General features: G+C 59.5%; 49 protein-coding genes (2 of these 49 running past the window's edge). 32 read left to right on the plus strand and 17 right to left on the minus strand.

Annotation, left to right across the window (positions count from 1 at the left end; all coding sequences use genetic code 11):
- The 3 genes from ACYQ6M_RS01040 to ACYQ6M_RS01050 form a co-directional block, all read right to left on the minus strand.
- Window positions 1–592, minus strand: the 5' portion of a protein-coding gene (locus tag ACYQ6M_RS01040) for a DeoR/GlpR family DNA-binding transcription regulator (protein WP_055661274.1). It extends 191 nt beyond the left edge of the window; 592 of the gene's 783 nt are visible here — the first part of the coding sequence; the start codon lies at window positions 590–592; its stop codon lies beyond the left edge, outside the window.
- Between the two features lie 148 nt (window positions 593–740).
- A complete protein-coding gene (locus ACYQ6M_RS01045) occupies window positions 741–2,051 on the minus strand; it encodes a hypothetical protein (RefSeq protein ID WP_460071626.1) in 1,311 nt (436 codons plus the stop codon).
- 139 nt (window positions 2,052–2,190) lie between these two features.
- A complete protein-coding gene (locus ACYQ6M_RS01050) occupies window positions 2,191–2,796 on the minus strand; it encodes a DUF1134 domain-containing protein (RefSeq protein WP_023003415.1) in 606 nt (201 codons plus the stop codon).
- A 171-nt stretch (window positions 2,797–2,967) separates the two neighbouring features.
- On the opposite strand from ACYQ6M_RS01050, the gene ACYQ6M_RS01055 reads away from it, so the two are divergent.
- The 9 genes from ACYQ6M_RS01055 to ACYQ6M_RS01095 all read left to right on the plus strand — a co-directional run bounded on the left by ACYQ6M_RS01055 (window position 2,968) and on the right by ACYQ6M_RS01095 (window position 12,966).
- Window positions 2,968–3,405 (plus strand): YHS domain-containing (seleno)protein, encoded by a 438-nt coding sequence (locus ACYQ6M_RS01055; RefSeq protein WP_370200051.1) that lies wholly within the window; start codon window positions 2,968–2,970, stop codon window positions 3,403–3,405.
- Window positions 3,406–3,588: 183 nt separating this feature from the next.
- Window positions 3,589–4,233, plus strand: coding sequence for a histidine phosphotransferase ChpT (gene chpT, locus ACYQ6M_RS01060; RefSeq protein ID WP_023003413.1), 645 nt, complete (start codon window positions 3,589–3,591; stop codon window positions 4,231–4,233).
- A gap of 134 nt (window positions 4,234–4,367) precedes the next feature.
- Complete coding sequence (locus ACYQ6M_RS01065) at window positions 4,368–7,166, plus strand: hybrid sensor histidine kinase/response regulator (RefSeq protein ID WP_055661212.1); 2,799 nt, start codon at window positions 4,368–4,370, stop codon at window positions 7,164–7,166.
- Window positions 7,163–7,654 carry a chemotaxis protein CheW gene (locus ACYQ6M_RS01070; protein ID WP_023003411.1) on the plus strand — a complete coding sequence of 164 codons (492 nt, stop codon included), beginning with the start codon at window positions 7,163–7,165 and terminating at the stop codon, window positions 7,652–7,654. Before ACYQ6M_RS01065 ends, ACYQ6M_RS01070 begins: the two co-directional genes overlap by 4 nt.
- A 36-nt stretch (window positions 7,655–7,690) precedes the next feature.
- Window positions 7,691–8,056 carry a response regulator gene (locus ACYQ6M_RS01075; RefSeq protein ID WP_031270504.1) on the plus strand — a complete coding sequence of 122 codons (366 nt, stop codon included), beginning with the start codon at window positions 7,691–7,693 and terminating at the stop codon, window positions 8,054–8,056.
- Window positions 8,057–8,076: 20 nt separating this feature from the next.
- Window positions 8,077–9,300, plus strand: a complete 1,224-nt coding sequence (locus ACYQ6M_RS01080) for a protein-glutamate methylesterase/protein-glutamine glutaminase (RefSeq protein ID WP_023003409.1) — start codon at window positions 8,077–8,079, stop codon at window positions 9,298–9,300.
- The gene (locus ACYQ6M_RS01085) at window positions 9,297–10,187 is read left to right on the plus strand and encodes a CheR family methyltransferase (RefSeq protein ID WP_023003408.1); all 891 of its coding nucleotides are present in this window, start codon (window positions 9,297–9,299) and stop codon (window positions 10,185–10,187) included. The genes ACYQ6M_RS01080 and ACYQ6M_RS01085 overlap by 4 nt, the downstream gene beginning before the upstream one ends.
- Before the next feature lie 310 nt (window positions 10,188–10,497).
- Window positions 10,498–11,469: an MBL fold metallo-hydrolase gene (locus tag ACYQ6M_RS01090; protein WP_152505531.1), complete on the plus strand. Its 972-nt coding sequence runs from the start codon at window positions 10,498–10,500 to the stop codon at window positions 11,467–11,469.
- Window positions 11,470–11,610: 141 nt separating this feature from the next.
- Window positions 11,611–12,966, plus strand: a complete 1,356-nt coding sequence (locus tag ACYQ6M_RS01095) for a lamin tail domain-containing protein (RefSeq protein ID WP_460071632.1) — start codon at window positions 11,611–11,613, stop codon at window positions 12,964–12,966.
- An 83-nt stretch (window positions 12,967–13,049) separates the two neighbouring features.
- Here ACYQ6M_RS01095 and ctrA read toward each other — a convergent pair whose 3' ends face one another.
- The gene (gene ctrA / locus ACYQ6M_RS01100) at window positions 13,050–13,742 is read right to left on the minus strand and encodes a response regulator transcription factor CtrA (protein WP_031270498.1); all 693 of its coding nucleotides are present in this window, start codon (window positions 13,740–13,742) and stop codon (window positions 13,050–13,052) included.
- A 372-nt stretch (window positions 13,743–14,114) separates the two neighbouring features.
- On the opposite strand from ctrA, the gene fliI reads away from it, so the two are divergent.
- The 3 genes from fliI (at window position 14,115) to ACYQ6M_RS01115 (ending at window position 16,519) form a co-directional block, all read left to right on the plus strand.
- The gene (fliI, locus tag ACYQ6M_RS01105; protein WP_031270495.1) at window positions 14,115–15,440 is read left to right on the plus strand and encodes a flagellar protein export ATPase FliI; all 1,326 of its coding nucleotides are present in this window, start codon (window positions 14,115–14,117) and stop codon (window positions 15,438–15,440) included.
- Between the two features lie 28 nt (window positions 15,441–15,468).
- Window positions 15,469–15,876, plus strand: coding sequence for a flagellar export protein FliJ (gene fliJ / locus ACYQ6M_RS01110; RefSeq protein WP_023003403.1), 408 nt, complete (start codon window positions 15,469–15,471; stop codon window positions 15,874–15,876).
- Window positions 15,877–16,084: 208 nt separating this feature from the next.
- Entirely contained in the window at window positions 16,085–16,519 is a 435-nt protein-coding gene (locus ACYQ6M_RS01115; RefSeq protein ID WP_055661214.1) for a paraquat-inducible protein A, read from the plus strand.
- 86 nt (window positions 16,520–16,605) lie between these two features.
- On the opposite strand, the gene ACYQ6M_RS01120 is transcribed toward ACYQ6M_RS01115, so the two are convergent.
- Window positions 16,606–17,721: a DUF2336 domain-containing protein gene (locus ACYQ6M_RS01120; RefSeq protein WP_023003401.1), complete on the minus strand. Its 1,116-nt coding sequence runs from the start codon at window positions 17,719–17,721 to the stop codon at window positions 16,606–16,608.
- 298 nt (window positions 17,722–18,019) lie between these two features.
- Here ACYQ6M_RS01120 and ACYQ6M_RS01125 point away from each other — a divergent pair, with 298 nt between their 5' ends.
- The 10 genes from ACYQ6M_RS01125 (at window position 18,020) to arsB (ending at window position 30,983) form a co-directional block, all read left to right on the plus strand.
- Window positions 18,020–20,323, plus strand: coding sequence for a mechanosensitive ion channel domain-containing protein (locus tag ACYQ6M_RS01125; protein ID WP_460071635.1), 2,304 nt, complete (start codon window positions 18,020–18,022; stop codon window positions 20,321–20,323).
- A 171-nt stretch (window positions 20,324–20,494) separates the two neighbouring features.
- Entirely contained in the window at window positions 20,495–22,015 is a 1,521-nt protein-coding gene (gene glpD, locus ACYQ6M_RS01130; RefSeq protein ID WP_460071637.1) for a glycerol-3-phosphate dehydrogenase, read from the plus strand.
- 76 nt (window positions 22,016–22,091) lie between these two features.
- Window positions 22,092–23,585, plus strand: a complete 1,494-nt coding sequence (glpK, locus tag ACYQ6M_RS01135) for a glycerol kinase GlpK (RefSeq protein ID WP_023003398.1) — start codon at window positions 22,092–22,094, stop codon at window positions 23,583–23,585.
- A gap of 297 nt (window positions 23,586–23,882) precedes the next feature.
- Window positions 23,883–25,487 (plus strand): ABC transporter substrate-binding protein, encoded by a 1,605-nt coding sequence (locus ACYQ6M_RS01140; RefSeq protein WP_023003397.1) that lies wholly within the window; start codon window positions 23,883–23,885, stop codon window positions 25,485–25,487.
- A gap of 118 nt (window positions 25,488–25,605) precedes the next feature.
- Window positions 25,606–26,613 carry an ABC transporter permease subunit gene (locus ACYQ6M_RS01145; RefSeq protein ID WP_023003396.1) on the plus strand — a complete coding sequence of 336 codons (1,008 nt, stop codon included), beginning with the start codon at window positions 25,606–25,608 and terminating at the stop codon, window positions 26,611–26,613.
- A 16-nt stretch (window positions 26,614–26,629) separates the two neighbouring features.
- On the plus strand, window positions 26,630–27,559 hold the full coding sequence (locus ACYQ6M_RS01150) for an ABC transporter permease subunit (protein WP_023003395.1): 930 nt from the start codon (window positions 26,630–26,632) through the stop codon (window positions 27,557–27,559).
- Window positions 27,560–27,562: 3 nt separating this feature from the next.
- Window positions 27,563–28,399, plus strand: coding sequence for an ABC transporter ATP-binding protein (locus tag ACYQ6M_RS01155; RefSeq protein ID WP_075284079.1), 837 nt, complete (start codon window positions 27,563–27,565; stop codon window positions 28,397–28,399).
- A 1-nt stretch (window position 28,400) separates the two neighbouring features.
- Complete coding sequence (locus tag ACYQ6M_RS01160; RefSeq protein ID WP_023003393.1) at window positions 28,401–29,231, plus strand: dipeptide ABC transporter ATP-binding protein; 831 nt, start codon at window positions 28,401–28,403, stop codon at window positions 29,229–29,231.
- Window positions 29,232–29,424: 193 nt separating this feature from the next.
- A complete protein-coding gene (locus ACYQ6M_RS01165) occupies window positions 29,425–29,778 on the plus strand; it encodes an ArsR/SmtB family transcription factor (protein WP_055661220.1) in 354 nt (117 codons plus the stop codon).
- Window positions 29,779–29,936: 158 nt separating this feature from the next.
- On the plus strand, window positions 29,937–30,983 hold the full coding sequence (gene arsB, locus ACYQ6M_RS01170; RefSeq protein ID WP_023003391.1) for an ACR3 family arsenite efflux transporter: 1,047 nt from the start codon (window positions 29,937–29,939) through the stop codon (window positions 30,981–30,983).
- Here the strand turns inward: arsB and ACYQ6M_RS01175 are convergent.
- A complete protein-coding gene (locus tag ACYQ6M_RS01175; protein WP_168685326.1) occupies window positions 30,980–31,627 on the minus strand; it encodes a GntR family transcriptional regulator in 648 nt (215 codons plus the stop codon). The genes arsB and ACYQ6M_RS01175 overlap by 4 nt on opposite strands.
- A 192-nt stretch (window positions 31,628–31,819) precedes the next feature.
- Here ACYQ6M_RS01175 and ACYQ6M_RS01180 point away from each other — a divergent pair, with 192 nt between their 5' ends.
- Window positions 31,820–33,061: an NAD(P)/FAD-dependent oxidoreductase gene (locus ACYQ6M_RS01180; protein ID WP_296602137.1), complete on the plus strand. Its 1,242-nt coding sequence runs from the start codon at window positions 31,820–31,822 to the stop codon at window positions 33,059–33,061.
- Between the two features lie 42 nt (window positions 33,062–33,103).
- Here ACYQ6M_RS01180 and ACYQ6M_RS01185 read toward each other — a convergent pair whose 3' ends face one another.
- Both ACYQ6M_RS01185 and ACYQ6M_RS01190 read right to left on the minus strand, forming a co-directional pair.
- Window positions 33,104–33,529 carry a GNAT family N-acetyltransferase gene (locus tag ACYQ6M_RS01185; RefSeq protein WP_296602135.1) on the minus strand — a complete coding sequence of 142 codons (426 nt, stop codon included), beginning with the start codon at window positions 33,527–33,529 and terminating at the stop codon, window positions 33,104–33,106.
- 204 nt (window positions 33,530–33,733) lie between these two features.
- On the minus strand, window positions 33,734–34,420 hold the full coding sequence (locus ACYQ6M_RS01190; protein ID WP_460071643.1) for a DUF2270 domain-containing protein: 687 nt from the start codon (window positions 34,418–34,420) through the stop codon (window positions 33,734–33,736).
- A 253-nt stretch (window positions 34,421–34,673) separates the two neighbouring features.
- On the opposite strand from ACYQ6M_RS01190, the gene ACYQ6M_RS01195 reads away from it, so the two are divergent.
- Window positions 34,674–35,612, plus strand: a complete 939-nt coding sequence (locus ACYQ6M_RS01195) for an MliC family protein (protein ID WP_460071645.1) — start codon at window positions 34,674–34,676, stop codon at window positions 35,610–35,612.
- Between the two features lie 43 nt (window positions 35,613–35,655).
- Here ACYQ6M_RS01195 and ACYQ6M_RS01200 read toward each other — a convergent pair whose 3' ends face one another.
- Window positions 35,656–38,106, minus strand: coding sequence for a Tex family protein (locus ACYQ6M_RS01200; protein WP_460071648.1), 2,451 nt, complete (start codon window positions 38,104–38,106; stop codon window positions 35,656–35,658).
- Between the two features lie 407 nt (window positions 38,107–38,513).
- On the opposite strand from ACYQ6M_RS01200, the gene ACYQ6M_RS01205 reads away from it, so the two are divergent.
- Complete coding sequence (locus ACYQ6M_RS01205) at window positions 38,514–39,164, plus strand: TetR/AcrR family transcriptional regulator (protein ID WP_460071650.1); 651 nt, start codon at window positions 38,514–38,516, stop codon at window positions 39,162–39,164.
- On the opposite strand, the gene ACYQ6M_RS01210 is transcribed toward ACYQ6M_RS01205, so the two are convergent.
- Window positions 39,148–40,269 carry an ATP-dependent DNA helicase gene (locus tag ACYQ6M_RS01210; protein WP_023003383.1) on the minus strand — a complete coding sequence of 374 codons (1,122 nt, stop codon included), beginning with the start codon at window positions 40,267–40,269 and terminating at the stop codon, window positions 39,148–39,150. The genes ACYQ6M_RS01205 and ACYQ6M_RS01210 overlap by 17 nt on opposite strands.
- A 408-nt stretch (window positions 40,270–40,677) precedes the next feature.
- Window positions 40,678–42,000, minus strand: a complete 1,323-nt coding sequence (locus tag ACYQ6M_RS01215; protein WP_055661228.1) for an NAD(P)/FAD-dependent oxidoreductase — start codon at window positions 41,998–42,000, stop codon at window positions 40,678–40,680.
- 285 nt (window positions 42,001–42,285) lie between these two features.
- On the opposite strand from ACYQ6M_RS01215, the gene ACYQ6M_RS01220 reads away from it, so the two are divergent.
- Window positions 42,286–43,221 carry a fatty acid desaturase gene (locus ACYQ6M_RS01220; protein WP_460071652.1) on the plus strand — a complete coding sequence of 312 codons (936 nt, stop codon included), beginning with the start codon at window positions 42,286–42,288 and terminating at the stop codon, window positions 43,219–43,221.
- On the plus strand, window positions 43,218–44,045 hold the full coding sequence (locus ACYQ6M_RS01225; protein WP_460071654.1) for a phosphate/phosphite/phosphonate ABC transporter substrate-binding protein: 828 nt from the start codon (window positions 43,218–43,220) through the stop codon (window positions 44,043–44,045). Before ACYQ6M_RS01220 ends, ACYQ6M_RS01225 begins: the two co-directional genes overlap by 4 nt.
- A gap of 78 nt (window positions 44,046–44,123) precedes the next feature.
- On the opposite strand, the gene ACYQ6M_RS01230 is transcribed toward ACYQ6M_RS01225, so the two are convergent.
- Entirely contained in the window at window positions 44,124–44,252 is a 129-nt protein-coding gene (locus ACYQ6M_RS01230) for a hypothetical protein (protein ID WP_267480514.1), read from the minus strand.
- Window positions 44,253–44,420: 168 nt separating this feature from the next.
- On the opposite strand from ACYQ6M_RS01230, the gene ACYQ6M_RS01235 reads away from it, so the two are divergent.
- Both ACYQ6M_RS01235 and ACYQ6M_RS01240 read left to right on the plus strand, forming a co-directional pair.
- Window positions 44,421–45,323, plus strand: coding sequence for a LysR substrate-binding domain-containing protein (locus ACYQ6M_RS01235; protein ID WP_031270486.1), 903 nt, complete (start codon window positions 44,421–44,423; stop codon window positions 45,321–45,323).
- Window positions 45,324–45,445: 122 nt separating this feature from the next.
- Window positions 45,446–45,754 carry a hypothetical protein gene (locus tag ACYQ6M_RS01240; RefSeq protein ID WP_460071657.1) on the plus strand — a complete coding sequence of 103 codons (309 nt, stop codon included), beginning with the start codon at window positions 45,446–45,448 and terminating at the stop codon, window positions 45,752–45,754.
- Between the two features lie 640 nt (window positions 45,755–46,394).
- Here ACYQ6M_RS01240 and ACYQ6M_RS01245 read toward each other — a convergent pair.
- Window positions 46,395–48,830 carry a GcvT family protein gene (locus ACYQ6M_RS01245; RefSeq protein ID WP_460071659.1) on the minus strand — a complete coding sequence of 812 codons (2,436 nt, stop codon included), beginning with the start codon at window positions 48,828–48,830 and terminating at the stop codon, window positions 46,395–46,397.
- Window positions 48,831–48,896: 66 nt separating this feature from the next.
- On the minus strand, window positions 48,897–50,474 hold the full coding sequence (locus ACYQ6M_RS01250) for a trimethylamine methyltransferase family protein (RefSeq protein ID WP_152505549.1): 1,578 nt from the start codon (window positions 50,472–50,474) through the stop codon (window positions 48,897–48,899).
- Window positions 50,475–50,727: 253 nt separating this feature from the next.
- On the opposite strand from ACYQ6M_RS01250, the gene ACYQ6M_RS01255 reads away from it, so the two are divergent.
- Both ACYQ6M_RS01255 and ACYQ6M_RS01260 read left to right on the plus strand, forming a co-directional pair.
- A complete protein-coding gene (locus ACYQ6M_RS01255) occupies window positions 50,728–51,645 on the plus strand; it encodes a phosphotransferase (protein ID WP_460071661.1) in 918 nt (305 codons plus the stop codon).
- Window positions 51,646–51,700: 55 nt separating this feature from the next.
- Window positions 51,701–52,747, plus strand: coding sequence for an ABC transporter ATP-binding protein (locus ACYQ6M_RS01260; protein WP_460071663.1), 1,047 nt, complete (start codon window positions 51,701–51,703; stop codon window positions 52,745–52,747).
- Between the two features lie 70 nt (window positions 52,748–52,817).
- Here ACYQ6M_RS01260 and ACYQ6M_RS01265 read toward each other — a convergent pair whose 3' ends face one another.
- The 3 genes from ACYQ6M_RS01265 to ACYQ6M_RS01275 form a co-directional block, all read right to left on the minus strand.
- Window positions 52,818–54,518: an ABC transporter permease gene (locus ACYQ6M_RS01265; RefSeq protein WP_460071665.1), complete on the minus strand. Its 1,701-nt coding sequence runs from the start codon at window positions 54,516–54,518 to the stop codon at window positions 52,818–52,820.
- Window positions 54,519–54,770: 252 nt separating this feature from the next.
- Window positions 54,771–55,751 carry an ABC transporter substrate-binding protein gene (locus ACYQ6M_RS01270; protein ID WP_460071667.1) on the minus strand — a complete coding sequence of 327 codons (981 nt, stop codon included), beginning with the start codon at window positions 55,749–55,751 and terminating at the stop codon, window positions 54,771–54,773.
- Between the two features lie 189 nt (window positions 55,752–55,940).
- On the minus strand, window positions 55,941–56,861 hold the full coding sequence (locus ACYQ6M_RS01275; RefSeq protein ID WP_460071669.1) for an MBL fold metallo-hydrolase: 921 nt from the start codon (window positions 56,859–56,861) through the stop codon (window positions 55,941–55,943).
- A gap of 103 nt (window positions 56,862–56,964) precedes the next feature.
- Between ACYQ6M_RS01275 and ACYQ6M_RS01280 the strand changes: the two genes are divergently transcribed.
- Window positions 56,965–57,115, plus strand: the start of a protein-coding gene (locus ACYQ6M_RS01280) for a LysR family transcriptional regulator (RefSeq protein WP_460071671.1). It continues 689 nt past the right edge of the window; only the first 151 of its 840 coding nucleotides appear in the window; the start codon lies at window positions 56,965–56,967; its stop codon lies beyond the right edge, outside the window.

Below are 57,115 nucleotides of genomic sequence, written 5' to 3' on the forward strand. Positions count from 1 at the left end.
CGTTGTCCATGATGGTCTTGGTGACTTTCACTTCCCGGTAGTCGTAATCGAGCAGGGAGCCGTCAGGATCGATCGCGGAAGCGCCGATGACGGCAAAATCGACCTTGAACTGGCGCATGAAGTCCACCGCGGCCTCGCCGACAATGCCGCCGTCGGAATGGCGCAACACGCCACCGGCAATCACCACCTCGATCTGGGAATAGCCGCGCATCAGGCTGGCGACGTTGATGTTGTTGGTGATCACCATCAGGCCGCGATGCTGGAGCAGCGCCTGTGCGACGGCTTCCGTGGTGGTGCCGATGTTGATGAAGATGGACGCGTTGTCGGGAATGAGCGAGGCAACCTTCTCGCCGATGTCTGCCTTTTCCCTGCTGGAGATGATCCTGCGGGCCTCGTAGCCGACATTTTCGATGCCGGACGACAGCAGGGCCCCGCCATGAGTGCGCGCCAGCAGGCGCCGGTCGCAAAGCTCGTTGAGATCCTTGCGGATCGTCTGCGGGCTGACATCAAACCGCCGGGCGAGATCGTCGACGCTGACGCGGCCCATCTGCCGTGCGAGTTCGAGAATGGCGTTGTGGCGTTCGATCAACATGTACGGCAGACTCATCCTGTGCATGACGGGCTGGCTGCGTTCCTGCATCTGCAAACGGAAATGCGGGCGAGGAGCAACAGCGCGTCAGGTTCGTTCAATATTCGGACGAATGTCCATCGGACTAGATGACCGGAGCGACCTGCTCAGATCAAGCCACATCTTTCTTTTTTTGTTTCGTGGCTTTCGTTTTCCGGTCGCTGTCTTGCGCGGCGCCGGTGCTTGCCGGCGTTGTTTCCGCCTCCGGCTTTGGCTTGTTCCGGCTGGAGGCAACGATCCTGCTTACCAGCGCTTCAGCCGCGTTGGCGATATCGCCGGATCTTGATTGAGCTTGTGTCGCGCCCTGGTCCGCGTCTGCCTGCAGATTTTCCTTGGAGGATGCCTCAGGCCGGTTGCGATCTTCCGGCAGGCTGTCCTTGGTCTGAAGAGAAACCGGGACGAAAGGCGGTGCCGGCTTTGCGGGAGCGCCTGCGGCAGAAGCATTGACGGCTGAAGACGCCTGACCGGTCAGCTTTTCGGCTAGGGCGCGGAAATCGCGGCGCAGATCCACAAGAGCAGGAACCGAGGACAGGTCCTTCTGCAACTTTGCCATCTGGGCGGTGATCCGCTGAAGCGCACGGTCTTTTTCAGCAGCGTCGGCCTGGTAGCGGGCGGCTTCGCCGGAAAGCTTTTCCAGCTCGGCATCAAGATGTTTCTGGCGCTCGTTTTCCGGAAGCCTGGCTGCGTCCAGCATCAGCGACAGGCGGGTGACTTCAGCCTGTGCGGACACATAGTTGGATTCGGTGTCAACCAATTGGGCTTCCAGTTCGGCGAGCCTCGTCTTGGCGGTTTCGCTGCGGGCAGCATCCATCTGGCCTGCAACTGTCGGCTCATACCGGGCCAGCTTGGCCTTCAAAGTGGCAACTTCCGCTTCAAGTCCGGTGATTGTCGCAAGTGCCATGGTGCCGGACGCCGGCAGCCAGCCGCTGTCGTCTTCTGCGGGTTCTTCCGGCTTCGCCTCGGCAGGCGTGTCTTCGGGGCCTTTTGTCCAGCTTTCCGCAAGAGCCCGTTCGGCTTCCGACAGCTTCTTTTTCAGGGAGGTCACTTCGGACGACAGCATGTCGACAGCGTGCTGATCACTTGCCTGGGCGGCGACCTTGGCTTCCAGGCCGGAAATCGTTTGCTTGTGAGATTTCGTCAGCGCTTCAACTTCCGCCCGCATCCGCGTGGTTTCGAGCTGAAACTTCGCAGCCTTCTCACGCTCGTTGTCGAGACGCTTCTCGACACGGCGCAATTCGACCGCATGGCGCGCGCGTTCCTGGTCCTGCGCAGCGCGGACTTCAGCGTAACTGGTCGGATTGACGGCGCGCAGGGCTTCTTCGGTCAGTCGGGCGGCCCGGCGGTAAAATGCGGGCAGGATTGCCAGTCCGATCAGGCCGGCGGTGCAAAACCCCAGCGCCACATACATCGCTGCTTCAATCAAGTCCGGCTCCCGGTTACGTTCTAAAAAACGCCCACAACTCCATCATTAGACGACAGTAGGCCTGCCGCCAAGTGTCCTGCGTGGAACGAATGCAACCCGTCTTCGTCGCCAGGTTGCGACAGCCGCCTTTCCGGTCCGATCAGAACGGGTTCCAGGTCGGCTTGTCGGTGAACTTCAGGTATCCCATGTTCAGCCCGAGACGGGCGCCGACACCGGCGCGCACAGGCACCAGCACGATTTCGTTGTTCAAGAGCACGGTCATGCCGACCCCGCCGACCAGGTAGGCCGATCCGTTGACACCGGCAAAGCGGGTGTAGAGGGAGTTCACGGTGGGCAGATTATAGACCAGCATCATCACCCGGGCACCATCCGCGCCAAAGTCCCAGCCCACGGACGGGCCTTGCCAGAATAGCTTGTGAGTGCCGGCGTTGCGTGTGTAGAGGTTGCCTTCGCCATAGCGCGCGCCGGCGATAAGCGCTCCGGAGCCTTCTTCCCCGAGCACGTAACCGTTCGGTTCGCCGTAGCTGGAAAAGGCCTTCTCGACGACTGATGCAAGCCCACCCGAAACAGAGCCGAAGAACTGGTGACCTGCCTGCAGGATTTCGTCCTGGTCGTAGGTTTGTCCAGACGGAATGGGCTCGTTGCCGGAATTCTGGGAGTACGCCGGGTTGGAAAACGCAAATGCACACAAGGCCAGGAACGCAGCCGATATCAGGGATACAACTCGCCGGGAACTTTGTGCCATTCGATATTCTCCCAAAATCTGTTGGCCGCGCCGATTGTTGCCGCTCGGTCAGACCGCAATGTTAAACTGATGCAATATCATGCTGATTCGCATGAGATGGTGCACCTTACATAAGCCGAATCAATGGAAAGCTGGCCTCAAAAAAAGACAAGGTTATGTCTTTGTGCTGTATTGATCCTGCTCTCCTGTCTTTTTGCGGGGAAAGTCTTCGCGCGTCCCCAGGTTTTCGTTCCCGATCCGATCACGGGATACGCGCTCGGCGGACATGACCCGGTGAGCTATTTCGTCGATGGTTACCCGCGCAAGGGAAAGCGGAACCATGTGCACAAATGGGGTGGCACGGAATGGATCTTCGTCAATGAAGGCAATCTTGCCGCCTTCAAGCGGGATCCTGAAGCCTATGCACCGCTTTTTGCCGCCTGCGGCGGGTACGCGCTGTCCGAGGGCTTTGGCACGGCCGGCAATCCGTTCATCTATGCCATTGTCGACGGACGACTGGTCTTTTTCCATTCGGTGGTCAACCGGTTCCTGTTCGTCGTCAACGGCAGCCAGCTGATGACGGCGGCCCACGACAATGCCGAACGGGTCGGCTGCGTGCCGATGCGGTAGGTGGTTACCCGGTTAAACTGCTCCCGGACGCCGGAAAAGGCGGATTTCGGGGCAAACTTTCATCTGGATGACATGGTTTGCTGCCCGTCGCTGCCTTGGCAGCCGCTGTGCGGATGTGTAACTCTTGCAGCCACAATATCGAATCAGTTTCCGCCGCCTCCTCAAGAAGAGCCTCAAAACGCCATGTCTGCACTAAAAGAGCTTTCCTCTCTTGATCTTGCCGCCCTGGTGGCCAGCCGCGTCTGCCACGACATCATTTCTCCCGTCGGGGCGATAACCAACGGGTTGGAAGTGCTGGACGAGGAGGGGTCAGAGGACATGCGCGAATTCGCCATGGACCTCATCCGCAAGAGCGCGCGCCAGGCATCTGCAAAACTGCAGTTCGCCCGTCTTGCCTTTGGCGCTGCAGGCTCGGCAGGCGCGGAGATCGACCTGGGAGATGCTCAGGTCGTTGCCACCGGGTTCATGGAAAACGAAAAATCCGATCTAAATTGGCAATTGACCCGGCACCTGATGCCGAAGAATTACGTAAAACTACTTCTCAACTTGATCCTCATCGCGAACCAGTGCGTTCCGCGCGGTGGAGAAATTAAGGTTGAAATGGAAGGCGATCCACAATCTCCGTCCTTCACGCTTCAGGCCAGCGGTCTCAATCCGCGCATTCCGCTCGGAATGAAGGAAACTCTGAGCGGAGAAGAGCCTGAACGGGTCGATGCGCACTCGGTTCAGCCGATCTACACGTTGCTGCTCGCCCGTGAATGCGGCATGGTATTAACGATAGATAAACAAGAAGAGTTGGTAAAAATAACGGCCCTCTTGGCAGAATAAACAAGGCCTTCAAAAGTCTCCATCCGCTTCAGCGTATCTTAACTGTTTGCCGTCAACCTAGCTCTCATGGACTTCTCGGTCCAGACGTCCCTTTTGGGATGCGGAACCAGTAACAAGTCGGGTGAGAGCAGGCCATGGACGACCTCCTCAGGGAATTCATTACCGAGACAAACGAAAGTCTCGATGTTGTTGACGTTGAGCTCGTAAAATTCGAGCAGGAACCGAACAACGCGACTATCCTAGATAATATTTTCCGCCTGGTGCACACGATCAAGGGCACCTGTGGCTTCCTGGGTCTTCCCCGTCTTGAAGGTATCGCGCATGCGGCTGAAACCCTCATGGGCAAGTTCCGCGATGGCGCTCCTGTCACGCAAGAGGCCGTTTCCCTCATTCTGACCTCGATCGATCAGATCAAGGACATTCTGGGTGAACTGGAAGCTGCCGAAGGCGAAGAGCCGCAAGGCGACGACAGTGAGCTGATCGGCCAGCTGGAAGAGATGTCCGCGAAAGCTGATGCTGCCATGAAGGGTGGCGCAGCCGTCACGGAGGCGCCTGTGGCTGAAGCCGTTGCGGCTGAGCCTGAAGCGCCTGCCGAAGAAGCTGCCGCCGAGCAAGCTCTTGAACGTCCGCTCCGTCCTGGCGAAGTGTCGCTGGACGAGTTGGAGCGCGCGTTCCGCGAAACCGAAGTTGAAGTCGAAGTCGCCGAGCCGGAAGTTCCGGAACTCGAAGAGATCGTCGACGAAGCCGATGAGCCAGAGCCTGCTCCCGTTGCGGTCAAGGCAGAAGCCAAGGCGGCTGCGAAAGCCCCGGCGAAAAAGGCTGGCGGCGAAGGCGGCGAGAAGAAATCCTCCGGTGGCGGTGTTTCCAACCAGAGCATCCGCGTTGCGGTCGACACGCTCGAGCACCTGATGACCATGGTGTCCGAACTGGTGCTGACCCGGAACCAGCTTCTGGAAATCGTACGCCGCCATGAAGACAGCGAATTCAAGGTGCCGCTGCAGCGTCTGTCGAATGTAACTGCCGAACTGCAGGAAGGCGTCATGGCGACGCGCATGCAGCCGATCGGCAATGCCTGGCAGAAACTGCCGCGCATCGTTCGCGATCTCAGCCAGGAACTTGAAAAGCCGATCGAACTGGAAATGATCGGTGCGGATACCGAACTGGACCGCCAGGTTCTCGAGATGATCAAGGACCCGCTCACGCACATGGTCCGCAACTCGGCCGACCATGGTCTTGAGCGCCCGGATGAGCGCCGCTCCGCTGGCAAGCCTGAAAAGGGTACCATTACCCTGGCGGCTTACCATGAAGGCGGCCACATCATCATCGAAGTTCGCGATGACGGTAAGGGCATCGACGTCGACAAGGTGAAGGCGAAGGTCGTGGAACGCGGCCTGGCGTCGGAAGCCGAAGTCGACAAGATGACGGACGCCCAGATCCACAAGTTCATCTTCGCAGCCGGGTTCTCCACGGCCGCAAAGGTCACGAGCGTATCCGGCCGCGGCGTCGGCATGGATGTCGTTCGCAACAACATCGAACTGATCGGCGGTACTGTCGACCTGCGCTCTACCCAGGGCAAGGGCTCGAGCTTCATCATCAAGATCCCGCTGACGCTTGCCATTGTTTCGACGCTGATCGTCGAAGCCGGCGGCGACCGGTTCGCCATCCCGCAGCTTTCCGTTGTCGAACTGGTCCGCGTGCAGACCAATTCGGAACACCGTATAGAGCGGATCAAGGACACCCCGGTCCTGCGCTTGCGCAACAAGCTGCTGCCGCTGGTGCACCTGTCCCAGCTCCTCGGTATCTATGAGGGCGAAAACGCGGACGAGGCGATTGATGCGGACAACGGCTTCATCGTTGTCATGCAGGTCGGTAGCCAGACATTCGGCGTGGTGGTCGACGGTGTCTTCCATACGGAGGAAATCGTGGTCAAGCCGATGTCGACGATGCTGCGCAACCTCGGCATGTTCTCCGGCAACACCATCCTGGGCGACGGTTCCGTGATCATGATCATCGATCCGAACGGCATCGCCGGTGCCATGGCAAGCCATGCATCCAGCGCGGTCACAGAGAACCAGGAAGACGAACGGGAAGACCTGCAGAGCCGCGCGATTTCCGGACAGAGCTCGATCTCGCTTCTGCTGTTCCGTGCCGGTGCGCCGGAACCGAAAGCCGTGCCGCTGTCTCTGGTCACGCGTCTGGAGGAGTTCGAGGTCTCCAAGATCGAACGGTCGAACGGCCGCGATCTGGTCCAGTACCGCGGTGCGCTCATGCCGCTCGTCTATCTGAACGAAGGCGACAGTCACAAGTCGGAAGGCACGCAGCCGATGCTGGTGTTCTCCGATGCGGGACGCTCCATGGGCCTCGTGGTCGACGAGATCGTCGACATCGTCGAGGACCGCATGAACATCGAAGTCGGTTCGGAACGTCCAGGCATCCTCGGCTCTGCCGTGGTGAAAGAACGTGCGACCGAGATCATCGACCTCGGCTACTATCTGCCGCAGGCCTTTGAAGACTGGTTCATGCGCAAGGAAATGGACATCGAGGCGCTGACGAAGAAGGTTCTCTTCGTGGATGACTCGTCCTTCTTCCGCAACATGCTGACACCGGTTCTGAAGGCTGCCGGCTACGATGTGACCACCTGTACCGGTCCGCATCAGGCATTCGAACTTCTGGAAAACGGCGACAAGTTCCATGCGATCGTCAGTGACATCGAAATGCCGGAAATCAACGGCTTCGAGTTCTGTGAATCGCTGCGCCGCGATCCCCGGTTCCGCAACATCCCGATCCTGGCCCTGTCGTCCATGGTGACGCCGGCCTCGATCGAACGCGGCCGCCAGGCGGGCTTTGACGATTATGTCGCCAAATTCGACCGTCCGGGCCTGATCGCCGCCCTGAAAGACGTCTTCTCCGGTGAAATGGGAGCTGCAGCATGAGTGTGCTGGAACACAAACTGACCGCGGAGCAAAAAGCCGCAAGTGACATGATCCAGTATGTGACCGTGGTCATCGGCGGCCAGCTGTTCGGCCTGCCCATTTCCCAGGTTCACGACGTGTTCGTGCCGGAAAGCGTAACTCGCGTGCCGATGTCCGCACCCGAGGTTCAGGGTGTCCTGAACCTGCGTGGACGCATCGTCACTGCAATCAACATGCGCCGCCGCCTTCACTTGCCTCCGCTGAAGGAAGGGCAGATGATGGCCGTGGGCATCGAGTACAAGCAGGAAAGCTACGGCCTTGTCATCGACACGGTTGGTGAGGTGCTGACGCTGCCGTCCGCATCTGCAGAGCCCAACCCGTCGAACCTGGATCGCCGTTGGGCCGAGATCTCCGGAGGCGTCCATCGTCTGGACGGCCGCCTGATGGTCATTCTGGATGTCGACCGTCTGCTTGGTGCGATGTTCACCGAACCCATGGCTGCAGCATAACTGGGCCGCAATGGCCATTGAGTGGAGTTACGCCTGATGAAACAGTGCCTCGTAGTAGATGACTCAAGCGTCATCCGGAAGGTGGCTCGCCGCATTCTCGAGGATATGAATTTCGAGATTACGGAAGCGGAAGACGGCCAGAAGGCGCTTGACGAATGCCGCAAGACCATGCCGGACGCGATCCTGCTGGACTGGAACATGCCCGTCATGGACGGACTTGAGTTCCTGACCAGCCTGCGTGCGGAAGAAGGCGGAGAAAACCCGATCGTCGTATTCTGCACGACCGAAAACGATGTTGCTCACATCGCCCGCGCCATCCGCGCCGGTGCAAACGAGTACATCATGAAACCGTTTGACCGCGAAATCGTGGAAGCCAAGTTTCAGGAAGTCGGTCTTATCTAGTTTCGAGTTGGGCAGTCTAAATGGCGTTTGCGCAAAGAAGCATAACTGCGGGCACGAGTCCGGGCAGCGACCCCATCAAAGTCATGGTCGTAGATGACGCTGTCGTCATCCGCGGACTCCTGACACGCTGGCTCGGTGAAGACAAAAGTCTGAAAGTCGTCAGCTCGCATCGCAACGGCAAGCTTGCTGTAGAAGATATCGAAAAAAGCAATCCCGACGTCGTCGTTCTCGACATCGAGATGCCGGAAATGGACGGCATGACGGCCTTGCCGCTCATGCTGGCGAAGAAGCGCGATCTCGTCGTGATCATGGCTTCGACACTGACCCGCCGCAACGCGGAAATCAGCTTGAAGGCCCTGTCTCTGGGCGCGGCCGACTACGTGCCGAAGCCGGAATCGACTTCCGAGGTCACGACGTCCATCGATTTTCGCCGTGAGCTGATCGAGAAGGTCAAGGCTCTTGGGGCACGTGCATTGCGCATGCGCGGTCCTGCGCGCACCATGCGTGCAGAAACCAGCGCAGGCCGCACCGCGCAGCCGGTCAGACCGATTTCTGCGCGTCCGGCAACGGATACACGGGCGACCTTTCGCGGAGCTGCTCAACCGGCGGGAGCTGCTGCCGGTGCAGTGAAGTACCAGACACGCCCGTACTCTTCCGCGCGTCCGCGCATCCTTGCGATCGGTTCCTCGACGGGCGGTCCGCAGGCGCTGCAGGAAGTCATGCGCGAAGTCGGTACGGCCATGAATGATGTGCCGGTGGTCATCACCCAGCATATGCCGCCAACCTTCACTGCCATTCTGGCCGAGCATATGGGCAAGGCTGCCCTGCGTCCGTCCAAGGAAGGCGAAGATGGCGAAGTGCTGAAACCCGGCAATATCTATGTCGCGCCTGGCGGCAAGCACATGATCGTGGAAAAGGACGGCGGCGTTGCCAAGATCCGGCTGACCGACGGTCCTCCCGTGAATTTCTGCAAGCCTGCCGTCGATCCCCTGTTCGACAGCGTTGCGAAGGTATTCGGTTCGGCAAGCCTGGGTGTCATCCTGACCGGTATGGGTCATGACGGCGCTGAAGGCGTCAAGACCATTGCAGCAGGCGGCGGCAGCGTGATCACGCAGGACGAAGCCACAAGCGTGGTCTGGGGCATGCCGGGCGCAGCTGCACAAACGGGCGTCTGCAGCGAAATTCTACCCTTGAAGGAGATCGGCCCGAAGATCTCGCGCGTTCTGAAGGGGAACACGAGATGACCCCGAGCGAGTTCGAGTTTCTGAAAAACTTCCTGAAGACACGCTCCGGCCTGGTTCTGTCGAACGACAAGCAATACCTGGTCGAAAGCCGTCTTCTGCCGATTGCACGCAGCTCCAAGCTGGAAACGCTCAGTGCGGTGATCCAGCAGCTTCAGCGCGGCACCAACAGAGCGCTGGAAACGGACGTCGTCGAGGCGATGACGACCAACGAGTCGTTCTTCTTTCGCGACAAGACACCGTTCGAGCACTTCAAGGACACGATGCTGCCGGCGCTGCTGGAAAGCCGCGCGACACGCAAGCAGATCAAGATCTGGTGTGCGGCGGCCTCGACCGGACAGGAGCCTTATTCCCTGGGCATCTGCCTGAAGGAAGATGCGGCCAAGATGGCTGGCTGGCGCACCCGGATCCTGGGTACGGACCTCTCCAACGAAGTGCTGGAAAAGGCCAAGACCGGCCTCTACAGCCAGTTCGAGGTTCAGCGTGGTCTGCCGATCCAGATGCTGCTGAAATACTTCGAGCAGAAGGGTGACATGTGGCAGATCAATGCCGGCATGCGCGCCATGATCGAATGGAAGAAGCTGAACCTGCTGGAAAGCTTCACCCATCTGGGCGAGTTCGACATCATTTTCTGCCGCAACGTGCTGATCTACTTCGATCAGGCAACCAAGACGGAAATCCTCGGCCGGTTGGCGAAATCCCTGCCGGATGACGGTTATCTCGTTCTCGGTGCCGCAGAAACCGTGGTCGGTCTGACGGATGCCTTCAAGCCGGTACCCGGTAAGAGAGGCCTGTTCCAGAAGAAACAGGCTGCACAGGCCGCGACCGGCACGGCAGCAACGCCGCGCCTGGCCGTGGGAGCTGGAGCAGGCCTGGGTCTGCAGCGTTAAACCTGCGTCCCTCCTTCAGCACGGTTTGGACATTTCGGATCAAGTTCAAAGGCGGCCTCTGGCCGCCTTTTTCAATCGCTGCACCGTGAAGGAATCCCGTCAAAAAAGCGGTCTGTTGCGCGTGAGCAAGGTTTTGAAATTCATTTTGTTCGTTCGCTCTCGTGAAGTTTATCCGGCTGGCGGCGAACAGCACTTGTCTGCATCTGCATCCATTCCATTTTCACGAACGTAAGCTTTGCGTCCTGCCGGGCACTCGGGGTGTTCGACTGCGGGACTGTTTTCATGAATCGGAATTGCAGGGAGTGGGAATATGACCGAGATAAAAGTTGAACTCACACGTCGCGCGGCGCTTCTGGGAGCAGGTGGTGCGCTTGCCGGGGCAAGTCTTGCCGGAACCACAGTTGTCCATGCGGCTGCAGAAAAGCAGGCCGCTGTGCCGGCACCCGTCGCCCGCTATTCCGTAGGCGGGTTCGAGGTGACCACCCTGCACGACGGTGCGGTCTCCCTGACCGAACCGCAGAAGACCTTCGCCATGAATGTGGACGCGGATACATTTTCTGCGACCAATGCCGATAATTTCCTGCCCAACGACAGTTTCCAGATCAGTTTCACGCCAACGCTGGTGAACACGGGCAGCGAACTGATCCTGTTCGACACCGGCAATGGCGAAGGTGCCCGGCCAGGCCGCGGCAAGATGCGCGCCGCGCTGGAAAATGCGGGATACACGCCGGAGCAGGTTGACGTGGTGGTGCTGACGCACATGCATCCCGACCACGTCAGCGGTCTGATGGAAGGCGGCTCGCCGACCTTTGCCAATGCCCGCTATGTGACCGGGCAGAAGGAATATGACTTCTGGGCGGCAATGGATGCGGAAGCCAATGGGGTGACCAAGCTGATGGCGAGCCACGTCAAACCCTTGGCGGAGAAAATGACTTTCCTCGATGACGGCGGCAGCGTGACGACGGGTGTCACCGCGATGGCTGCTGCAGGTCATACCCCCGGTCACATGATCTACATGCTTGAAAGCGACGGCAAGCAGCTTGCCATAACGGCGGATACGGCCAATCACTACGTCTGGTCGCTGGCGCATCCCGAATGGGAAGTGCGCTTCGACATGGACAAGGAAGGCGCCGCGGCCACCCGCAAGACCGTCTTCGGTATGCTGGCCGCCGACAAGATCCCGTTCGTGGGCTATCACATGCCGTTCCCGGCGGTCGGCTACGTGGAGACCAACGACAGCGGTTTCCGTTATGTCCCTGCGTCATACCAGCTGCAGCTCTGATCCTGCCATTGCAAGTGCGGAAAGGCCGGCGGCAACGCCGGCTTTTTTGTTTTCGCCGGACAGTTACGAGTTTCCGTCTGGTAGTGAAAATGTCATAAACGTGTGAAAGCCTTCTTCTCGTTACTTCAGGTTGAGGCTCGCATGTCAGACCATATCTATCAGGCCATTTGGAACGAAGATGCCGACCGGTTCAGTGTCAGCACGCGCAACGTGGATGGTGACTGGACGGACATGACGGCCGACATTCTGCTGGACGAGCAGGTGAAGGCCAAAGGGTCCCGCCAGATCGACTTGGCAGCGAATCCGCTCTTTGCCCGGGTCGATTTCGACAAGATGGCGGCGAGCGATCTGTACCAGACCTTCATCCGGCTTCTGGACAACTATGCGGTCCACTTTCGCGACCCGGAAACCATTTCGCCTGCCGAGCGAGACGAGATCGAAGGGTTTCTCGATCTGGTGATTGCAAGCCGGCCGATGCAGATCGCCTTCGAGCATATTTCTGCCGAGCTCGTCAGGGACATGACCGCTGAAACCTTCCGGCAGGATCTGTTCCGGATGTGGTTCGAGGTCTACACCAACTTCTTCCGGGGTAAGTCGACCCACTTCTGCACCGGCTTCGAGCATGTTTTTGTCGGCGAGGGCAAATACAAGAAAGGGGCGAATTCCGCCTCGGAGAAGGGTGAAATCTCCGGTTATCACTCCTGGGTGAAATTCGCGCTGGACGAGCTCAACAACCGGGTCGACTACCTTGGTTACAAATACGATCTCGGAGGTCCCGGACCGGAAAACCCCCATGTCGTGACGCTGCAGATGGTCTGGAACCACCAGGATATGACCGGCAATCTTGTCGCTGAGCTCTTCAAGAGCAAGGGTGGATTTTTTGTCGGCAGCAGTCCTGCGTGCGAATTCGCGCTCGGCACGCTTGCCTATTACGAAGGCCTGCACGGCTTGCTCACCAACCAGAAGAAGCGTGTTCAGCTTGGTGAGGGCAAGTTCGATCTGGTGATGTATCACGAGACCACGGCTGATGGCTCGCTGGGACAACACATCCGCTCATTCTACCCTGTGTTCCTTGGTGACGGCAGCACCCGCACGGACGATTCTGGCAATGTGGTCGTGCGTCCAAGGACCGTTGAAATGCAGAATGACGGTCCGCTTCGCATTCTTTCGGCCCTGCCGAACCCGCCGGGGGATGACCAGGGCACGGAATGGGTGGAGATCTGGAATGCCGGTGCAGCGGACATCGACCTTACGGGCTACGAACTGCGGGACAGGATGGGCCGGCCGCAACCGGTGGAGGCGGTCGTTCTGATTGCAGGTGCCGTTTTGAAGGTGTCGGTGACGCGGGCAACGGTCCATCACATGCAGATGTCGAACCGCAAGGGGGTGATTACCCTGCATGACAGCTCCGGCGAGATGCTGGCATCAGTCAATTACGGGCAGGTGGGGGAAGGGGCTGTGCTGACCTTTGCCGAGCGCGCAGGTGGCCAGGGCTAGATCAGCCTTGTCACATCCAACCCTCAACAACAAAAAGCCCCGGCAGTGCCGGGGCTTTTAAAACGTCAACGTCCGATGCTGGATCAGGCGGCTGCTTCTACGTCCGGCTCGCGCAGAACGTAACCTCGGCCCCACACCGTTTCGATGTAGTTCTTGCCGGAGGTTGCAGCTGCCAGCTTCTTGCGAAGCTTACAGATAAACACGTCGATGATCTTCAGTTCCGGCTCGTCCATGCCGCCATAGAGATGGTTCAGGAACATCTCCTTGGTGAGCGTCGTTCCCTTGCGCAGGGAGAGAAGCTCCAGCATCTGGTATTCCTTGCCGGTCAGATGGACGCGCTGGCCGCCGACTTCGACGGTTTTGGTGTCCAGGTTGACCTTCAGGTCGCCAGTGACGATGACCGACTGTGCGTGCCCCTTGGAGCGGCGGACGATTGCGTGGATACGCGCGACCAGCTCGTCCTTGTGGAACGGCTTGGTCATGTAATCGTCGGCGCCGAAGCCGAGGCCGCGAACCTTGTCTTCGATACCCGCGTTACCGGAAAGGATCAGGATCGGTGTCTTGACCTTGGAAACGCGTAGTGTCCGGAGAACCTCGTAACCGGACATGTCCGGCAGGTTCAAATCCAACATAATGATGTCGTAATCGTACAGTTTGCCGAGGTCGATGCCTTCCTCGCCAAGATCTGTCGTGTAGACGTTGAAGTTCTCGGACTTCAGCATCAGCTCGATGCTCTGCGCCGTGGCGCTGTCATCCTCAATCAACAATACACGCATGCCAATCCCCTTGTTCTGCCTTTCCTGGGCAAGTCGCAACGGCTCTGTCGGTGCCTGCTACGAAGGACTGATGTTAACCCCGACTCAAAGCTATCGGTTAATGGTTAACAAAATATGATTCGTAACGGCAAGCTCTGGAGAGAGGAAACTGTGAACAACACTCAACTTATTGAATCCCCAGAAAAAATTCGGATTCACAAATCTTAATGTTGAACTTTAAGAACCGGCGCTAACCGATTCCGTTCAGATTCCTTTCAACAAAGCCGTTTTGACTTCGAAATGGCTCTCGCTTGTCAGCCTTCCAAAGGTTAAGATTAACCAGAGTCGTAAACGATCGGTTACCAAAACCGTTAACGAGGGAAGGAATCTTACGTGAAGGCGCTTTTCGCCGAGATTGATTCGCTCATGCCGACCGAAATTTATGGCCGGGTGACTGCGGTTCAGGGACTTCTCGTCGAGATTGCGGGCCCTATTCACGAAATGAGTGTCGGCTCGAGATTGTTGATCGACAACGGTGAGGATAACCCGAAAGTGCCCGCAGAGGTTGTGGGTTTTCGTGAAGGACACGCACTTTGCATGCCTTTTTCCGGGCTCGAAGGCGTGCGAATGGGTTGCAAAGCCGTGATTCAGTCGCGTGACAGCGTGGTTCATCCGGCAAATGCCTGGCTTGGCCGAGTGATTAACGCACTTGGTGAACCGATTGATGGTAAAGGAAGTCTTGTTCATGGCGGAGTGCCTCGCAAATTGCGAAGTTCGCCTCCGCCGGCCTCCGAACGTAAACGAGTTGGACCGCCCCTGGATCTCGGCGTTCGCGCGCTTAATACATTCGTAACCTGTTGCGAGGGGCAGCGAATGGGCATTTTTGCCGGCTCCGGCGTCGGCAAGTCCGTGCTGATGTCCATGCTGGCGCGCAATACAAAATGTGATGTCGCGGTCATCGGCCTTATCGGCGAACGCGGTCGAGAGGTTCAGGAGTTCATCGAGGACGATCTGGGCGATTCGGGGCTGGAGCGCTCCGTGGTCGTGGTCGCGACTTCAGATGAAAGCGTTCTGATGCGGCGGCAGGCCGCCTATCTGACCATGACTGTTGCCGAACATTTCCGCGATGAAGGCAAGAACGTGCTGTGCATGATGGACTCGGTAACGCGATTCGCCATGGCACAGCGCGAAATCGGCTTGTCGATCGGCGAGCCGCCGACCTCCAAGGGCTATACGCCGACGGTCTTCACTGAATTGCCGCGACTTCTGGAACGGGCAGGTCCCGGCAAGGAGAACAGCGGATCGATCACCGGCCTTTTCACCGTTCTTGTGGAGGGTGACAATCACAACGAGCCTGTGGCCGACGCGGTGCGCGGTATTCTCGATGGCCACGTGGTGATGGAACGCGGCATTGCCGAGCGTGGCCGGTATCCGGCAATCAATGTGCTGAAATCCGTGTCACGAACCATGCCGCGCTGCGTGCCGCCGGAGCAGCTCCCGGTTCTGCGCAGGGCCCGACAGCTTCTGTCGACCTATACGGACATGGAAGAATTGATCCGGCTGGGCGCATACCGGAAGGGATCCGACCCGACCGTGGACGAAGCCATCTACAGGTTCGACATGATCGACGAATTCCTGAATCAGGGAAAAGACGAAGCGACATCACTTTCTGACGGGTATGAGCAACTTGCCAACCTTTTGGAAATGACTCAGGGGTAGACTGCCCGTGTTAGGGGAGTATTGAGTAATGAAAACCCGAGACAGTTTGATCCGTTTGAAGCGGTTTCAGGTTGACGAGAAACGACGACAGCTTGCTCAGATCGAGAGCATGATCGCCGAGTTCAACCGTATGGCCGATGAACTTGATGACCAGATCCGGTCGGAGCAGGAGCGGGTCGGTATTACGGATGTCACGCATTTTGCCTATCCGACGTTTGCCAAGGCCGCAGCGGACCGTCGCGACAACCTGCGCAATTCCGCGCATGAACTGGACGACCAGCTGCAACGTGCCCAGGACGAGCTCAGCGAGGCGATCGAGGAGCTGAAGAAGTTCGAGCAGCTGGAAGAACGCGACCAGCAGCGCGAGCGCACAGCCCAGGAACTGGCGGAGCAGGATCAGCTCGACGAAGTTGCTGCGCGGGCTCGAGGCCGATAACGGCTTACTGAACTTCCCTAAAAACAGCCGGTCTCCGAATGGGGGCTGGCAGGGCTTGATATACGTTCTTATATTCCTGATCGTTGCTCGCGGCGGTCAGGTTTTGTGCTTTCCGATCCGGGTGATATAGGAATTGGTGCTCCTCCCGGTGATGCCGGGCGCAGGTGCCGCTACAAGTTTACGCGATAGCCAGGGTACGGCAGTTTCAATGCGATTTTTTCTGGCTTTGCTGCTTCCCGTTTCCACTTTCTCGTTCGCCCTCGGACTGACGCAGCCGCTCATGCGGTTCGAGCGCCTCTATTTTCTGGAAGACCGACCGACGCTGATCGAAATGGTGACCAGCCTCTATCACGAGGGCGATGCGGTTCTTGCCGCGATCGTGGCGCTGTTTTCGATCGGGTTTCCCGCGCTGAAGATCCTTCTGATCCATGTGGCCGTGCTTAGTGGCGCCAAGACGCGTTCGCTTGCGCTCCTGTCGATGGTCAGCAAGTGGTCGATGCTGGATGTGATGCTGGTTGCGCTGGTGCTTTTTGCCGCCAAGACAAGCGGACTGGCGGCAGCCGCCATTTTGCCGGGCCTCTGGTTCTACGCGGCCGCGACCCTGTCGACGGCAATCGCCGCGACGCTTTGTTCCAAAAGCTGAACTCTCGAAAAACACGGGCTAGAAAAAGCGCTGACAAGGTTGCTCTTCGATGAGTCGGTTGGCGCGAAGCAACGCTGGCGTTGTCGCTACATTGCCGCGACACGTCCGGGACGATCACCCGTGGGTCTTGGTTTCTTTTCCCGCCGGTTCGCCTGGAAATCACCGCATCGGGATTGTTTGGTCTGTGCCGTGCTGTCGAGAAACTTCTTGTAGGTAGCCGTCCATTCGGAGCCCTGCGTTGCCGGGATCTTCAAATGGTCGCAGCGAACCTTGGCGAAAAGGGCGAAGGTCGGCGTGTCGAGGCCGGCTTTCTCCGCGGTTCTGAGAACCAGATCCTTCTTGCCGTTGAAGACCGCATCCTTGAGTGCCTTCTGGGCCGTTCGGCCGCGCGCGCTGAGCAGCTCGATCGCGTGATTGAAGCGGCCATCCTGCAGCAACAGGATCATAAGCTCGTTGACGGTGATTTCCGCACGCTCCGCTTCCCGCCACAGGAGGGTCATGTCCGGATTGTTGAGGGCATCGCCGAACTCCCGGCGCAGCACCTTCAGTCTTGCGATCTGGTCCAGTTGATCCTGCGACAGGGAGCCTTCGATGATACTGCGCAGGCGCTTCTTGGTTTCATCGTCCACAAGCGGCAGCAAGGCCCGGCACACCGCCGGGGAAAGATCGGAGCGCAGGCACAGGTCCTCGCGCAGGACCACGTCTTCCGTGGCGTATTTGACGAAACTCAGCATGGTTTCGCGGGACAGTTTGATCTCACGGTTGCCGGCCAGAATACGGTGCACCGGGCGGTCGCCTTTTTCGGCAATGGCATCTGAGACTTCAGGCGAGAGGTCGGTGCGGCGGGCAATCACCTGTAGATGGCTGTTGCTCAGCCGTTCAACGAAGTCGATCAGGTCTTCCTGGGTCAGCGCGGGGCTTTGTGCGAGCAGGGGCATGGCCACGTTGACGTCGTCTTCGGCGATCTTGCGGGCAAGCTCCGGCGGCGTGTTGACTTGCGAAGCGAGCTTGTGCGCCAGCCTGGCGCGGTCCCTGGGCGAGCCGACACTGTACAGTTTTATGATTACTTCGGAGAAGATTGCCAGCTCCCGGTCGGTCCGCTCATCGAGGTTCGCAATCACAAGTTCGCTCACCTGCGCGAACAGCCGTCGTCGCGCCTCGTCTGTGCCTTCCTGTGCAAGTTTGATCAAGGACCTGGGCATCCTTCCTCCTCGTCGGGCCAGATTGGCGCCCATATTGTTATTATTACGTTACCCGATAAATGGAGGCTGGCATATTACCTTGCGTAAAGGTGAAATCTTTTTGCGATTTCCAGTGAATCCTTGTTTCTGCTGGTTTTGATGCGGTCGTTACTGCACGGGAAACTTGCGTTTTATAATAGTACCTAAAAAATGTCCGAAGACAGCAGCCTGAACCCTTTTCATCCGCGACTGTTCCTCCATATTGTCCCTGCCATGGCCGGACCCCCGCCGGTCTTTCTGGAATTGACAAGAGTTTGAAATGAAGATTTTGCGCTGCTGCCTCTTTGCCCTGATGACAATGATGCTTGCCGGGTTGGCTCCGGTTCTGGCTCAGGAAAGCGGGGGGCAGGCCCCGGCGCAGGAGCAGGCGCCACCGGCCGATGTCGAACAGGCGAGCCAGGCCCTGATAAAGGTTCTGAACGACCCTGAAAGCCGAGCGGCGTTGATCGATCTCTTGCAGAAAAGCACAGGGGACAGCCAGCCTGCTGAAGGTGACAGGCAGGTTCCCGGGAATGAAGCTGCAATTCCGGTTGAGGGTATCTCCCAACCCCTGCAACAGGAAAACTTCGCCCTGCGGATCGGTGAATACACACGGGTTCTGGTGGATGACGCGGGGTATCTGCTGGAGCAGGCAATGCGCTCGTTGAACGGCCTGGTTCTGGTCGCGCGCGGCGATATTCCGGTGAAATGGGACCGGGTCGAGGATATCGCGATCCAGGTCGGCATCGTGCTTCTTGCAGCTTATCTCGGCTTTTTTGCCAGCCAGCTGATCGCGAAGGCACTCTATCCGCGCATGTCGCTTTATGCGCGTTACGGCGGCGGGCTGACGCGCAGCTTCATTCTTGTTCTGACATCGGTCGTCGATGCAGTGACGGTAGGCGTCGGTTGGGCCGTCGGCAACGCGGCGGCCCTGGCAAGCTTCGGTGGAATAAATGCAGGCGTAACGCTTCAGGAAAGTCTCGCGCTGAACGCGTTTTTCATCCTTGGCATGGCCAACGTCTCGCTGCGCTTCATATTCGCGCCGGGGCGGCCGGAACTGCGGTTGCTGCCGTTCACCGATGAAAGTTCGCTCTACTGGTACGGCCGTTTGCGGTTGTTCATGTACTGGATGGTCTTCGGCCTGTTCCTGGCCGTGCCGATCGCCAATGTTGCGGTATCCTTCGTGCTCGGCAACGCCTTGCGGTTCCTCGTCGTGCTTCTCGGGATGATCTATCTTCTGGTGCTGGTGCACCAGAACAGGCACCGGGTAAACGAGGGTGCGCGGGATTACGCCGAGCATCTGCAGAGCGCTCTTGCCAAGCGTGCGCTCGTGCTGGTCGGTCAGCTCTGGCACCTGGCTGCCTACGGCTATATCGCGGCAGTTTTCATCATCTGGGTGACCCGGCCGTTTGACGCGACAACCATTATTCTGCGGGCAACGGGACTGTCGATCCTCACCATCATGGCGGGTATGGCCATTTCGCTGGTCGTGACCAAGGCCATCAAGGGCGGGATTCGCCTGCCGGACGACCTGAACCGGACCCTTCCGGCGCTTCAGAGCCGGCTGAACGCCTTTGTGCCGCGCCTTCTGAAGTTCATCCGGTTCGCCGTCTTCCTGGTGACGGTGTTGCTGCTTCTGGAGATCTGGGGTCTGTTGACGGTTGCCGAATGGCTGGTCAGCGAAGCAGGGGTGCAACTTCTGAGCAGCTACGGTTCTGCCTTCCTGGTCCTGCTCGTGGCTTTCATGATCTGGCTTGCCGTCATGTCGTGGGTGGACCTCAGGCTGCAGTCACGCTCCGGATACATCGTAACGGCGCGCGAACGCACGCTGTTCCAGTTGTTCCGCAATGCATCGACGGTCGTCATCGTGGTGATGGCGCTGCTCTTGTCGCTGTCGGAAGTCGGCGTCGATATCGGTCCGCTGATCGCCGGTGCCGGTGTTGTCGGTCTGGCGATTTCCTTCGGTGCACAGACCCTGGTCAAGGACATCATCACCGGAGCCTTCATCCAGGTCGAGAATGCCATCAACGAGGGCGACGTCGTCACCGTTGCCGGGATAACGGGAACGGTCGAGGGGATCACCGTCCGGTCGGTGCGCATGCGCGACATCGACGGAACAACCCACATCATTCCGTTCTCGTCGGTCGACATGGTGTCCAACTTCATGCGCGGCTTCTCCTATCATGTCGCGCTGATCGGTGTTGCCTACGACACGAATATCACCCACGCCAAGGACGCCATGCTGGAAGCCTTCCGCAGACTGAAGGAAACGGATTTCGGTCCCAAGATCATCGGTGATTTCGAAATGCACGGCGTTACCAATTTCGGTGCCAGCTCCATTGATATCCGCGGCCGTATCAAGACCGTCCCGGGGGATCAGTGGGGCGTCGGGCGTGCGTATAACGAATTCGTCAAACAGGTCTTTGACGAACGGAATATCGAAATCCCGTTCCCGCAAGTGACCTATCACGCCGCGACGCCTCCCTTCGTGGAAGACGGGAACAAACCGAAACAGCGCAAGAAGGTTGACGTTTCTTCGACCCAGTTGGAGGACGATGCTCCGGCAGAGGACGGAGAAAACTAGACAGATCAATACCTTGTAGTTTCTGAGTGGTCTATTTAACCCCGGCGGAGGCGCGAGCTTCTTGCCGGGGTGTTTCGTCTTGGTGTGCGAAATTGTTGATTGAATTTCGAGAAGTTTCGTTTTATTTTCATTTTCAATCCTGAGACGCAAAAACACAGGCCGGGGACAGTTATGGCTGCGGATTACGATCTTTTGATCATTGGTGGGGGCATCAACGGAACGGGCATCGCCCGCGACGCGGTCGGCCGGGGGGCTTCGGTTCTTCTGGTCGAAATGGGTGACCTTGCCGGCGCCACATCGTCGGCCTCGACCAAGCTCATCCACGGCGGGCTGCGCTATCTGGAATATTACGAGTTCGGTCTGGTGCGCAAAGCGCTGAAAGAGCGTGAAGTGTTGTGGCGCGCAGCGCCGCATATTGCCTGGCCGCTGCGGTTCATTCTGCCGCATCACAAGGACCTGCGACCGGCATGGCTCCTGCGGCTCGGCCTCTTCATGTATGACCATCTCGGCGGGCGGGAACTGCTGCCGGCCACCAAGACCGTGCGTCTGGATCAGGCTCCGTTCTCGCAAGGGCTCAAGAAGCTCTTCAAGAAGGGGTTCGAATATTCGGACTGCTGGGTGGACGATGCCCGACTGGTGGTTCTGAATGCGCGCGATGCGGCTGATCGCGGTGCCGAAATCCAGACCCGTACCAAATGCATCAGCGCACGGCGCGACGGCGACGTCTGGCAGGTCGTTCTGAAAGACCTTGCAAGCGGCGATGAAAAGACCGTCACTGCCAATGTGCTGGTCAATGCCGCCGGGCCCTGGGTTGCGGACATGCTGAGCGGCGTCACCGGGGCGAACAACAGTTCCAGCGTCCGGCTGGTCAAGGGCAGCCACATCATCGTCAAGCGCCAGTTCGAACACGACCGTTGCTTCATCTTCCAGAACGGCGACGGCCGGATCGTGTTCGCCATTCCTTATGAAAACGACTTCACGCTGATCGGCACGACCGATGTCGATTTCCAGGACGACCTGAGCAAGGTCGAGATCTCGAAGGACGAAATCGCCTATTTGTGCAAGGCGGCGAGCGAGTATCTGGAAAACGCGATCACGCCTGAAGACGTGGTCCATACCTATTCCGGCGTTCGCCCGCTCTACGATGACGGCGCAAAGGATGCCAAGGCGGCGACGCGCGACTATGTGCTTGAGCTGGATGCGGGCGATGCAAAGCCGGCGATCCTGTCCGTCTTTGGCGGCAAGATCACGACCTATCGCAAGCTTGCCGAGCATGTCCTGGAAAAGCTTGAGCCGTATCTGCCTTTCAAGCGCGGGGTATGGACGGCCTATGCGCCCCTGCCGGGCGGTGATTTCAAGGTGAGCGAGTTCGATGCGGAAGTGTCACGCCTCGAGGCCGATTATCCGTTCCTCGACAAGGTATTCGCTACTCGTCTGACCCGTCTTTACGGCACGGATGCGCGCTTCATACTCGGGGAAGCGAAGACGCTCGAAGACCTCGGTCGCTGTTTTGGCTACAATCTTCATGAAGCGGAAGTGAAATGGCTGGTCCGCCGCGAATGGGCTCGCAGCGCGCAGGACATCCTGTGGCGGCGGACGAAACTGGGGTTGCGGCTCAGCGGGGAGGAGGCTGCCGAGCTGGATACCTATCTGTCGGCTTATCTTGCGGAGCAGGCCGGCGCTGCGGCATAGTTTTATCAAACGGAACCAGATGACCTGCCGGCCTTGCCGGCAGTTTTCATGACAAGAAGAAAACGGGAGGTGCGCCATGGCCGGATGTGTTTTGGCAATAGACCAGGGCACGACGTCGAGCCGGGCAATTGTCTTCGGCGACGATTTCCATCCAATCAGTGTGGGGCAGCAGGAGTTTCCGCAACACTTCCCGAAGTCGGGTTGGGTGGAGCATTCGCCGGCCGATATCTGGACGAGCACGCTGCGCGTGTGCCGGGAGGCGCTGGAAAAGGCACCGTCCGGTGGCGCGGATGTTGCCGCGATCGGGATCACCAACCAGCGGGAAACCACCCTTGTCTGGGACCGATCGACGGGCGAACCGGTCTACAACGCCATTGTCTGGCAGGACCGGCGTACGGCCGATTTCTGTGCGAAATTGCGCTCGGAAGGCCGCGAAGGAGTTTTTTCCGCCAAGACGGGCCTGTTGCTGGATCCCTATTTTTCCGGAACCAAGATCGCCTGGATCCTCGACAATGTGGACGGTGTGCGCGAGCGTGCGGAACGCGGTGAGCTTGCCTTCGGCACCGTCGACACATGGTTGATCTGGCAACTCACGGGCGGCAAGGTACACGCAACCGATGCCACCAACGCTTCCCGGACGCTGATCTACAACATTCACGAAAACAAGTGGGATGAAGAGCTGTGCAAGCTCCTCAACATCCCGCAGAACCTGCTGCCCGAGGTCAAGGACAGTGCGGATGATTTCGGCGTCACGGATACGGAATTGTTCGGCCGGGCAATACCGATCCTCGGTGTTGCCGGCGACCAGCAGGCCGCGACGGTCGGGCAGGCATGCTTCAAACCGGGAATGGTCAAGTCAACCTACGGCACGGGTTGCTTTGCACTGATGAACACCGGGTCCAAACCGGTCCGGTCCAACAACCGCATGCTGACGACCATCGCCTACAGGCTGAACGGCGAAACCACATATGCGCTCGAAGGGTCGATCTTCGTTGCCGGTGCTGCCGTGCAGTGGCTGCGCGACGGTCTGGGGCTCATCGAGAGTGCCGGCGACACGCAGTCGCTTGCCGAACAGGCAGATCCCAACCAGGACGTCTACCTTGTTCCTGCCTTCGTTGGTCTTGGCGCTCCCTATTGGGACGCGGAAGCCCGGGGTGCGCTGTTCGGTCTGACGCGAAACACGGGTCCGAAGGAAATTGCCCGGGCGGTCCTGCAAAGCGTTGGTTACCAGACCAGCGACCTGGTTGAAGCCATGCGGGCAGACTGGCCGGAAGCCGAACAACCGGTGCTCCGTGTCGATGGCGGCATGACGGCATCCGACTGGACGATGCAGTTTCTGGCCGACATTCTGGGCGCGCCGGTCGACCGGCCAACTGTCCCGGAAACGACGGCGCTCGGGGCAGCGTGGCTCGCCGGATCGAAGGCAGGTGTCTGGCCTGGCGCCGAGGCATTTTCGGCAGAATGGAAGCTGGAAAAGCGTTTCGAGCCGCGTTTACAGGAAAGTGAGCGGGCCAGATTACTTGCCGGATGGCAGGACGCTGTCAAACGAACGCGTTCTACGCAGGATTGAGAAATTCAGAGGCTCCCGTTATTGCGGGAGCCTTTTGTTTTCAGGCGGTTAGATGAAGCTTGAAAAACGCTGCCGTTGCGGTATTTGTTTCTCGTGAGTTAACGTTGCCGCATTAAAAATTTACGGCAGCAACTCTTACCTAGCAAAAAAATTTCAAAAACATCCTCAAATTAGAAATATGTTGGCAGTTGATTTTCTGCCAAAAAAACGCCTTAGTTTGCGCTGGCTTGGGCTTAACTCCTTTGCGCGATTCAACGATGCAAGGCCCTTGCTCTTCATCAAGGGGAGAACAGTTTGATGAATTTCCAAAAAACCTTGAAGGCATCCCTTCTTGGCGTAAGCCTTGCTGTGATTGCAGCAACCGGCGCTTCTGCAAAAAACCTGGTTTATTGCTCTGAAGGTTCGCCTGAAGGCTTTGATGCTGCACTTTACACCGCAGGCACGACGTTCGACGCTTCCTCCAAGCCGATCTACAACCGGCTTGTCGAGTTCAAGCGCGGCACGACCGAAGTGCTGCCGGGCCTGGCTGAAAGCTGGGAAGTTTCCGAAGACGGTCTGGAATACACCTTCAAGCTGCGTCAGGGTGTGAAGTTCCACACCACCAGCTTCTTCACGCCGACCCGTGAATTCAATGCAGACGACGTGATCTTCACCTTCGAGCGTCAGCTGAAGAAGGATCATCCGTGGCACGAATACACCGCCGGTACCGCGTGGGAATATTTCGACGGCATGTCCATGCCGGACCTGATCAAGGAAATCGTCAGGGTTGACGACTACACGGTCAAGTTCGTCCTGAACCGTCCGGAAGCACCGATGATCGCCAACCTGGCGATGGACTTCGCTTCCGTCGTGTCCGCCGAATACGCAGCCCAGCTTGAAGCAGCCGGTTCCAAGGAACAGCTGAACCAGCAGCCGGTCGGCACCGGTCCGTTCTCCTTCGTGGGTTACCAGAAGGACGCCGTGATCCGTTATGCGGCAAACCCGGACTACTGGGGTGGCAAGCAGCCGGTCGACAACCTGATCTTCGCGATCACTCCGGATGCAGCCGTGCGTCTTCAGAAGCTGAAGGCCGGTGAATGTCACGTCATGCCGTACCCGGCACCGGCCGACATCGCCGACATCAAGGCTGACGGCAACCTGACCCTGATGGAACAGCAGGGCCTGAACGTCGGTTACCTCGCTTACAACACCAAGCAGGCACCGTTCGACAAGCCGGAAGTCCGCAAGGCGCTGAACCACGCGATCAACAAGCAGGCGATCCTCGACGCAGTTTTCCAGGGCTCCGGCCAGGCTGCCAAGAACCCGATCCCGCCGACCATGTGGTCCTACAACGACGCCGTTGAAGACGACGACTACAATCCGGAACTGGCCAAGGAAATGCTGGCTGCAGCTGGTGTATCCGATCTTTCCATGAAGATCTGGGCAATGCCGGTACAGCGTCCGTACAACCCGAACGCTCGTCGTATGGCTGAGGTCATGCAGGCCGACTTCGCGAACGTCGGCGTTAACGTCGAGATCGTTTCCTACGAATGGGGTGAATACCTGTCCCGTTCCAAGGACGAGAACCGCGACGGTGCCGTGCTTCTCGGCTGGACCGGTGACAACGGCGACCCGGACAACTTCCTGGCCGTTCTGCTCGGCTGTGACGGTGTCGGCGGCTCCAACCGCGCCCAGTGGTGCAACGAAGAGTTCGACGCGCTGATCAAGAAGGCAAAGACCGTGACCAGCAAGGAAGAGCGCACCAAGCTCTACGAAGAGGCACAGGTCGTGTTCAAGGAGCAGGCTCCGTGGGCAACCATCGCGCACTCCGTGGTCTTCATGCCGATGTCCTCCAAGGTCTCCGGCTACGTCATGGACCCGCTCGGCGGCCACTGGTTTGACGGCGTGGACATTGCGGAGTAAATCCGCCTAACTCGAAGAGGGCGCTGGCAGCAATGCCGGCGCCTTCGGACATTCTGGCCGGCGGATGCTTTCCTGACATCAGGTCGTTTCCGCTGGCTCTTCGTATCTGGAACCTGACATGCTTCGCTTTCTTCTAGGTCGTCTCGGCCTGTTGATACCGACATTCTTCGGCGTCACCCTCGTCGCCTTCTCGTTTATCCGCATGCTGCCCGGCGATCCTGCCGAACTGCTCGCAGGCGAGCGCGGTATATCTGATGAGCGGAGGGCTCAGGTCCTTGGCCAGCTTGGCTTCGACAAACCGCTCTGGCAACAGTACCTCGATTACATCGCAGGTATCTTCCAGGGGGATCTGGGCACGTCCTTCGTGTCGAAGAAGCCGGTGCTGGATGAATTTCTGACACTGTTTCCGGCGACTGCCGAACTCGCGCTCTGCGCCATCATCATTGCCGTCTGCCTTGGCATTCCCGCCGGCATCTTCGCGGCAGTGAAGCGCGGATCGGTTGCCGACCAGGCAATCATGGGCACGGCGCTGGTCGGCTACTCGATGCCGATCTTCTGGTGGGGCCTGCTGCTGATCATCCTGTTTTCGGGAACCCTCGGCTGGACACCGGTCTCCGGGCGCATCTCGTTGATGTTCTTCTTCCCGCAGGTCACCGGCTTCATGCTGATCGACAGTCTGTTGTCCGGCGAGAAGGGGGCTTTCCTCTCCGCCGTCCGGCACCTGATCCTGCCGTCCATCGTTCTGGCGACCATTCCGATGGCGGTGATCGCACGCCAGACCCGATCCGCCATGCTGGAAGTTCTGGGCGAGGACTATGTGCGCACGGCCCGCGCGAAAGGCCTGCCGCCCCGCGCGGTGATCGGTCTGCATGCGCTGCGCAATGCCCTTATCCCGGTGGTGACCACCATCGGCCTGCAGGTCGGGGTGCTTCTTGCCGGCGCGATCCTGACAGAGACTATCTTCTCCTGGCCTGGCATCGGCAAATGGCTCGTCGACAGCATCTCGCGCCGCGACTACTTCGTGGTCCAGGGTGGTCTGCTGCTGATTGCCGGGATCATCATGATGGTCAACCTGATCGTGGACGTGCTTTACGGCCTGATCAATCCGCGAATTCGCCACAACTGAGCCGGGGACAAGGAAAATGACAAATACCTCGCCGGCTGCGAAAGCCGATCAGACCAAGCTCCAGGCAGAAAGCCGCAACGCCACCAAGGCGCAGCTTGTCGAGTTCTGGTACTACTTCTCACAGAACAAGGGTGCCGTTGTCGGCCTCGTGGTGTTCGCGTTGCTGGTCCTCATGGCCATCTTCGCGCCGCTGGTCGCACCGCATAGTCCCGACTTTCAGTATCGCGACAGTTTCCTCGTGCCTCCGGTCTGGGAGGAGGGCGGCAAGGCCGCGTTCCTGCTGGGAACGGACGCCGTTGGTCGTGATATTCTTTCGCGCCTCATCTTCGGTGCGCGCTTCTCGCTGTTCATCGGTGTTGTCGTCGTCACCATCGCCCTTGTCGGCGGTGTCGTGATCGGCCTTGTCGCCGGTTACATGCGCGGCATGACCGACACGCTGATCATGCGTGTGATGGACATCATCCTGGCATTCCCCTCGCTTCTGCTGGCCCTCGTGCTGGTGGCTATCCTGGGACCCGGGCTGATCAACGCCATGATCGCAATTGCCATCGTGCTGCAGCCGCATTTCGTGCGTCTGACCCGCGCGGCCGTCCTGTCCGAACGGACACGGGACTATGTCGTCGCGGCGAAGGTGGCAGGTGCCGGGCACATGCGGCTGATGTTCAAGACAATCCTGCCCAACTGTCTGGCGCCGCTGATCGTTCAGGCGACGCTGTCGTTCTCCAACGCGATCCTGGATGCGGCTGCCCTCGGCTTCCTGGGTATGGGAGCACAGCCGCCAACACCGGAATGGGGCACCATGCTTGCCGAAGCGCGCGAATTCATCCTGCGCGCCTGGTGGGTGGTAACCTTCCCGGGTCTGGCGATCCTGATCACCGTTCTTGCCATCAACCTGGTCGGTGACGGCCTGCGCGATGCGCTCGACCCGAAACTGAAGAGGAGCTAAGCCATGTCTCTTCTTGAAATCAGAAACCTGAAGGTCGAGTTCGACACCGCCAAGGGCCCGTTCAAGGCGCTCGACGGCGTTGATTATGCGGTCGATGCAGGCGAGGTCCTGGCGATCGTCGGCGAATCCGGGTCCGGAAAATCCGTTGCCATGCTGGCGACCATGGGTCTGCTGCCGAACACGGCAACAATCACCGCCGACAAGATGGAATTCGAGGGGCTGGACCTGCGCAGCCTGTCGGCCAAGGAGCGGCGCCGGGTGATCGGGAAAGACATCTCGATGATCTTCCAGGAGCCGATTGCCAGTCTCAACCCGTGTTTCACGGTTGGCTTCCAGCTCAGTGAAACATTGAAGACCCACATGGGGTTGAAGGGACGTAAGGCCCGGGACCGGGTGGTCGAGATCCTGACCTCCGTCGGTATTCCGAACCCAGCCGAACGCCTGTCCGCATTTCCGCATCAGATGTCCGGCGGTCAGTGCCAACGCGTGATGATCGCCATGGCAATTGCCTGTGCGCCGAAACTTCTGATCGCCGATGAGCCGACGACTGCCCTTGACGTGACGATCCAGAAACAGATCCTGGATCTCCTGGTCAAGCTGCAGCAGGACAGCGGCATGGGGCTGATCATGATTACCCATGACATGGGCGTGGTGGCCGAAACCGCCGATCGTGTCATCGTGCAGTACAAGGGCCGCAAGATGGAGGAGGCCGACGTGCTGTCCCTCTTCGAAAACCCCAAGAACCCGTATACGAAGGCATTGCTTTCAGCGCTGCCGGAAAATGCCACGGGCGACCGCTTGCCGACGGTGAGCGACTTTGCCGAAGCGGGAGGTTTCTGAGATGGCTGACGATGTGATCCTCAAGGTCCGCGATCTGTACCGGACCTATGACATCAAGGGCGGCATGTTCAAGAAGGCGTCGACCCTGACCGCCGTCAAGGGCGTGAACCTGGATGTGGAACGCGGCACCACCCTTGCCGTGGTCGGCGAAAGTGGCTGTGGCAAGTCGACCCTTGCGCGCATGCTCACCATGATCGACGCGCAGTCTTCCGGCCTTATCGAGATCGATGGCCTGCCGATCGATATCTCCAAGACCGGTATTTCCCGCGAAATGCGCCAGAAGGTGCAGATCGTTTTCCAGAACCCCTATGGCTCGCTGAACCCGCGCCAGAAAATCGGCCATGTTCTGGAAGAGCCGCTTCTCCTGAACACCGACATGCCGTCGGCAGAGCGCCGTGACCTGGCGCTGCAGATGCTGGAGAAGGTCGGGTTGCAGCCGGAGCACTACGGCCGTTATCCGCACATGTTCTCCGGTGGCCAGCGCCAGCGCATCGCGATTGCGCGGGCAATCATGATGAAGCCGAAGTTGCTGGTGCTTGACGAGCCGGTCTCCGCGCTTGACCTGTCGGTCCAGGCGCAGATTCTGAACCTGCTTGCGGACCTGCAGGAAGAGATGGGCCTCACCTATGTGTTCATCTCTCACGACCTGTCGGTGGTGCGCTACATCGCAGACAAGGTAATGGTGATGTATTTCGGTGAAGTGGTGGAATACGGCACGCGGGACGAGGTTTTCGAGAACCCGCAGCACGATTACACCAAGACACTTTTCGCCGCGACGCCGAATGCGGACGTGGAAAGCATCAGGAAACGACTGGCTGCAAAGGCTGCCTGAACCGGCAGTTCTGTCAGACGCTGAAAACAAGACCCTCGCTCTTTCCGGAGCGGGGGTCTTTTGCTTTCGGTCATGGAGCTGCCGGGATTGACCTGCGTTCCAATTCCGGCCCGGTCGCAGCTTCGGTTCGCAACTTCTCGCAATGCAGCAATTTTGGGGTTGCATAGTTCCATATTTCGAGTATTCTCGAAATATGGAAAAAGAAGACGCCCTGAATGCATTGGCAGCTCTTGGTCAGGAAACCCGCCTCGACGTCTTTCGCCTGTTGGTGAAGGCCGGAAAAGAAGGCATGACCGCCGGTGCCATCTCAGATGCACTCGATGTGCGTCCGAATACCCTGTCGACCCACCTGGGCGCCTTGTCCCGTTCCGGCCTTGTGCACGCCGAACGGGACGGGCGCTCGATTTGTTATCGGGCGAGCCTGGAGGCGATGCAGGGCCTCGTGACCTACCTGCTGCAGGACTGCTGCGGCGGCAACCCGGAACTCTGCGCGCCGATCGCATCGCTTGTGGCCGGTGGCGGCTGTGAACCAGGTGGGAAGTGCTGACATTCAGGAAACAGATATGCCTGGATGCCGGAAGGTTCCTTTCGGCTGCAAGACAAGCTGCGTGACCGGTTCTGAGCGAATTGAAGTTGAGACACCTCGGGCAGGTTTTCCACGCTGCTCCCTGGTTTGCTGAAATGCCGATGTGAGAGAGAGTTGGAATGACACAGGAAACGTCACCCATGGGGCTCTTCGAGCGCTTCTTGTCGCTCTGGGTTGCCCTGTGCATTGCCGCCGGGGTCGGGCTCGGCGCCCTCTTTCCCGGGGTTTTCGAGGCGATCGCCTCTCTGGAATATGCCAGCGTCAATCTGGTTGTGGCCGTACTCATCTGGGTGATGATCTACCCGATGATGGTCAACGTCGATTTTGCCTCGCTGAAGGATGTCGGCCGCAAGCCGAAGGGGCTCTGCATCACGATCGTCGTCAACTGGCTGGTCAAGCCCTTCACGATGGCGGCACTCGGCATCCTGTTCTTCGAGCACGTATTTGCGGGGCTGGTGGATCCGCAGACTGCGAAAGAGTACATCGCCGGCATGATCCTGCTCGGGGTCGCACCATGCACGGCCATGGTCTTCGTCTGGAGCCAACTGGTGCGCGGCGATGCCAACTACACGCTTGTCCAGGTCTCCATCAACGACATCATCATGGTGTTTGCCTTCGCGCCCATCGCAGCGCTGCTGCTTGGTGTGACCGACATTGTCGTACCGTGGCAGACCTTGCTGCTGTCGGTGATCCTTTATGTGATCATTCCGCTGGTGGCCGGCTATTTTACCCGCAAGGCGCTGGATGGATCGGGGAGCGATGAGCGCATCGCGGAGTTCACGGGAAAGGTCAAACCCTTCTCCGTCATGGGTCTTCTGGCAACCGTTGTCCTGCTGTTCGGATTTCAGGCGCAGACCATCCTGGAAAAGCCGCTGGTGATCGTGTTGATTGCCGTGCCCCTGCTGATCCAGAGCTATGGCATTTTCTTCGTCGCCTACGCCTGGGGGTATCTGTGGCGGGTGCCGTTCAACACCGCCGCGCCGGCAGCGCTGATCGGGACGTCCAACTTCTTCGAGCTTGCCGTTGCCGTTGCCATCAGCCTGTTCGGTCTGAACTCGGGCGCTGCCCTTGCGACGGTTGTCGGTGTTCTTGTGGAAGTGCCGGTAATGCTGTCTCTGGTCGCTTTTGCAAACCGGACACGGTCTCACTTTCCGGCGGCTGCCTAACCGGAGCCGCTGACCAGGGTCGTTGCCTGACGGCGCAGGTACAGCATCAGGTTTTCCGCGTGATCCATCGCGGCGGCCTCGTCTCCGGCAGCAACGGCGCGCATGACCTCCATGTGGCTCCAGGCTGCCGGGGTGAGATCTTCCTCACCAAAATGGCGGTACCAGAACCGGCGGCTCTGCGTCTGCAAAGGGGCCAGAGCCTTTGCTGCAAAGGGGTTGCAGGCAGCGGCCGAGACGACTTCGTCGAAGGCTTTGTCCAGGCGCAGATAGTCCGCCACGTCCGGCTTCGCAGCCGCCTCGCGCATGTCTAGTGCAATCGCTTCAAGGGTTCTGCGGTCGTCCTTGCTGGCAAGCCGCGCTGCCAGCCCTGCAACGAGACGTTCCAGGGCGTGGCGGGCCTCAAGAACCTTCAGAAAATCGGACGGGTTCATTTCCGCAACGACAATGCCAAGCCGCGGCCGGATGTTCAAAAGGCCTTCCCAGGACAGCCGCTGAATGGCTTCGCGTATGGGTGTTCTGCCAAAACCCAGTCTTTGTGTAAGCGCGGCTTCCGTTACGGTTGCCCCTGGTTTCAGTTTCAGGGTCACGATTTCTTCTTCCAGCAGGCGGTAGGCCTGAGTGGATCGGCTGAAATCTGCGGACATGAAAGTCTGGGCCTTTATATGTTTCAGATGTGCGAGTGATATATCAGAAGGTTGGCCGCTAGACGAGCCTTGCCGGTTCTGGCAGGACGGTGAACCTGAAAACAGACTGTTGGTCCGGTCGGTGGATCCTTGCGATACCCGCATTGTTTCGCCGAACAGGTCGTTGATCGCGAGCGAGAAAAGACACGCCGAATGAGCAAGGGACATGTCCATGTGATTGGTGCGGGCATCGTCGGGCTGGCGACTGCTGCCAGCCTGGTGCAACGCGGATACGGCGTTACGGTGCTGGACCGCGAAGGCCCTGCGGCAGGCGCAAGCCAGGGCAACGCGGCTGCCATCGCCTGGACAGATGTTGCGCCTCTTGCTTCGCCTGGTCTTTGGAAACAGGCCTTCAAATGGATGCTGGATCCGCTGGGGCCCTTGTCGGTCCGTCCGGCTTATGCGCTCAAGATCCTGCCGTGGATGCTGCGTTTCATGGCGGCTTCAAACCCCGCAAAGGTGGCGCAGAGCACGAAGGCGCTGGCGGATCTGAATGGAGGCGCTCTTCCGGCGTGGGAAGCGCTCTGGCGGACAACGGGAACCCATAACCAGGTGCGCCGGGACGGCTGCCTGGAACTGTTCGACACGGTGCAGTCGCTTGAAGCCTCGCGCGCGGGCTGGGCCGAGCAGCGCGACTACGGCATCAAGGTTGAGGAGCTGGATGCATCAGCGATCCGGGATCTGGAACCGGACCTTTCTTCCCGTGTTGTTGGCGGGGCACTCGTGCCGGACTGGGTGCAGGTGGATGAGCCCAAGGTCCTTTGCCTTTCGGTTGCCGAGTGGCTGTCATCTCAGGGTGTCAAGTTCGAGGTTGGTGAGGTCAGCCGCTTGCAGCCCAATGACAAGGGCTGTGACGTGATCCTGAAAGACGGCAGCACGATCGCGGCCGAGCGACTGGTGATTGCCTGCGGGGCATGGTCGAAGGCCCTTGCCGCGCAGCTGGGAGATCCGATCCCGCTGGATACGGAGCGCGGTTACAACATCACCATCCCGAACCCCGGCGTTAACGTGAACCGCATGATCATGCTGTCCGGTCACGGGTTCGTCCTGTCGCGTCTTTCGAGCGGCTTGCGCGTCGGCGGGGCGGTGGAATTCGGCGGTCTCGACCTGCCGCCGAACTGGCGCCGCGTGGACACAATGCTGGCCAAGGCAAAGCTGTTTTTCCCGGAGCTCAAGTCGGAAGGCGGCAAACGCTGGATGGGGTTCCGCCCGTCCATTCCTGACAGCCTGCCGGTCATCTCGCCGGCAACACGGCATGGCGGCATCTTTTATGCCTTTGGCCACGCCCACCACGGTCTGACGCAGTCTGCCGTCACAGGGCAGATGATTGCGGACATGATCGAGGGTGTCCGGCCTGATATCGATCCAGCGCCCTTTGCGGCAAGCCGGTTCTGAGCCAATGTCAGTTGCGGCGGCCCACAGGCCGCCGCTTTCCTGTCAGGGCTTCATCGTCATTTTAATGCTGATGTGCTGTGCCTGTTCGTGGAAGTATTCTTCGGTCGGCACAAAGCCATTGGCGGCGTAAAAACGCCGGCCGCGAGCATTCTCCTTGAAGACTTCAACGGTGAGCGGCCCCTTCTGTTTGACCGCGTGACCCACAAGGGCCCTTCCGAGGCCACGTCCATGATATTGCGGGTCCAGAAACAAGCCGCCGATGTAGTTGTCCAGCAGCGAGATAAAGCCGACGGCAACACCATTGATCTCCGTGACGTAGGTTTCCGCCTTTGGCAGATAGATGTCGCGGATGGCGGTGGCGGCCATGTCGTGAAAGTTGTCGCTCAGAAACGGGTGGGCGAATTCACTGGCCTTGCGCCAGATATGGATGATCCGTTCAGCGTCCTGGCTGACATAGGGTCTGATCATTTGGATAACATTGTCCTCGTCCGATCATGAGGTCACGACCGGGTGGTGTCTCTCTTCAGGTTTGGCAAACGCAGTCCGGAGCAGCCGGAGGCGATTTGCGGATGGGCACCGATGGGTGCCCGAGAGGTCAGGACATAAAATCTCCGAAGTGGACTGAGGGGCCCATACCACACCCTGCTGCCAGAGGAAAAGACTTGTGCTGTCTCAGATCGACTGCATCGGTGAGCGGCGTTTTTCCCGATAGAGCTTGTCCAGCCGCAAGGTCACGATGGCGAACACCACCCAGCTGGTATGAAAGACAAGACCTGCGAGCATGACGGTCCATCCGGGAATCGGCCCTATCGCCGCCCGTTGGAACACGTCGGCAAGGCTGGTCAGTGGGACGGGGTGTATCGCCAGCTTGCCGTAGTAGGCGACAGCCTGGATCGCCAGGATCCAGGAATAGTTGCTGCGCAAGCGCCGTCCTGCCGCCCTGACCAGCGAAATATGATAATGCGGCATCTCATAGTCGTCGGAGAGCATCGTTGCCCAGCTTCCGCGCATGGGCACTTTGCCTCCGGCGAGGATAGGCGCGTAAAAGTCCGTCTCTATCAGGCGTGCCCGGGCCCGAAACATGTTGTAGTAGCGGTAGCGGCGAGCTTCGAAGATCAGGAAAACAGTTACCAGCAGCCCCACCAGCACCATGGGCAAGGGTGAGGCTTCCTTGTTGGAGAATGTCGCGGACAGGGCGATGCCGGTGGTGACGACGGCCCAGTTGGTGGTGTTATCGAGGCGGGTGCGCCAATGTGTGCTGCGAAACACCTCGGCGCGGTAAAGGTGGGCAAGCGCGGTGAGCGTGCCGGACTCCATGTCCTGCTTGGGCCAGTCCTGTTCCTGATCCTTCTGAGACATATTCCGTTCCTAAACGGACTTCTTGTTAAAACAGAGTAATGCAGTTTCCCGCTATTGCCAGAGGGGCAAAATTGACCATGGCGAAGCCGGGGCAGGGGGGCGCGCTGCCAATCTGACAAAGTGCCGCGCAGGCAGCCGCAAAACGAGGTTCCCTTTCCTGTTCGTGTGACCTAAAGTTCGTTTTTGAATTCAGTATTTTTCTTCGAAGACGCTGCATTTCCTCTTAAGAAACATCAATAGAACAGGCATTTTGATGAACAAGTTTTCTCTTTTTGTCGTGCTGGCAGCACTTGTTTTGCCAGCCAGTTTCGCTTTCGCCTCACCGGACGTCGATTTCCCGCAGAATGGGGCATCCTACGGCGGCAAGGTTCGCAGTGGTCCTGGTATGCAATACGGGCAAAGCGGCAGTCTCCGTCAGGGGGATGCCATTTTGATCCTGTCCGGTACCGGGGTCATGATGAATGGCTACGAGTGGTTCCAGGTCAGGTATCGCAACGGACAGACGGGCTATCACTGGGGCGGGCTGTTCTGCTCGGAGCGCCCATACCCGGGGATATACGAGGTCTGCGGAGGCCGGCCTCAGGTCCAGAACCCGGTTCCGCAGCAACCTGGCGGTCAACTGTCGGCAGCTCCTGGTGTGAACGGGCAGAACGTTGGTGTCGTCCGGCATTCTGGCGGCAGTTTCACAAACGTTGGAAACGGCCAGTGGCAGGAAGCGGACGTCTACGGCACCGTGAATTTCCATTTTCAGGAATTCGGCCGGGACGACTGGTCGGTGTATCTCCACGATGCTTCAAGAAATGTGACGCTGCAGCTGGATCTGCATCGGCGCATGATCCTTTATGCGCAGGGAAATGGTCCGCGGTCGGACCTTTACCAGATCACCGATGCCTTTCCGGCGCGCAACTATCAACCGGCAGCAGCTGGCAATGTGGCGCAGCCGGCCGCCGGTGACACAATCACGGTGCATTACACGTGCACCGAAGGATTGCCTTTGACGGCCACCTACGTGCAAAGCGGCAATGGCCACCTGATCTACACCATTGACGGTCATACGCCGAGACGGCTCGAACAGGTCGTCTCAGGGTCAGGCGCGCGTTATACGGACGGTCAGTACACGGTTCACAGCAAGGGACGGCAGCTCTTGCTCCAGTCGCCTTCGGGCATCGATGACTGTTACGAAAACCAGTAACAGGTTGATCCAGCGGCGCTGATAACGCCGCTGGATCAGTCCGTCATTTCTTCTTGTTCATCGCTGCGGCGAGTGCCGCGGCCAAGGCGTTGTTGCTGCTGTCTCCGCCGGAGGACTTCGGCGCGCCGCCACCACGGGGGCCATTTCCGCGCGGGCCGTTACCGCCGCCGGGTCCCTTGCCGCCGGGGCCTCTGCCTCCCGGACCGTTCCGGTTCTGGCCACCCCTGTCCTGACCACCACGCTCGCGCTGGCCCTGGTAATCTGCCTGGGACTTCATGGTCATGGAGATGCGCTTGCGTGGAACATCCACTTCCAGGACCGTCACCTTGACGATGTCACCGGCCTTCACGACCTTGTGCGGATCATCGACGAACCGATCGGCCAATTGGGAAACATGCACCAGCCCGTCCTGATGAACACCAACATCGACGAAGGCGCCGAAGTTGGTGACGTTGGTGACCGTGCCTTCCAGCTTCATGCCCGGTTTCAGGTCGGAAATTTCCTCTACACCGTCCTGAAGGGTCGCGGTCTTGAATTCGGGGCGCGGGTCGCGGCCCGGCTTTTCCAGTTCCGACAGGATGTCTTTCACGGTTGGAAGGCCGAATTTCTCGTCGGTGAATTCTGACGGTTCGAGGCCTTTCAGCAGTGAGGCATCGCCCATGATCTGGCGCACGTCGCGGCCGCAGGCCTTCACGATCCGTTTTGCCAAGGGATAGGCTTCCGGGTGGACGGAGGAGGCGTCGAGCGGTTCCTTGCCTTCGTTGATGCGCAGAAAGCCTGCGCAAAGTTCAAAAGCCTTGGCGCCGAGGCGCGGGACTTCCTTGAGCTGGGTGCGACTGTCGAACCGGCCAATGGCTTCACGGTGTTCGACGACCGCCTTTGCCAGACTGTCCGACAGGCCGGAAATGCGCGACAGCAGGGCGGGAGAGGCGGTGTTGAGATCAACGCCGACGGCATTCACCGCGTCTTCGACAACCGCATCCAGGGCACGGGCCAGCTTGGTCTGGTTGACGTCGTGCTGGTACTGGCCGACGCCGATGGACTTCGGTTCGATCTTGACCAGTTCGGCAAGCGGGTCCTGCAGGCGGCGGGCGATGGAGGCCGCGCCGCGCAGGGAAACGTCGACATCCGGCATTTCCTTCGCCGCCAGTTCCGAGGCCGAATAGACCGAAGCACCGGCCTCGTTGACAATGACCTTCACCGGGCGCTGGGCGGCGGGGATGTCGGCAAGAACATCGCCCGCCAGCTTGTCTGTTTCGCGGCTGGCCGTGCCGTTGCCGATGGCGATAAGGCCGACCTTGTGTCTCGCGATCAAGGCGAGGAGAGCGGCGCGGGAGCCGGAGACATCATTGCGCGGCTGGAACGGATAGATGGTCGCGGTTTCGACCAGCTTGCCCGTTGCATCGACAACGGCAACCTTCACGCCTGTCCGGATGCCGGGATCGAGGCCGAGTGTGGTTCTGGAACCGGCGGGCGCTGCCAGCAGCAGATCCTTGAGGTTGCGGGCAAAAACCTGGATGGCTTCTTCTTCCGCCTTGTCACGCAGGACACCCATCAGGTCGAGTTCCAGGTGCAGGGCAAGCTTCACCTTCCAGGCGAAACGCGCAGCTTCCATAAGCCACTTGTCGCCAGGGCGGCCCCGGTCGGCGATGCCATAGGTGTCAGCAACCATCTTTACGGCGGGCAGGACAGGGGAGACGTCGTCAGCATCAACCGTCAGGTCGACAGACAGGATGCCTTCGTTGCGACCACGGAACAGCGCAAGGGCGCGGTGACTCGGGATCTTGGACCATTGTTCGGAATAGTCGAAATAGTCGGCGAATTTCGCACCTTTTTCCGCCATCCCGTCGATGAGTTTCGATTGAACGACGCCACGTTCCTCGACATGGCGGCGCAGGCGGCCGACCAGCTCGGCGTTTTCGGCAAAGCGTTCCATCAGGATCTGGCGAGCACCGTCAAGCGCCGCCTTGGTGTCGGCAACGCCCTTGCCTTCATCCACGTAAGCGGCCGCTTCGGCCTCGGGGTCTCGGGTGGGATCGTCCAGAACAGTGTCGGCCAGCGGTTCCAGGCCGGCCTCACGGGCAATCTGCGCCTTGGTGCGACGCTTCTTCTTGAACGGCAGATAGATGTCTTCAAGCTGGGACTTTGTATCGGCTGCCTGAATGCTGGCAACAAGATCGTCTGTGAGCTTGCCCTGCTCTTCGATGGATTTGGTTATGGCGACGCGGCGGTCTTCCATTTCGCGCAGATAAATCAGCCGCTCTTCGAGCTTGCGCAGCTGGGTGTCGTCAAGCCCACCGGTGGCTTCCTTCCGGTAGCGGGCGATGAATGGCACCGTTGAACCTTCGTCCAGCATCTGGACGGCCGAATTCACCTGGCCGGCCTTGCAGCCGATTTCATCCGCGATCCTCTGTGCGATGCGCAGGGCGGTCTGGGCGGACAGGTCGGCCTTGGGAGTGGACGTGGTCGGGTCGGTCATCGATACGCTTGCCATTTACGAAAGGTACTTTCCGTCGAGAAAAATCTGAGCCGCAGACGATAAGCCCCCTCAATCGGGCGGAAAAGGGACCGATGAGCTCCGTCCACTGTGAAATACCGAAAGATTGCCGGATCGGGCGCGCCGGATTGAAACGAGCTGAGCCCAATGGCGAACCAATTTCACCGCAGGCAGTGCAGTGAAATTGTTTTGGTATGCACTTTTAGGTTGAATGGTGGGTAGTTCCTGTACGAATTGCAATAAATTGCGTATTCTGCGTTGAAAACGAGCAGCTATTCTTTCAACAGGATGTCGTGGTCGGTTGGTGGTGCGCATGGTGGGCAAGGGCGCACATCCTGCCGAGGTTCAAGGTTCCCGAGCTTTAATAACCGGATCACACGGTTTGTTATGAGGAGTGCAGACCGATGGCGCGCGGACGGCCAAGAAAAATCGATACCAAAGACGCTCTTCATTCCGTGATGATCGCCTTTTGGCAGAACGGCTATACCGGCACATCCATGAGCGATCTTGCCGAGGCGTCAGGCATGGCCAAACCGGGCCTTTATGCCGCGTTCGGCGACAAGGAAGCACTGTTCGAAAAGGCGCTTCTGCATTATTTTGAAACCTATGGCGGGCCGGTTTTTGACCGGTTGAAACGGGCTGAAAAACACGTTGTCCAGGACTTCCGGGATTTTCTCGGTGCCGTCGCGGACCTGACGCTGGACAAGGAAACGCCGGCTGGATGTTTTCTCGTCAATGCCCTTGTCGACTGCACATATGGCGCTCAGCGGCATCAGGAAGTTGTGCTGAACCTGAGGGCTGCACGGTTCAAGGCCATCAGGGATCGCCTTTTAAAGGCGGTTGCCGTGGGGGAGATGTCTGAAGATACCGACGTGGACCGGACGGCAACCTTCATCGACGGACAGTTTTCGGCAATTGCCCTGCTTGGGCGCAGTGGCAGCAGCGAGAACGACCTCAGAACCTTTATCGAGACCGGTCTTCAGGCACTTCCTGCCAGCAATGATCTGCAGGAGATTTCCGAAGCCGCGTTCAACTCGCCTATCTTACGACAGTGATCTGCTCGGCGGCGCGGGTGACTGCGGTATAAAGCCAGCGGCTCTTGTGCTCGCGGAATGCCCAGCTTTCATCGAACAGGACAACGTTGTCCCACTGCGAGCCCTGGGCCTTGTGGACGGTCAGCGCATAGCCGTAGTCGAATTCGTCCGCCTTGCGCCGGATGGCATAGGGAATGCTTTCCGCGCCATCCTCGAACATGGCCGGCAACACCTTCACCTTGACGGCGTTTCTCGAGAGCTCGTCCTCGGACACGACATCAAAGCGCAACGTGTTTCCACGTGGGGGCCGCAGGCGCTTGACCGTCCAAAGACCGCCGTTCAAAAGCCCCTTGGTCTTGTCGTTCCTGAGGCACACCAGCTTGTCGCCGACCGCTGGCATCGGAGTGGAGAAATCCTTCAACTCGCGAATGCGGGCGTTGTAGAGCCTGCGCGTCTTGTTGGTGCCGACCAGCACCTGATCGGCGGCAAGGATCTGGTCCTTGTCGATGTCGCGCCGGTGGATCACCCGGCTTTCGCCGAATGTGCCGTAGTCGAGCTGGCCACCGTCGCGAATGGTCATCGACATGCGCACGATCGGATTGTCCTGCGCTTGCCGGTGAACCTCGGTCAGCATCACGTCGGGTTCTGCTTCGGTGAAAAAGCCACCGCCCTTGACCGGAGGCAGCTGTGCCGGGTCACCCAGCACCAGAACGGGCGTGCCGAAGGACAGAAGGTCCTTGCCCAGGTCTTCGTCCACCATGGAGCATTCGTCGATGACGATCAGGCTCGCAGTCGAAGCCTGGCTGTCCCGCTTGATGGCAAACTGCGGGCCGCTGTCGTCATCATCGTCGTCAAGGTCGTCTTCTTCCTTGGCCGAACGGGGGCGGTAGATCAGCGAATGGATCGTGCCCGCATCCTCGCAGCCTTTCTGGCGCAGCACATGCGCAGCCTTACCGGTGAAAGCGCCAAAACAGACGTCGCCGTCGATGCCTTCCGCAAGATGGCGGGCAAGCGTTGTCTTGCCCGTGCCCGCAAAGCCGAACAGGCGGAACACCTGCCTGTCGCCGCGCTTTAGCCAGGCAGCGGCTTCTTTCAGGGCTTCATCTTGTTGCGGGGACCAGGCCACGGAATGCTCCTTCAGGATCAGAACCGGTTGCTTACCCCGAAACGGGCGATTCGACCACGGCGGAATTGGGGGGGCTTGAGGCCGTTATGTTCAGGCGCGCGCACCGGGCGTTCGTCCAGCGAAGCCAGACAGGAGCCGTTTCCAATCCAGACGCCAGCCTCAGACCTTGCCGTTGTTCCAACCCCAGCCGCAGCCGTAGACCCAGACTCAGCCCCAACCCAGCCCTGGCCCCAACCTCCCCCTCATCCTGAGGAGGGCCGAAGGCCTGTCTCGAAGGATGGGCAGCACACGCAGGAGCAAGTGGCCCATCCTTCGAGACGCGCACTTTCGTGCGCTCCTCAGGATGAGGGGGAGGGTTTGGGATCGATCCTACGATTTCGGCTCAGAAGAACAGAAGCTTGAGTGAAATTACCCCAGAACCGAAAACGAACTTTCCTTCGTCAGCTCGCGCTTGCGGGAGAACGTCGCCGTGTTGAGCGTGTGGGGGACATGCTCCAGCTTGAATTGCAATGGCGTGGCGTCATGATCGTTGCCAGCTTCGCAGTAACCGATCAGATCTGTCATCAGGCGCCCGGCAACGGTTGCGTTCTTGAACTGGTTGCCGCTGGTTCCGATGGCCAGGTAGTAGCCATCGACATTGGTGCGGTCGTAAATCGGGAGCCAGTCGTCCGTCGCATCATAGAGCGCCGCAACCCCCACAGGGTGCTGGGATACGCCCAGCTCGGGTACTCGTTGAGAGTAGCGGTAGGCATAGGTGAGACCGCGGTCGGTCAGGTCCATAGCGAAATCGTCGGGATCTTCCACGAGATGCGGGTCGCAGGCAGGGTTCTGGCTGCCGATCATCAACTGGCCGCCGCCACCCGGCTTGACGTAGACGGAGATGTCGTTGTCGGAAACGACCAGACCTTCGCGGGAATAATTCAGACTTTGTGGCGGGGCGATCTGAACCACTTCCTGGCGCAGCGGGCGGTGGCCGATCTTCAATCCGGTCTCACCTTCCAGGAGCGCGTTCACCTTGCCGGAATGCGGGCCAGCGACATTGATGACGATAGGTGCCGGGATATGTTCGCCGTTTTCAGTGAGAACACCGGTGACACGGTTGTTCTCTACCGGAATCTTGACGATCCTGGTCTTGAAGCGGAACTGCGCCCCAAGCCTGGCTGCCGCATCCTTCAGGTTGCGGGCGGCGATTTGCGGATCGTCGACGTAGCCACCTGCCGGGAAGAAGACGCCGCCCTGAAGCGCGCCACCGGTCGGCATGCCGAAGTCGTCGTCATCCATGGTTTTCGCCGGGGCGAAACAGTCCAGGTTGTAGCCTGGGAGTTCCTGTGTGATGCGGTCGGCCGACCAGTGTTCATAAGGAATGCCGAGGGCGTCGGCATGTTCCAGAACATGCTTCTGGTAGTTGTCGGATGCGGTCTTCATCACCAGGGTGCCGGTCTCGATGAAATGCGCCAGTTCCCCGGCGTCTTCCGTTTCCAGATAGGCCTGCCAGTTCTTCCAGTCGTGATAGCCTTCAAGGGCCATCGCCGTGCCGTCGCGCGTGGAATAATAGGTGCGGATCACCGCCGCGGAACTGGAGGTAGAGCCATAGCCGGCTGCCGGCAGGGCGTCGACATTCAGTGTCTTGTAGCCATTGCGTGTCATGGACAATGCGATGGCGCAACCGATGATGCCGGCGCCGATGATAATCACGTCATGACGGTTCGGCGTTTCGTTTGATGTTGGCATGGCTGTCCTTCCTTCCGGCGTTTCGCCCAGAACAGAGGACAGCCCCTTTTTTGTCTAGCGGCAAAACCGCCACTTGATGTTCCGATCCAGTCATATCGTTTGTCGGAAAGGCTGCAGATGCAGCTAAAAATCATCATCTGTTTACAAATAAAACCATCATGCTGATTTTGCTAAATATCGTGGAATTTGTTCTCAAGTCTCAAATTGTCCTGAAGATGGCCTGCGCGCATAGTCAAACCAGTTCATGTCGGTTTACGCCGATTTTTCAAACATTTGGAGACTTCCTTGCCGCGCGCGAAATTCTGCGAGTGGCCGACATTGGCCCTGATTCTGGTCACCTCGTCGGCTTGGTTTTTGTTGATAGGGTTCTATTCCGAGCTTGGACCTTTCGTGGTCTGCCCCCTGGCAGCGATCCTGGTGACACTGCAATCCTCACTGCAACACGAGGTACTTCATGGTCACCCCACGCGCAGTCCCGCACTCAACGAAGCCCTGGTCTACTGCTCGTTCGGCCTGTGCGTGCCGTATCGCCGCTTCAAGTCTCTTCACCTGCGCCATCATAACAACGACCGGCTGACGGATCCCTATGACGATCCGGAAAGCTACTATCTGGCCTGGTCAGACTGGCAGAGCCTTCCTCGTCCGATACAAATGATCCTGACGATCAACAACACGCTATTGGGTCGGCTGCTGATCGGGCCGATGGTATCGATGGTCGGTTTCGTGGGAGCCGAAATCCGGATGATGCTTGCGGGGGACAAGGTCGTCATGCGCGCCTGGGCACATCATGTTGCCGGTGTGGTGCCGCTTGTCCTGTTTGTCACTCTGGTCAGCGGCATGCCGTTCTGGCTGTATGTTCTCGGCGTCGCCTATCCGGGCATGAGCCTGTTGATGCTGCGCACCTATGCGGAACACCGTGCGCATGAACATGCGGAAGCGCGGTCGATCATCGTCGAGTTCTGCCCGGTGTTCTCGCTTCTGTTTCTGAACAATAATCTCCATGTCGTTCATCACGCCAATCCGCGGGCGCCCTGGTATCATCTTCCGAAGATCTACCGCGCTGCCCGCTCGGAATGGCAGGAGCGGAACGGCGGCTATGTCTTTGCGAGCTATTTCCAGTTGGCCAGGCACTATTTTTTCAAGGTGAAGGAGCCCGTTGTGCACCCGATCAAATACAATGAGACCAGCGGATTTCCTGCCGCGGAAAAGGCGGTGTCTTGACCGGTGGATCTTTTCTAGCTGTCCGGCTGCCGATGTACGACTGGCCGGAGGTACGTCATGCCACGCGGGATCTTGAAAGCGCGCTCCAGGGCGCGCTTTGCCGCGTTCTGGGACTGAGTGAAGGCGATATCCGGCCATGGCAGGATGGGCAAGATCTGGTGGAGGCCTGGACGGACCCGGATCTCCTCTTGTCGCAAACCTGCGGATACCCCCTGACCCATGCACTTGCGGACAAGGTCCGGCTCGTGGGGGCGCCTCACTACGAGGCCGAAGGGTGCGATGGCCCAAGATATTGCAGTCAGCTGATCGTCAATCGTGACAGCTCCCACCAAAACCTGGAGGGCCTGCGCGGTCACCGGGCGGTTTTCAACGGATCGGACAGCCAGTCAGGCATGAATACTTTCCGTCATGCGGTGGCGCAGCTTGATACTGAGGGCGCTTTCTTTTCAGACGTCATTGTGAGCGGGAGCCACCTGGCGTCGTTGAAGGCCGTTGCGGAGGGCAAGGCCGACATCGCATCCATTGATTCAGTCTGCTGGGCACTGGTCTGCCGGGAAATACCGGAGCTGGCGGCGCAAGTTCGGCCGCTTGGCCGCACAGCATCTGCGCCCGGGTTGCCGCTGATCACTTCCCGCCGTTTCAGCGATGCGGAACACGCACTTATTAGCGATGCCGTTGCCGAGGTGCTTTCAGCGCCTGAAACGCAACAAAGCCGTGAACGCCTTGGCATTCACGGCTTTTCGAAACTGTCTTCCGACGATTACGCGGTCATCTTGAAGATGGAAGCCGAGGCGGCAGAGCGCGGGTATCCCGTGCTGGCCTGACGCTGGTTTCGCACCCTCTGGAAAATTGTCAGATTGCCGGCTTCACGCCGGCAATCGGCAGTCCTCCAGGTCGTCAGATCAGCGTTTCTTGGACTTCTGAGCTTCGCGCTGACGCAGGGCCTGGTTCATACGAGCCAGCTCTGCCGTGGTGTGTCCGCTGACGACACCCATGAGGTTGGTGCCGAGGGCTTGTGCAAGATAGGTCATGGCGTTGCCAATCCTGAGCGTATTCGATTGTTACAAGAAAGTGCGGTCCACTGCTTAAACGCGAGGCCGCTTGCCTGCTATATGGGCAGAACTTGCAGTTCAATCAATCGAATAGTATTCATCTATTCGTTCAAAAAAATTGAACTGAACTTCCGGGAAATCTGGACCATGCAAAAGTTGCCCGGCACCGGCATGCCGCTGATCGATCTGGATCTTTACAGGACCTTTTTGGTAATCGCGGAAACCTCAAGCTTTTCAAAAGCTTCCGAGCTTGTTGGACGAACGCCGTCAGCAGTTTCAATGCAGATCAAAAAACTTGAATCGATCCTCGGGGTTTCGGTATTCGCCCGGGAAGGGCGCACTGTACGTATGACTACGGAAGGCGAAGCTTTGCTTGGATATGCGCGGCGTATCCTGATGCTGAACGAGGAAGCTGTTTCGCTGTTCCTGTCTCCTGAAGTGGAAGGCGAAGTCCGCTTCGGAGCGCCGTCCGATTTCGGCACCAGGTTCCTGCCCAACATTCTTTCACGCTTTGCACGCTCTCATCCTGGTGTGAACGTGGACGTGCATCTCGATGGCAGTCCGATGCTGGACGAGAAAGTGAAGAAGGGGGAGCTGGACCTTGCGCTCTTTACCGCCCGTCCAGGTACCGCACTGGCGCGGGGAGGCACAATCGTCTTCACCGAGCCGCTGGTCTGGGTAGGACTGGAAGGTGGTATCGCCTATGAGCGCGATCCGTTGCCGCTTGCCGTTTCCACGCCCGGGTGCCCCTGGCGCAGAGCTGCGCGGGTTGCGCTGGACGATGCCCAGAAGCCTTACCGCGTTTCCTACACAAGCTTTCACAGTGCCGGCCAGGAAGCTGCGCTGCTGGCGGACCTTGCCGTGGCTCCCTTTCCGGCGAGTGTTGTCGAGGCGCCCCTGATGGCCCTGGACGAGCGGCATGGCCTGCCGGAGATCGGCGACTATCACATTCTCATGGCCGAGCGGGCCCATGCGGGCAAAGCCACTCATGCGTTCGCCAAGCATGTTGCCGAAAGCTTCAAGGACCTCAGCCACGGCGTCTCGGCCTGAAGTCAGTCTGTCGCGTTAACCATAATTTCCGTTTCACGGGACAAACCCGCAGGACCTCTGGCGCAAAAGTTAACGAGCGGTTACGATTCATGGTAAATGAAGCGTTAGCAGCGAGACGTGTCATGAATTCCATCTGCAAAACCCTGCTGGCCGCAGCCGGCTTGAGCATCGCCCTTGGAGCCGCAGCGCAGGCCGAAAGCGGCACGACGCGCATTGTCCACGACGAACCTTATGGTGCCATCGTGACCAAGGAAGCCGGTGTGCTGGTGTTCCGCGGCCTGCCACCGACCCGCAAGGTAATCGTCAATCCGGACGGCAAGACACCGCTGGAACTGAAGCAGACCGAAGTGACCGAGACCAACGTGATGGTCTTTGCCGATCAAAGCGATTACGTGCGCGCCCTCGGGCCGAAGATCATCCGGTTGAAGTAAAGGCCGAGAACCGGTCTGCAGGCGTGTTCTGATAAGCCGACTGGTTTCTGCCATCGGTTTGCTTAGGTCGCATTATTATCTGCCAGTCCCCACCAAACTCCTCATCCGGAGGAGGGCTGAAAGCCCGTCTCTAAGGATGGGTCACTTGTGTTGGCGTTTGCCGCCCATCCTTCGAGACGGCGCTTCGCACCTCCTCAGGATGAGGGGGGAGACGTTCGGGATGAGGGGAGCGGGAGGCGGAGTTCAGCAAAGGCGAAGAATCGGGGTGTTCCGGATGGAGTGACTGCGCAGGTCTCTGAATCGATCTGTCGCTCTGCGTTCTTCGGAACTCGGCAGGTATCCTCAGTGCTGGGACGCTCTTGTCCGCTCAACAGTCCTCGTCTTCCCTGCCTTTTCGTGCCGACCCCACCTCCGGTAAATCCCAATCGTTCCCTACACCAACCCCTCATCCTGAGGAGGGCCGGAGGCCCGTCTCGAAGGATGGGCCGCTTGTTCCCGAGTATGCTGCCCATCCTTCGAGACGGCGCTTTGCGCCTCCTCAGGATGAGGTTGAGGGGAGGGGAGCCCGGGAGGATAGGGGGAGGTGGAGTTCAGGAGGGGGAGGCGGTCGTCGGGGTGTTGGTCCGACGACCGGATGCATTTACATGCGCATGCGTTCGGCTTTCGGGTCGAACAGCGGTTCGCTGATGATGGTGGCCTTGCGGCGCTCGCCGAGGATTTCGATCTCGAAGGCGCCTTCCTGCGTGTTCGCTGCCAGTTCCGAGGGAACATACCCTTGTGCGAGGGATTTCCGCAGGTAGTGGGCGTAGCCGCCGGAAGTCACCCAGCCGATCACCTTGCCATCGTGCCACACGGGCTCATCGCCCATGACGTCGGCGTCCGACGCGTCGACCACGAAGCTGACACGCAGGCGCTTCGGGCCTTCATCGAATTCTTTCTGAGCCGCCTCCTTGCCGATGAAGGTGTCCTTGGACAGCTTCACGAACCGGCCGAGATCGGCTTCGAATGCGCCGTAGATCGGGCGGAATTCGCGGAACCAGGTGCCGAAGTTCTTTTCCAGTCGCAGGCAGAGCAGGGCGCGCATGCCGAAGTTGACGATGTTGAACTCGGCTCCGGCCTTCATCAGCGCATCATAGACCTGACGCTGGTACTCCGGCGCCATCCAGATCTCGTAGCCAAGGTCGCCCGTGTAGGTGATGCGGTTGACCTTGCAGGGGGCGTTGGCAACGTCCATTTCGCGGAAGTCCATGAACCGGAAGGCCTCGCCCGAGACATCGTCTCCGGTGATCTTCTCCAGAACCTTGCGCGAATTGGGACCGGCGATGGAGAGGCCAACCCATCCGAGGTTGATTGCGCGGATCGTCACCGAGCCGTCCTCTGGCAGGTGCTTCTCGAACCAGCGCATGTGATAGATCTCGGCCTGGGACGAGCCCCACATGTAGAACTTCTGGTCGCTGGCCCGGGCGATGGTGAAATCGCCGATCAGTTTGCCGTTCTCGTTCAGCATCGGCGTCAGGATGATGCGGCCGACCTTCGGCATTGTGTTGGTCATCAAAAGCGACAGGAAGCTTTCCGCGCCGGGCCCTGTGATCTCGTATTTGGCGAAGTTGGCCGTCTCCGTCACGCCCACGCTCTCGCGCACAGCCCGGCACTCGGCGCCGATGTGCTCAAAATCGTTGGACCGGTGATAGGAGACGATGTCCCTGGCTTCCACGCCTTCCGGAGCGAACCAGAGCGGTGTTTCCAGGCCCCAGCTGTCGCCCATGACGGCGCCTTGCGCCAGCATGCGGTCGTAAAGCGGGGTTGTCTGCTGCGGGCGGGCGGCCGGAAGTTCCTCGTTGGGGAAACGGATCCGGAACCGGCGGCGGTAATTTTCCTGAACCTTGGCATTGGTATAGGAGAGCGTTGCCCAGGTGCCGTAGCGGGCAACATCCATGCCCCAGATGTCGTAGCCGGGGTCGCCGTTGATCATCCAGTTGGCGAGCGTCAGGCCGACACCGCCGCCCTGGCTGAACCCGGCCATGACGCCGCAGGCCACCCAGTAGTTCCGAAGACCGCGAACCGGGCCGACCAGCGGGTTGCCGTCCGGCGCGAAGGTGAAAGGCCCATTGATGATCTGCTTGATGCCGGCATTCTGCAGGGCGGGGAAATGCTCGAAGCCGACTTCCAGCTCCGGCGCGATCCGGTCGAGATCCGGCGCCAGCAGTTCGTGGCCGAAATCCCAGGGGGTCTGGCGCGGGCTCCAGGGGCGGCAGTTCTGCTCGTAGGTGCCGAGCAGCACGCCCTTGCCTTCCTGGCGGGTATAGATCTCACCACCGAAATCCAGAACGCCGATCAGTTCCTTGCCAGTGGCCTCGTTGTGTGAGGTCACTTCCTCCATTTCATCGGTCAGGAGGTACATGTGCTCCATGGCGAGCACCGGCAGTTCGATGCCGACCATGCGTCCGCATTCGCGCGCCCAAAGGCCTCCGGCGTTGACCACGTGTTCGGCGTGGATCGTGCCCTTGTTGGTGATGACATCCCAGGTGCCGTCGGGCGTTTGAACCAGTTCTTCCACCTTGGTGTGGCGCAGGACGGTCGCGCCGTTGACGCGTGCCGCCTTGGCATAGGCATGGGTGGTGCCGGAGGGGTCGAGATGGCCTTCAATCGGGTCCCAGAGCGCGCCGATGAAGTGTTTCTCGTCCAGAAGCGGGAACATCTTCTTGGCTTCGGAGACCGAGATCAGCTCCAGGTCCATGCCGAGATAGCGTCCCTTGGCCTGGGCAAGACGCAGGAAATCCATCCGCTCGGGCGTATCGGCCAGCATGACGCCGCCGGTCAGGTGCAGGCTGCAGGACTGACCGGAAATTTCTTCCAGTTCCTTGTAGAGGTCGACGGTGTAACTTTGCAGCTGGGCTACGTTCGGATCGCCGTTCAGAGTGTGGAAGCCGCCTGCTGCGTGCCAGGAGGAGCCGGATGTCAGTTCGTCGCGCTCGATCAGCGTGACGTCTTTCCAACCGAGCTTGGTCAGGTGATACAGAACGCTGCAGCCGACAACGCCACCGCCAATGACAACAACCTGAGTGTGGGTATTCATGCAATCTGCTCCGGAAGCGCCTGCTCTTGCGCGGCAGGCCGTGTTCGAACGTTAAACGTGAAATGATCAGAAGTCGGTCGGGGCGCCGCCCTCGGCCTTTCGCCTCTCGACAAAGGCGGTGATTTCCTCGTCGATGGCCGGATCAAGCGGGGGCTGCTCATAGGCTTCCAGAGCCTTCTTGTAGAGCATGTTCGCCTTGTCGTAGGCGGTCGGGCTGCCTGCTTCCGACCAGCTTTCGTAATTGCGCCAGTCGGAAACGATGGGCGCGTAGAAAGCGTCCTTGTAACGGTCCTGGGTGTGCTGGGTGCCGAAGAAGTGGCCCGCCGGTCCGACCTCGCGGATCGCATCGACGGCAAGGGCTGCCTCTGACACATCAAGCGGCGTCAGGTATTCGGCGATCTTCTGGAGCAGATCGATGTCGGTGATGAATTTCTCGAAACCGGCACTCAGTCCGCCTTCCAGCCATCCGGCGGCATGCTTGATGATATGGGCCCCGCCGTTGATCGCGCCCCATTCCGACAAGGTGGTTTCCAGCGCTGCCTGATAGTCGACCGTGTTGGCGGCGCAAACGCCTGACGACCTGTAGGGAAGATGATAGCGCCGGGCGAGCTGGCCGCCGACGATTGCTGCCTTCATGTATTCCGGCGTGCCGAAGGCTGGCGCGCCGGATTTCATGTCGACGTTGGACGTGAAGCCGCCATAGACCACCGGCACACCCGGGCGGACAAGCTGGGCGAAGGCGATCCCGGCAAGGGCTTCCGCGTTCTGCAGGGTCAGCGCGCCGGCAACGGTGACCGGAGCCATGGCACCGGCAAGAGTGAAAGGCGTGACAATGGAAACCTGTCCGGCCTTGGCCATTTCGATCAGGCCTTGCAGCATTGGCGTGTCGAGCCTCAGCGGTGAGGACGTGTTGATGACCGTTGCCACGCACGGCGTTTCGACGAATTCTTCCGGGGTAAGGCCGTAGCCGATCCGGGTCAGTTCCAGACCGTCGAGGTTGCGCTCCTTGCCGAGCGAATAGATGTGATAGACCTTGTCGGTGAGCCGGAGCATGTCTGCAACGCAGTCGAGATGGCGCACGGAAGCGTGGATATCGACCGGTTCGACCGGGTAGCCCATGACGCAGTGAATGATGTTGAAGAACTGCGACAGTTTCAGGAAGTTGCGATAGTCCTCCTGGTTGCCCGGGCGGCGGCCGTGGTCGCGGTCGACGGCATTGGGCGCGCTGGCCACACAGGAAAAGGCAAGGGCATTGCCGCCCACCTGCAGATCATGCGCCCGGTTGCGCGCACGGATCGTGAATTCGGCCGGGGCCTTGGCGACAAGCTCTTCCACCATTGCCCGGTCCATGCGTACACGGTCTTCACCCGGCTTGATGTCGGCCCCGGCATCCTTCAGGATCTGCTTTGCTTCCTCGTGCAGGAAGTCGATGCCGATCTCTTCCAGAACGCGCATGGATGCGTCGTGGATCGCTTCAAGTTCGTCAGCGGAAACGGCTTCCAACGGCTTGAAGATATGCCGCGGCTGCTTGAAGGGTTTTTGCGGAAAGAGATCCGGACCGGTCTTCTCGCCGCCCCTGCGCCGCCGTCCGCGCCGCGCGGGAGCCGTCTCGGCAAGTGAGGCCGTTTCGATGTCATGCGTCATGTCGTCCGCCGCTATTCCTGAAAGCCGGACCTGATGCCCTGGAAAGGCTTGGGCGCGGCCCGGTCTGCGCCATTTCATCAGACGTTACTTGAGAGGGCACTTTCAGCGGACAGTCTCAGAACGACGGCCAGTGCTTCAACTCCGACATCCGGCACCGTGTCCTCGATCCAGCCGTGATCTCGCCCATCGGGGGGCTTGACGGAAAGGGACTTCAAAGCGATCAGAACAAGGAGACTTTTCGTGGGGACCCCTGGTGCGCGTGTTGCTGTCGGATTCGGAACTGCTGGCTTTTCTGAAAACGCTCCTGCCGGTGAAGGACTGGTCAGTTGCGCGGCTACGGCCGTTGCCGGTCGCCTATACCGCCCGGTTTTGGCGGCTGGACACGCCGGGCAGAAGCTTTGTCGTTAAGGAATTCTTCCCCGAAAACGAAGACAACCCTTTGTATCCGACCTTGCCGAGGCAGGAGGCGGACGCCCTTGCCGTTCTGGCCCGCCATGGCCTGTCGCCGGAGCTTGAAGCTTTCACCTACAGTCCGGCGAAAACACCGCTGTTGATCTATGGCTATCCGACCCCGGTCGACAACGAGATCGATGTCGGAGAAGCCGCCGAGCTGATCGGTCGGTTTGCCGCCTTGACCGAACCTGTACCGGGACACCAGACCGTTCCGGCCGGATATCACGAGGTGTTGGCGCGGGGCGATGCCATGCTGGCGCTCATTCCGCATAGCCGCAAGGCGGCGAACCTGAAGCGGTCGCGTCCGGCCGATGGCGCCGTCAAAAGACGCGAGATCAAGCGTTCGCTCGTTCATCGCAGTTTCTGTCTCGGCACGATCCAGGCAACCGGCGATGGTGCCCGGCTGATCGATTGGCAATTCGCCGGGCTTGGTGACCCGGTCGAGGATATCGCCTGTTTCGTCTCGCCCGGTCTTGCAACGCTCTATGGCCTTCATCCGCTTGTCGCCCATGCGGAGGAAATGTTCCTGACGCGCTACCCTGACCAGGAGACGGTCGAGCATTTTCTGAAGGAGCGCGGCGCCTATCACTGGTGCCTTGCAGCCTATTGCCTGTTCCGCCACGAAACACTGATGCATTCCAACGCCCCGGCGGCCAGGGCCTATGGCCGCGCGCTGGAAGAGGAAGTCGACCTGCTGCTGCGTTTGCGGGGCCGATGAGGGGCGTTTGCAGCAGTTGTAATCAATCTGTCATGGGAGAAGGCTAACGGGAGGCATGTCCATCCAGCTTGCTTCCGTTTCCAAGTCCTTCGATGCCCATAAGGCGCTGAACAGCGTGTCCCTTTCGATTGAGGACGGCACGTTTTTCGTGGTGCTCGGCCCGTCCGGTTGCGGCAAGTCGACCTTGCTGCGCGCCATTGCCGGGCTGGAGCCGGTCGATGCGGGAGAGATCAAACTCAGTGGGCAGGCCGTTGCCGGCAAGGGCCTGCACCTGCCGCCCGAGCAGCGCCAGGTGGGAGTGGTGTTTCAGTCCTATGCGCTGTGGCCGCACATGAATGTTGCCGCCAATGTCGCCTTTCCGCTGGAGACGGCGGGTGAAACGCGGAGCGCGGTGACGGCCCGTGTGGCGGAGTGCCTGGAAACGGTGGCCCTGACACCGTTCCGGCAGCGCAAGCCGGCCGAACTTTCCGGCGGTCAGCGCCAACGGGTGGCTCTGGCGCGGTGCCTGGCGCAGGGCGCGCGCACCGTCCTGATGGACGAGCCTCTCGCCAATCTCGATCCGCATCTGCGCAGCACGATGGAAGAAGAGCTGGCGGCATTCCACAGGGCGAGCGGCGCGACGACGCTTTTCATTACCCACGACCAGCGCGAAGCGATGGCCCTTGCCGACAAGGTGGCGGTGATGTGGGATGGCAGCATCCTGCAGGCGGACGATCCCGACACGCTTTACCGCCGTCCGAATTCGAAGAAGGTTGCCGGTTTCATCGGCCGCAGCACCCTCGTTCCGGTGGATGTGCTGCGAGTTGAAAACGGCGAGGCGCAAGTGCGGTTCGGCAATGTCATCGCGGTCGTCGATTGTCCTGACCAAACAGTTTCGGGCCCAGCAACGTTGTTGCTCAGGCCGGAACATCTGGTGCTCGCAACGGGCATTTCCGGCTTCGAGGCAACGGTCGAACGTACGATCTACCGGGGTGGCTATTGGGAAGTCTTCGTCTGTCTCGAAGGCCTTTCGCAACCGCTTCTCATGGTGCTTCACCGAAAGGCGGAACCTGGCGAACTCCTGCAGCTCGATATCCTGCGCGGATGGGTGTTGCCGGAGTGAGTTTTTTCCTTGTTGTCATCCTGCGTAAAGCGCAGTGCAGACCCGGGATGACAAGAGCTTCGACTATCCCTCAATCCTTCCAGGGGATCGTCCCGGCTGGAACCCTGCGGGCCAGTGCATTCATTGTCAGCATGATCAAAATCGTTGCGGCGACGACCACAACCGACATGGCGGCGGCAAGCGTAGTGTAGCCGCCGTCTTCGTAGTTGAAGATTGTCGTGCCGATGGTCTCGTTGCCGGTCGACCAGAGCAGGGCGGAGACCGTGACCTCGTTGTAAGCGGTCAGGAACACCAGAATTGCACCGGAGGCAGCCGCGGGAGCTGCGAGCGGGGTGAAGATCCTTGTCATGCGCCGGTAGAACCCGGCGCCAGCCACCCGAGCCGCATCTTCCAATGAACCATCCATTTGCAGGAAGGCGGCGGCAACTGGTTTCAGGCCCACCGCCAGGAAAACGGAGACATAGGCAATCAGGATTATCCAGAGGGTGCCGTAGAGCGAGATGTTCAAAAGCGGCAGGGGGCGGATGAACGCCAGGATGAAGGCGATCGACATCACCAGGCCGGGCACGGCAAAGGCGATTTCCGACTGTGTGAGCGCAAGGTTCGCCCAGGTTCTGTGAGCCGACTTCCGATGGGCGAGGAAATAGGCCAGGAACAGGCTGATGACAGCAATGACAAGTGCGGCAACCCCGGCAACGAGAGTTGAGTTGGCGAAGGCCCTGAGCGTGACGGACTGGCGCCAGAGCACCTCGGTGAAGTTTTCGAGTGTCAGGGTTTCTGCAGACAGCGGCAGGCCGTAAGTGCGAACCAGCGAGGTCGCCAGCAACGAGCTTGCCGGCAGCAGCAGCACGAAGGCGACGAACAGCCAGAGAGTGGCTTCCACAAAGGGACGCTTGCGGCCAAGAGAGATCGCCAGAGGGTCTTGCGGCAGACCGATGAGGCTGGTGCGCAGGCGCCGCTGCAGCACACCTTGCAGCAGGATCGCCGCAAGGGCGACAACGGCCAGGATAACCGAAATTACCGCCACGTTTGGCAGGACATCCGGACCGAAGCTTGCCAGCCTTCGCCAGACCAGAACGGGCAAGGTGGTGTAGCGTGCCGGAATGCCGATCAGGGCATTGATGCCGAAATTGCCAAGTGCGGCAACGAAGGCGAGCGCAAAACCGGCCAGCAGGGATGGCGCGAGCAACGGCAAGGTGATCCTGCGCAACATCAAGAAGCTTCCGGAGCCGGAAACGCGGGCCGCGTCTGAGAGTTCGCGCGGAAACGATCTCAACGCGGCACGGACCAGCAGGAACACCAGCGGGCTGTGCTGCAGGGTCAGCAGCAGGACGAGGCCTTCACGGGAGTAGAGAGGGTGGGTGGAGCCGAGTTCCGGAGCCAGCCCAAGCCAGCGCAACACCGGACTGCCCGGGCCGAGCGCCTGTATCCAGGCAATAGCCGTTACATGCGGCGGGATCATCATCGGCAGCAGGATCAGGAAGACCAGCAGGCCCTTGGCGCGAATATCGGTGAGGCCGATCAGGAGTGCGAGCAGGGTGCCGAGTGCGGTTGCTGCCAGTGCCGACAAGAAACTGCTCTCAACGGAATGCCACAGCGCGCTTCGGACCGACCGGCTCTGCACGGCTTCCATCAACGGGCCCAGGTCGAGACCGCCATCATTCGTCAGCCCGGTCTTGAACAAGAGCAGCAGCGGCAGGCCGCAGATCAGCGTTGCACCGAGAACAAGCGCGAGGAGGGAGGTCTTTTCGGAAAGCTTCGATAGCTGCACAGGGATTTGCCGTTGCTTCTCGCAGTCATTCCGGACAAGTGAGGCGTAGCCGAGCGATGATCCGGAATCCAGACATGTTTCGCGCCGGAGGCGCGGCCAAATTCCAAACGGAACAGAATTCGCTTTGCTCATGCTGATGTCTGGATTCCGGATCAGCATGAGCAACGCTGCATTTGTCCGGATTGACGGGGGAACGGAAAAAAGCAGCGAGGCTTCCGCCACGCTGCCCGTTGTCGAAAGGAGGCGTTGGCCTTACCCGCCGAAGATCTCGGAGAATTTCATCTTGTCAGCCTGGTCCTGTTCCAGGGCCTTGGCCGGATCGAAATCCATGAGCTTGATCTGGTCGCGAGCGGGGAAGCCCTCCGGAGCCGGGACGCCCGGGTGCGCCGGCAGATAGCCCTGGGATGCGGCAAGCTTCTGACCGTCTTCGGAAATCAGGAAGTCGACAAATGCCTTGGCGGCATCCGGGTTCTGGGCAGTGGAGAGGATCGCAACCGGCTCGGTGACGGCGGAGACGCCTTCTTCCGGGAAGACGAACTCAACCGGTGCGCCTTTTACCTTTTCGCGGATCGGCAGGAAGTCGACGACGAAGCCGTAGAGTTTCTCGCCACCGGCAATCGCCTTGTAGACGCCGCCATTGCCGCCCTGCGGGTTGGCGCCCTGGTCTGCGAGGCCTTCGTAATAGGCCCAGCCAAGCTCCTGGTTGGAGGTCAGCGCAGTCATGTGGATGGTCGCGGCGCCGGAGGTCAGCGGCGACGGCATTGCCAGCTTGTCCTTTGCTTCCGGCTTCAGGAGATCCTTGTAGGACGTCGGCTTCATCGGCGCGTTGGTGTTGTACATGATGCCGGTGGTGATCAGCTTGGTGGAGAAGTAGCTCTTGTCCTTGTCCATGATCGCCGGATCGTAGGCGGAAACGTCGGCCGCCTCATGCGCCATCAGACGACCTTCCTGCTTCAGGCTCTCCATGGTCACCATGTCGGCGATCAGCAGTACGTCCGGCTTCGGCGCACCGGCTTCGAATTCGGCCAGCAGCTTCGCAATGATCTTGGTGGTGCCGTCACGGACCCACTCGACCTCAACGCCCGGATGCGCCGCGGTGAAGGCATCGACGGTTGCCTGGGCGTCGGCGTTCGGCTGGGAGGTGTAGAGCACGAGCTTGCCGGTAACATCTTCGGCGTAAGCGGAGGCGGATGCCGCGGCCAGGAGGCCGGCTGCGATCAGAAGCTTTTTCATGTGACAGATCCTTTGCACAGAGCAGCAAAAGGGTTGCGGATGAAAATCGCCTATCAGCTCTACATGACAGTTTTATTCAGGCAGCGAGTCTTTTTACGGGTAATTTAGCCGGCTAAGTTTATTTTGTGAGAGGCGTTTGCGGCAGCCGGCATCTCCTTTGGAGACGCCGGTGCCCCGTTGTTTTCGTAGTCAGACGTAACTTACGCAGGTGCCTTCCGAAACAAGATCCAGGCCTTGCGTCTTGCCGGCAAGCGCAGTCGGCAGGCTGGTGACGGGTTCAAGATAGAGCGCGTAAGTGGAGTGATGGATCGGCAGCACCTTGCCAGGCCGGAGCCTATCCACGAAATCGGCGGCATGATTAGCGCCCATGCTGATCTGCCCGAGAGGTCCTGAAGTGCCGACGCCGCCAAGATGTGGAATGAACACGTCCGGCGATCCGAAGCCCTTGAGCGCGTCGAGGACATTTGGCGTCGGGAAGGTATCACCGGTCCAATAGATCGACTTTGCCCAGTCGCCCTGGCGGATCTCCAGCCAGTAGCCGTTACCTGGGCCAAGCAGCGAGGCAATCTCCGGGTTTTCCGAGTGTTCGGCAGGTAGTGCGGTCAGCGAGAGCGTGACGTCGCCCTTGGTGATCACGTGAGGTTCCATCCAGTCTGCTACCTGAACCTGCGTGAACCCCTTTGCGGTCAATCGCTCCCGGTCATGAGAGGGAACGAGGAACGGCATGTCCGGGGCAATTGCGCTTTCCGCCGTCTGGTCGAAATGATCTTCATGCAGGTGGGACAGCAGGACTTGATCCACCCTGGAAAGATCGACACCGCGAAACGGGGTCAGCCGTTTGTGTGTCACCACATCGGGTCCCGTGGCGAGATCGAACATCTGGTTGGGATCACCCATGCGGAAAGCTTCCTCACCTTCGCCGAAAGCCGGATCGGTCAGGAGGATGAGGTCCCCGCATTCGATCAGCATCGTTGCACCGCCGAGCCAGGTGATGTCGAGCCGGGGAGATCCTGTTGCGGTTCTTGCGGGAGCGGACGAAACACCGGTCAAGATTGCCGGAGCAGCCAGTGACATGGTGCCGGCTGACTTCAGAAAACTGCGCCGTTTCATGGGAATACCTCTTGGGACCGTTGATGGTGCGTTGTAGGTAGACCGCAGATATTGTTCGGTGTAGCTGTATAAAAATGAACAGTCTGGCTGAAAATATCGCGCAATGACAACACTGGCACATCTGGAAACCTTTGTTGAAGTGGCCAGTCTTGGCAGTTTCGCTGCTGCCGCCCGGCAGCTCGACTTGCCGAGGTCCACAGTTACAGCTCGTATCAAGGCACTGGAGGAAGAGCTTGGCGTCGCCCTGTTCCAGC

Source organism: Roseibium sp. ROS1, assembly GCF_054658215.1.

What these genes read in the sequence shown, in the direction of transcription:
- chpT (WP_023003413.1), top strand. Translation starts at nt 3,589, where the DNA reads ATGTCTGCACTAAAAGAGCTTTCCTCTCTTGATCTTGCCGCCCTGGTG.
- ACYQ6M_RS01120 (WP_023003401.1), bottom strand. Translation starts at nt 17,721, where the DNA reads ATGCCCAGGTCCTTGATCAAACTTGCACAGGAAGGCACAGACGAGGCG.
- ACYQ6M_RS01250 (WP_152505549.1), bottom strand. Translation starts at nt 50,474, where the DNA reads ATGACGCATGACATCGAAACGGCCTCACTTGCCGAGACGGCTCCCGCG.
- ACYQ6M_RS01175 (WP_168685326.1), bottom strand. Translation starts at nt 31,627, where the DNA reads ATGTCCGCAGATTTCAGCCGATCCACTCAGGCCTACCGCCTGCTGGAA.
- ACYQ6M_RS01245 (WP_460071659.1), bottom strand. Translation starts at nt 48,830, where the DNA reads ATGAATACCCACACTCAGGTTGTTGTCATTGGCGGTGGCGTTGTCGGC.
- ACYQ6M_RS01115 (WP_055661214.1), top strand. Translation starts at nt 16,085, where the DNA reads ATGCGATTTTTTCTGGCTTTGCTGCTTCCCGTTTCCACTTTCTCGTTC.
- ACYQ6M_RS01185 (WP_296602135.1), bottom strand. Translation starts at nt 33,529, where the DNA reads ATGATCAGACCCTATGTCAGCCAGGACGCTGAACGGATCATCCATATC.
- ACYQ6M_RS01195 (WP_460071645.1), top strand. Translation starts at nt 34,674, where the DNA reads ATGAACAAGTTTTCTCTTTTTGTCGTGCTGGCAGCACTTGTTTTGCCA.
- ACYQ6M_RS01085 (WP_023003408.1), top strand. Translation starts at nt 9,297, where the DNA reads ATGACCCCGAGCGAGTTCGAGTTTCTGAAAAACTTCCTGAAGACACGC.
- ACYQ6M_RS01160 (WP_023003393.1), top strand. Translation starts at nt 28,401, where the DNA reads ATGGCTGACGATGTGATCCTCAAGGTCCGCGATCTGTACCGGACCTAT.
- ctrA (WP_031270498.1), bottom strand. Translation starts at nt 13,742, where the DNA reads ATGCGTGTATTGTTGATTGAGGATGACAGCGCCACGGCGCAGAGCATC.
- ACYQ6M_RS01275 (WP_460071669.1), bottom strand. Translation starts at nt 56,861, where the DNA reads ATGAAACGGCGCAGTTTTCTGAAGTCAGCCGGCACCATGTCACTGGCT.
- ACYQ6M_RS01270 (WP_460071667.1), bottom strand. Translation starts at nt 55,751, where the DNA reads ATGAAAAAGCTTCTGATCGCAGCCGGCCTCCTGGCCGCGGCATCCGCC.
- ACYQ6M_RS01090 (WP_152505531.1), top strand. Translation starts at nt 10,498, where the DNA reads ATGACCGAGATAAAAGTTGAACTCACACGTCGCGCGGCGCTTCTGGGA.
- ACYQ6M_RS01095 (WP_460071632.1), top strand. Translation starts at nt 11,611, where the DNA reads ATGTCAGACCATATCTATCAGGCCATTTGGAACGAAGATGCCGACCGG.
- ACYQ6M_RS01075 (WP_031270504.1), top strand. Translation starts at nt 7,691, where the DNA reads ATGAAACAGTGCCTCGTAGTAGATGACTCAAGCGTCATCCGGAAGGTG.
- ACYQ6M_RS01260 (WP_460071663.1), top strand. Translation starts at nt 51,701, where the DNA reads ATGTCCATCCAGCTTGCTTCCGTTTCCAAGTCCTTCGATGCCCATAAG.
- ACYQ6M_RS01155 (WP_075284079.1), top strand. Translation starts at nt 27,563, where the DNA reads ATGTCTCTTCTTGAAATCAGAAACCTGAAGGTCGAGTTCGACACCGCC.
- arsB (WP_023003391.1), top strand. Translation starts at nt 29,937, where the DNA reads ATGACACAGGAAACGTCACCCATGGGGCTCTTCGAGCGCTTCTTGTCG.
- ACYQ6M_RS01235 (WP_031270486.1), top strand. Translation starts at nt 44,421, where the DNA reads ATGCAAAAGTTGCCCGGCACCGGCATGCCGCTGATCGATCTGGATCTT.
- ACYQ6M_RS01140 (WP_023003397.1), top strand. Translation starts at nt 23,883, where the DNA reads ATGAATTTCCAAAAAACCTTGAAGGCATCCCTTCTTGGCGTAAGCCTT.
- ACYQ6M_RS01150 (WP_023003395.1), top strand. Translation starts at nt 26,630, where the DNA reads ATGACAAATACCTCGCCGGCTGCGAAAGCCGATCAGACCAAGCTCCAG.
- ACYQ6M_RS01070 (WP_023003411.1), top strand. Translation starts at nt 7,163, where the DNA reads ATGAGTGTGCTGGAACACAAACTGACCGCGGAGCAAAAAGCCGCAAGT.
- ACYQ6M_RS01165 (WP_055661220.1), top strand. Translation starts at nt 29,425, where the DNA reads ATGGAAAAAGAAGACGCCCTGAATGCATTGGCAGCTCTTGGTCAGGAA.
- fliJ (WP_023003403.1), top strand. Translation starts at nt 15,469, where the DNA reads ATGAAAACCCGAGACAGTTTGATCCGTTTGAAGCGGTTTCAGGTTGAC.
- ACYQ6M_RS01145 (WP_023003396.1), top strand. Translation starts at nt 25,606, where the DNA reads ATGCTTCGCTTTCTTCTAGGTCGTCTCGGCCTGTTGATACCGACATTC.
- ACYQ6M_RS01065 (WP_055661212.1), top strand. Translation starts at nt 4,368, where the DNA reads ATGGACGACCTCCTCAGGGAATTCATTACCGAGACAAACGAAAGTCTC.
- ACYQ6M_RS01180 (WP_296602137.1), top strand. Translation starts at nt 31,820, where the DNA reads ATGAGCAAGGGACATGTCCATGTGATTGGTGCGGGCATCGTCGGGCTG.
- ACYQ6M_RS01200 (WP_460071648.1), bottom strand. Translation starts at nt 38,106, where the DNA reads ATGGCAAGCGTATCGATGACCGACCCGACCACGTCCACTCCCAAGGCC.
- ACYQ6M_RS01050 (WP_023003415.1), bottom strand. Translation starts at nt 2,796, where the DNA reads ATGGCACAAAGTTCCCGGCGAGTTGTATCCCTGATATCGGCTGCGTTC.
- ACYQ6M_RS01080 (WP_023003409.1), top strand. Translation starts at nt 8,077, where the DNA reads ATGGCGTTTGCGCAAAGAAGCATAACTGCGGGCACGAGTCCGGGCAGC.
- ACYQ6M_RS01215 (WP_055661228.1), bottom strand. Translation starts at nt 42,000, where the DNA reads ATGCCAACATCAAACGAAACGCCGAACCGTCATGACGTGATTATCATC.
- ACYQ6M_RS01190 (WP_460071643.1), bottom strand. Translation starts at nt 34,420, where the DNA reads ATGTCTCAGAAGGATCAGGAACAGGACTGGCCCAAGCAGGACATGGAG.
- glpD (WP_460071637.1), top strand. Translation starts at nt 20,495, where the DNA reads ATGGCTGCGGATTACGATCTTTTGATCATTGGTGGGGGCATCAACGGA.
- ACYQ6M_RS01125 (WP_460071635.1), top strand. Translation starts at nt 18,020, where the DNA reads ATGAAGATTTTGCGCTGCTGCCTCTTTGCCCTGATGACAATGATGCTT.
- ACYQ6M_RS01240 (WP_460071657.1), top strand. Translation starts at nt 45,446, where the DNA reads ATGAATTCCATCTGCAAAACCCTGCTGGCCGCAGCCGGCTTGAGCATC.
- ACYQ6M_RS01230 (WP_267480514.1), bottom strand. Translation starts at nt 44,252, where the DNA reads ATGACCTATCTTGCACAAGCCCTCGGCACCAACCTCATGGGTGTCGTC.
- glpK (WP_023003398.1), top strand. Translation starts at nt 22,092, where the DNA reads ATGGCCGGATGTGTTTTGGCAATAGACCAGGGCACGACGTCGAGCCGG.
- ACYQ6M_RS01205 (WP_460071650.1), top strand. Translation starts at nt 38,514, where the DNA reads ATGGCGCGCGGACGGCCAAGAAAAATCGATACCAAAGACGCTCTTCAT.